Genomic DNA, 55730 nt, shown 5'->3' on the forward strand with positions numbered 1-55730 from the left:
GCAGTCCCTCGAGGACACCGACGACCCGGAGTTCAAGCTCAAGAAGAAGCTGACCGCCGTGGACCTCACGGTCTTCGGCATCGGCGTGGTGATCGGCGCCGGCATCTTCACCCTGACCGGCGAGGTGGCGGCCGACTACGCCGGTCCCGGCGTCGTCTTCTCGTTCATGATCGCCGCGATCTGCTGCGCCCTCGCCGCGCTGTGCTACGCCGAGTTCGCCTCGACCGTGCCGGTCGCGGGCTCGGCGTACACGTTCTCCTACGCCACGCTCGGCGAGCTGGTCGCGTGGATCATCGGCTGGGACCTCATCCTCGAGCTGATGCTCGGCGCGTCGGTCGTCGCCCAGGGCTGGAGCACCTACCTCGTCACCTTCCTCGACGAGATCGGCCTGGGCTGGCCGGACTCGATCGGGCCGGCCGACTCCGAGCACTTCAGCTGGGGACACGTGAACCTCGCCGCCGTGCTGCTGATCGCGGTGCTCACGACCCTGATCGCGGTCGGCATCAAGGAGTCGCTGCGGGTCAACCTGGTGCTGGTCGGCATCAAGCTCTTCATCGTGATGTTCGTGATCGTCGCGGGTCTCTTCTACGTCAGCGGCGCCAACTACCACCCGTTCATCCCGCCGGCCTCCGACCCGATCTCGGGGAGCGGCCTGACCCAGCCGCTCATCCAGTGGGCGTTCGGCATCGAGCCGCAGACCTTCGGCGTCCTCGGCGTCATCTCGGCCGCGTCGGTGGTCTTCTTCGCCTACATCGGCTTCGACGTCGTGGCGACGACCGCCGAGGAGGCGCGCGACCCGCAGCGCGACCTGCCGAAGGGCATCATCTTCTCGCTGCTCATCTGCACGGCCCTGTACGTCGCGGTCGCGCTGGTCATCACCGGGATGGTGCCCTACGACAAGATCGACCCCTCCGCCGCGCTCGCCACGGCCTTCCGCGACGTCGGCAAGAGCGGCTTCGCGACGCTGATCTCGGCGGGCGCGGTCGCCGGTCTCACCACGGTCGTGATGACGCTGATCATCGGCGCCGTGCGCGTGCTCTTCGCGATGAGCCGCGACGGCCTGCTCCCGCACGCCTTCGGCAAGACCAGCCCGACCACCGGCACCCCGGTCCGGATCACCGTCACCATCGGCGTCGCGGTCGCCGTCATCGCCGGCTTCACGCCCATCGACAAGCTGGAGGAGATGGTCAACATCGGCACCCTGACCGCCTTCACGCTGGTCTCGATCGCGATCCCGGTGCTGCGTCGCAGCCGCCCCGACCTCGAGCGCCCGTTCCGCGTGCCGCTGAGCCCGGTGCTGCCGATCGTCTCGGCCCTGGTCTGCGTCTACCTGATGCTCAACCTGTCGATCGAGACCTGGCTGCGGTTCCTGGTGTGGATGGTCCTCGGCTTCGTCATCTACTTCGCCTACGGGCACAGCCACAGCCGGGTCCGCGAGGTCGAGAAAGCACGCTGACCCGGCAGAAAGTCTCTGCCGGGTCAGCGTGGGGGTGCGTCAGCTCAGGTCGAAGCGGTCGTTGTCCATGACCTTGACCCACGCGGCCACGAAGTCGGCGACGAACTTCTCGCGGGCGTCCTCGCTCGCGTAGACCTCGGCCAGCGCCCGCAGCTGCGAGTTGGAGCCGAAGACCAGGTCGACGGCGGTGGCCGTCCACTTCAGGTCGCCGGAGGCGACGTCGCGGATCTCGTAGACGTTCTCCTCCGACTCCGAGGCCTTCCACACCGTGCCGGTGGCCAGCAGGTTGGCGAAGAAGTCGTTGGTCAGCACGCCGGGGCGGTCGGTGAGGACGCCGTACGACGAGCCGCCGACGTTGGCGCCGAGGGCCCTGAGGCCGCCGACGAGGACGGTCATCTCCGGAGCGGTCAGCTCCAGCAGGTAGGCCTTGTCGACCAGCAGCACCTCGGGCTGGAGCTTCTCGCCGGCCCGCAGGTAGTTGCGGAAGCCGTCGGCGCGCGGCTCGAGCACCGCGAAGGAGTCGACGTCGGTCTGCTCCTGGGTGGCGTCGGTGCGGCCGGCGTGGAAGGGCACGGTCACCGTGACGCCAGCGTCGGCGGCGGCCTTCTCGACCGCGGCCGAGCCGGCCAGCACGATCAGGTCGGCCAGGGACACCTGGGCGCCGCCGGCGCCGTTGAAGTCCGCCTGGATCGCCTCGAGCTTCTCGAGGACCGAGGCGAGCTGCTCGGGCTGGTTGACCTCCCAGCCGCGCTGCGGCTCGAGGCGGATGCGCGCGCCGTTGGCACCGCCGCGCTTGTCGGTGCCGCGGAAGCTCGCGGCCGACGCCCACGCGGTGGAGACCAGCTCGGCGACCGAGAGGCCGGAGTCGAGGATCTTCGCCTTGAGGGACGCGACGTCGGCGTCGGAGACCGCCTCACCGGTCGCGGCCGGCACCGGGTCCTGCCAGAGCTGGAGCTCGGGCACCCACGGGCCGAGGTAGCGGGCGACCGGGCCCATGTCGCGGTGCAGGAGCTTGTACCAGGCCTTCGCGAAGGCCAGCGCGAACTCGTTGGGGTTCTCGAGGAAGCGTCGCGAGATCTTCTCGTACTCCGGGTCGAAGCGCAGCGCGAGGTCGCTGGTGAGCATGGTCGGCTTGCGCTTGGGGGAGTCCGCGGTCGGGCCGGGGATGATGTCCTCGGCGTCCTTCGCGGTCCACTGGTGCGCGCCGGCCGGGCTCTTCGTGAGCTCCCACTCGTAGCCGAAGAGGATCTTGAAGAAGTCGTTGCTCCACCGGGTCGGGGTGGTGGTCCAGGTGACCTCGAGACCCGAGGTGATCGCGTCGGCGCCCTTGCCCGAGCCGAAGGAGCTGGTCCAGCCGAGGCCCTGCTCCTCGAGGCCCGCGGCCTCCGGCTCCGGGCCGACCAGGTCGGCGTCACCGGCGCCGTGGGTCTTGCCGAAGGTGTGGCCGCCGGCGATCAGCGCGACGGTCTCCTCGTCGTTCATCGCCATCCGGCCGAACGTGTCGCGGATGTCGCGGGCCGAGGCCAGCGGGTCCGGGTTGCCGCCCGGGCCCTCCGGGTTGACGTAGATCAGGCCCATCTGGACCGCGCCGAGCGGGTTGGAGAGGTCGCGCTCGCCGCTGTAGCGCTCGTCGCCCAGCCAGGTGTCCTCGGGACCCCAGTAGATCTCCTCCGGCTCCCACACGTCCTCGCGGCCGAAGCCGAAGCCGAACGTCGAGAAGCCCATGTCCTCGAGCGCGACGTTGCCGGCGTAGACGAGCAGGTCGGCCCACGAGATCTTCTGGCCGTGCTTCTGCTTGACCGGCCACAGCAGGCGCCGGGCCTTGTCGATGTTGGCGTTGTCCGGCCAGCTGTTGAGCGGGGCGAAGCGCTGCGCGCCGTCGCCCGCGCCGCCGCGGCCGTCGTAGATGCGGTAGGTGCCCGCGGCGTGCCAGCTCATCCGGATGAAGAGCCCGCCGTAGTGGCCGAAGTCGGCCGGCCACCAGTCCTGCGAGGTGTTGAGCACCTCGACGATGTCGCGGCGGAGCTCGGCGAGGTCGAGCTGCGCGAAGGCGTCGGAGTAGCGGAAGCCCTCGTCGAGCGGGTTGACCTTCGAGGAGTGGGCGTGGAGCACGCTCAGGTCGAGCTGGTTGGGCCACCAGTCCTTGTTGCTGTGCGGGCGACCGCCGGTCTTCGGCGTCGGCGCGTCGATCGCCGGGTTCTCGCTCTCGCTGCCGCCGTGGGCAACGGGGCATCCGCCCTCGGTGGTGCTGTCCTGGCTCATCGGGTTCCTTCCCAAGGTTTCACGGGGGATTTCACTGCTTCATGGGGATTCACTGCGGTCGTGCGGTGGAGCAGGAGGGGCACAGGCCCCAGTAGATGACCTCGGCCTCGTCGATCACGAAGCCGTGCTGGTCGGAGGCGTCCAGGCAGGGGGCCTCGCCGACGGCGCAGTCGACGTCGGCGATGGCACCGCAGGACCGGCACACCACGTGGTGGTGGTTGTCGCCGATCCGGGTCTCGTAGCGCGCGACGGAGCCGGTGGGCTGGATCCGGCGCACCAGACCGGCGGCGGTGAGCGTGTGCAGCGAGTCGTAGACCGCCTGGTGCGACACCGACGGGAGCTCGCGGCGCACGGCGCCGATGATCGAGTCCGTGTCGGCGTGCGGGAGCCCGGAGACGGCGTCGAGCACGGCCAGTCGAGGTCGTGTCACGCGCAGCCCGGCTCCGCGCAGCTGCTCGGAGAGGTCGGGAGTCGTGGTCACGCGTCGATCTAAGTCCGCTTTCCTGAATGAGTCAAGATTGGGGATGCCCCGGGCGTGTCCCGGTGCCACCATGAGCCATGGCCACTGCCCCGAGCTGGCTCGCCGGCGCTCGACACGTGAGCGACGGCGGCCTCGAGACCGACCTGATCTTCCACCACGGCGTCGACCTCCCCGAGTTCGCCGCCTTCCCGCTCGTCGAGGACGACGCGGGCCGAGCGCTGCTGCGCGACTACTACGACGGGTACGCCGCGGTCGCGCGCCGGGCGGGCGCCGGACTGACCATGGAGTCGCCGACCTGGCGGGCCAACCCCGACTGGGGCGCGCGCGTCGGGTACGACGCCGCCGGCCTCGACCGGGCCAACACGGCCGCGATCGGCTTCCTGCGCGGGCTCGCCGACGGCTACGACCTGCCCGACGTCCGGGTGATCGGCGCGATCGGTCCGCGTGGCGACGGCTATGTCGCGGGCGAGCGGGTCGACCCCGACGAGGCCGCCGACTACCACTCCGCGCAGGTCGCCGCATTCGCCGGCGCGGGCGCCGACCTGGTCGCGGCGTACACGCTCACCGGCGCCGAGGAGGGCATCGGCATCGTCCGTGCCGCGCGGGCCGCCGGCGTACCCGTGCTGGTCGGCTTCACCGTCGAGACCGACGGCCGGCTGCCCGACGGCACCTCGCTGCGGGAGGCCGTCGAGCGGGTCGACGCGGCGGCCGAGCCGGACGGGTACGTCGTCAACTGCGCCCACCCGACCCACATCGCGCCGGGCCTCGAGGCCGGCGACTGGCTCTCGCGGATCGTGCAGGTCAACCCCAACGCCTCGACGATGACCCACGAGGAGCTGGACGCCGCCGAGGAGCTGGACGAGGGGGACCTCGGCCTGCTCGCGTCGTCGCTGACCGCGCTGCGCCCGCAGCTCCCGTCGCTCGGGATCGTCGGCGGGTGCTGCGGCACCGACGCGCGGCACGTGGCGGCGCTCTGGGGGGTGTGAGCGGGAGCGTGTGAGCGCGGGCGCACTCCGTCCTGCGCATTCCACCGCGGCGCCCGTCGGAGCCGCCACAATGCGCACGTGACCCGTGACCGTGCTCATGACGTGGTGGTGCTCGGCGACGCCAACCCCGACCTCGTGCTCCGCGGCGACGTGGTGCCGCGCTTCGGGCAGGCCGAGCAGCTGGTCGACGCGGCCGACCTGACCCTCGGCGGGTCGGGCGCGATCATGGCGGCCGGCCTGGCGCGGCTCGGCGTGGACGTCGCGATCGTCGCGGCCGTCGGCCGCGACCCCTTCGGCGACCTCGTCCTCGGGATGCTCGAGGAGCACGGTGTCGCGACCGATCTCGTCGTCCGCCGCGGCGACCTCGGCACCGGGCTCAGCGTCGTGCTCTCCGCCGGCACCCGGGCGATCCTGACCCACGCCGGCGCCATCGGCAGCCTGACCGCCGCGGACGTCCCGGCCGAGGCCGTCGCGGCCGCGCGGCACGTGCACGTCGCCTCGCCGTACCTCGTCACCCGGCTGCGCGCGGACCTCCCGACGGTGCTCGCCGGCGCCCGGTCGAGCAGCGTCGACACCAACGACGACCCGGCCCGCGCCTGGGCCGACCTCGCGGCGCTCGCGGACGCGGCCGGGACGCTGCTCCCGAACGACGGTGAGGTCGTGCTCTGGGCGCAGGCCCTCGGCCACCGGACCGACGACTGGCTCGACGCGGCGGCGTACGTCGCGTCCCGGGGCGTCGAGGTCGTGGTCAAGGCCGGCGCCGAGGGCGGCGCGCACGTCACGGCTGACGGCGTGGTCCGGCAGGAGCCGGCCCCCGTGACGCCGGTCGACACGACCGGCGCCGGCGACACCTTCGACGCCGCCTGGGTCGCGGCCCGGCTGGCGGGGGAGCCGCCCGAGCGGGCGCTGCGCTGGGCGGTCGCGGCCGGCACGCTCTCCACGCAGGGCGTCGGCGGTACGGCGGCGCAGCCCGACCGCGACACCCTGCTCCGCGCGGTCGGGGTGCTGCCGTGATCCGCTGCGTCGGGCTGAGCCCGGCGGTGGACCTCACCTACGAGACGTCGGCCCCGCTGCGCGCCGGCGCCATCACCCGCCCGACCGCCGTGCACCGCCGGGCCGGCGGCAAGGCCGCCAACGTCGCGCGCGTGGTCGCCGCCCTCGGCGGGGAGAGCGTGCTGGCCGGGATCGTCGCCGGCCAGCCGGGGCGGTGGCTCGGCGAGCTCGCCCGCGCCGAGGGGCTCCGCACCGACCTGGTCGAGAGCGAGCACGGCGAGACCCGGCTGTGCACGACCGTGCTCGGCGACCCGGCGCCCACCGAGCTCTACGAGCCGTCCGGCCCGGTCGACACGGCCGCCTGGGCCGAGCTCGTCGCGCACGAGGCGGCCGCCGACGCCACGTGGACGGTGGTGTCCGGCTCGGCCCCACCGGGCATCGGCCACCACGACCTCGCCGTCCTGCTCGCGGCGGCCGCGCGGCAGCGGCCGGTGGCGCTCGACGCCCACGGGCCCGCCGTTGCCACGGCGCTCGCCTCGGGCGTCCCGGTCGACCTGCTCAAGGTGAACCGCCACGAGGCCGCCGGCCTGCTCCGTCGCCCCGACGACACGGCCCCCGAGGACCTGGCGACCGGGCTCGCGTCGTACGCCGGCAGCCCGGTCGTGGTGGTCACCTGCGGTCCGGACGGTGCGGTCGCGGTGGACCGCGACGGCGTACGACGGGTGGCGGCCGGCCCGCACGGGCGGCACCCGACCGGGAGCGGTGACGCCTTCCTCGGCGCGCTCGTGCTCGACCTGGCCGCCGGGCACGACCTCGACACCGCGCTGGTCGCGGCGGCCGCCGCCGGCAGCGCCAACGCGCAGGCGCCGACGGCCGGGGACGTGAGCGCGCTCAGCCTCTGAGCCAGCCGGCGGGTCAGCCCTTCAGGCCGCTGAAGGTCATCGTCTGCACGAACTGCTTCTGCGCGACCACGAAGCCGATCAGCAGCGGCAGGGTCGCCACCACGTTGCCGGCCATCAGCAGCTGCCACTGGGTGCGGCGTACGCCCTGGAAGTTGGCGAGCCCCAGCTGGAGGGTGAACGAGTCCTGGTTGTTGATCGCGATCAGCGGCCAGATCAGGTCGTTCCACGCGCCGAGCAGGGTGAAGATCGCCAGGGTCGCGAGCGCGGGCTTGGCCAGCGGCAGCACGATCCGCCAGAAGACCTGGAGCCGGTTGCAGCCGTCGAGGAGCGCGGCCTCCTCGAGCTCGACGGGCAGCGACAGGAAGAACTGCCGCATCAGGAAGATGCCGAAGGCGCTGGCCAGCCAGGGCACGAACGCCGCGGCGAGCGAGTTGGTCAGGTGCAGCCGACTGAACATCACGAACGTCGGGATCATCAGCAGCTGGATGGGCACCATGATCGTCGCGACGATCAGGAAGAACGCCGCGCCACGGCCCACGAAGCGCAGCCGGGCGAAGCCGTAGCCGGCCAGGCTGCACAGCACCAGGTGCGCGACGATCGCGATCACCGAGACGATCGTGGTGTTGAGCAGCCAGCGCAGGATGTCGGAGTCCTGGAAGAGGCCGGTGTAGCCGGCGAAGGAGATCCGGCTCGGCCAGAAGCGCGGCGGGTAGTGGTTGATGTCGCCGGCGGGCATGAAGGAGCTCAGCACCATCCACACGAGCGGCAGCGCGAAGAGCAGCGCGGTCGGCATCAGCAGCAGGTGCCAGCCGGAGAAGGGCAGCACCCGGCGGGCGCGGGCGACGGCCATCAGAAGGCCTCCGTCCCGGAGCGGCGGGCGTACCAGACGAGCAGCCCCGTGAAGACCATCGTCACCGCGAAGACGCAGTAGGCGAGCGCGGATCCGTAGCCGGCGTGGAAGAGCTCGAAGGCCTGGCGGTAGAGGTAGTAGACGATCGTGACGGTCGCGTCGCCCGGTTGGCCCTTCGTCGTCGTGTAGACGAGGTCGAAGAGCTGGAGCGCGGTGATCGTCTGCCAGATCGCGGTGAAGACGGTCACCGGCGCGAGCTCCGGCATCGTCACGTAGCGGAAGACCGAGATCGGGCCGGCACCGTCGACGACGGCGGCCTCGACGACGTCGTTCGGGATGCTCTGGAGCGCCGCGAGGTAGATGACGACGTTGAAGCCGACCTCGCCCCACAGGCAGATCAGCACGAGCACCGCCATCGCCTGGTTCGGGTCCTCCAGGAAGCCCTGCTGCGGCAGGCCGAGCACCCGCAGCAGATTGTCGGCGATGCCGTACGTCGGGTCGAAGACGAAGTTGGCGAGGATCCCGGTGGCGGCCGCGGAGGCGACGAACGGCACGAAGATGCAGGTCCGGTAGAACCACTGGAAGCGCAGCGGCCGGTTGAGCGCGACCGCCAGCAGGATGCCCGCGACGATCGACGTCGGGACGAAGAGCGCGGTGAAGAGCAGCGTGTGCTTGGCCGCCTCGAGCGCGTTCGGGTCGTCGAGGATCAGCCGGTAGTTGTCCCACCCGACGTTCTCCGCCGGCGAGATGAGGTCGGCCTTCTGGCGGCTGATCACGAAGGCCCAACCGGCCGGGAAGACCGAGAGCCCGACCACGATCACCGACGCCGGCAGCACGAAGCCCCAGCCGGTCAGCTGCTCGCGCCAGGTACGTCGCGACCGAGGCGGCTTGGCGCGACGGCGGCGCGCGGGCGTCGACTCGCCCGCCCCGAGCCCGTCGGGTGCGCGGACCTGCGTCGCGGTCACGTGGTCCTCCTCGCTCGGGGCTTACTGCAGGTCGATCTTGGCGGCGTCGGCGGCCTCGTCGAGCTTGTCCTGGGGATCGCCGTCGCCGCGGAGCACGTCGCTGATGGCGGAGCCGACGGCCCGGGACATCGCGGTGTAGCCCACCACGGTCGGCCGCGGCGTGGTGGCGTTCTCGAGGTTCTTGAAGAAGACGTCCGCGCCCGGGTAGTCCTTGCCGTACTGGGCGAACTCCGGGGTGTCGGCCGCCGAGCTGCGCAGCGGCAGGTTGCCGTAGGCGAGGTTCCAGCGCACGTCCTGTGCCGGCTGGGTGAGCCAGTTGATGAAGTCGAAGGTGGCCGCCGCGCGCTGGCTGTCGTCGTGGTCGTAGAGCGTCCAGAGGTCAGGCCCGGAGATCGTCTGGTGGCTGCCGTCGGTGCCGGGGAGCTCGGCGACGGCGTACGGCGTCTTGTGCGACTTGAGGTCGTAGAGGACCCACGGGCCGCTGATCAGCATCCCGATGTGGCCGGCGTAGAAGTTCGGCTCGAACTTCTGGTCGGTCTGGTCGAGGTAGACGCTCTGGTCGTCGACGGCGAGCTCGCGCCAGTACTCCAACGCGTCCACGCCGGCCTGGGAGTTGAAGGCCGGCATGCCGTCGTCGTCGAGGACGTCGCCGCCGTTCTGCCACACCTGCGGCCAGAAGCGCCACACGGTGTCCTCGCCGCCGTCGGTCGGGTACGCCGTACCGAACTGGTTCTTCGACGGGTCGGTCAGCGCCTTCGCCGCGGCGCGGAAGTCGTCCCAGGTCCAGTCGTCGGTGGGGTAGTCGAGGCCGGCCTCGTCGAAGAGCTCGGTGTTGTAGATGAGGCCGAGGTTGTCGACCACGGCGGGCAGTCCGATCACCTGGCCGTCGACGGTCGCGGTCGCGCGGGCCGCCTCGGGGAACTCGTCCCACCCGGCGTCCGGCTGGGCGACCTGGTCGGAGATGTCGAGGGTGCGGCCGGACTTGCCGAGCACCGACGCCCAGCTGCCGTAGGTGTAGGAGACGTCCGGGTAGTCGCCCGACGCGAAGCCGGCCTGGAGCTTCTGCAGCAGGTCGTCGGTGGTGTCGGCGCCGGGAGAGAGGTCGATGGTGACGTTCGGGTGGTCGGCGGTGTACTCGTCCGCGAGCTTTTGGAGCAGCTCGTCGGCCTCGCTGTCCTGGCCGGTCCACCACGTGATGGTGACGTCCTTGTCGGGGTCGAGCGTGGTGACGGCGGTCGTGCCGGAGTGGTCGGATCCCGAGGAGCAGGCCGCCAGCGTGGTGAGCGCGAGCACGGCGAGTGCGGCGGTGAGGCGGGACGGGCGTCTCATCGTGATTCCTCCAGGGGCGACAGGATGACAGAGCGCGTGAGGTTGCGTGGGCGATCCACGTCGAGGTGCTTGGCCTCGGCCGCGGCGACCGCCAGGCGTTGACAGGTGATCAGCCGGGCCAGCGGGTCGAGCGGCTCGTCGACGACGGTGGCTCCGGTCGTGGCCCGGACCTCGTCGAGCAGCCCGGCGTCCACCCCGCCGAGGGAGACCACGAGCGTGGTCGGGCCGGCGACCGCGATCGGGCCGTGCCGGTAGTCGAGCGCGGGGTAGCTCTCCGACCACGCCTGCGCGCACTCGCGCATCTTCAGCGCCGCCTCGTCGGCCAGCCCGACGGTCCAGCCGCGGCCGAGGAAGACGAAGTGGTCGTAGGCCGTCACGTCGACCGGCAGGGGAGCGGCGAGCGCCGTACGACCGTCCTCGATGACGCCGCCCAGGTCCTCGCCGAGGGCCGCTCGCCAGTGCACCAGCGTGGTGGTCGGGAAGCGGGTCTGCACGATCGAGGACTCGTCGGCGTACGACAGCGCGACGACCTGGTCGCAGCGGTCCGGCACCGGCGTGCCCGGCACCGCCGTCACGCACGCGAGCTTCGCACCCTTGGCCACGTCGGCGTCGAGCGCCTGGAGGATCTCGGTCGTCGTCCCCGACCGGCTGATCGCGAGCAGGTGCTCGTAGCGCCGGCCGACCGGCAGCTCGGACGCGTAGCACCAGTCCGTCGGCCCCTGACCGGCGGCGTCGCGCAGCCGCGCCATCGCGTGGGCGACGAAGGCCGACGTACCGCACCCGAGGAGGAGCATCGACGCCCCGGCGGCCGGGAGCGATGCGCGGGCGCCGTCCGCCGCGGCCCGGGTCCACGCGGCGGGCTGTCCGGCGATCTCGTTGCTGGTCAGGCTCACGGGCTCAGTAAGGCCCCGGCGCCGAACGGGTGTCGAGCGTTGTGCGCAAACGCGCAGAACCGTCCGCGCGCATCGCTCATCGTGACCCGTACGCCGCCACACTCGGCGGGTGCCCGGCCTCAAGATCGACGTCCACAACCACGTGGGCCGTTGGCTGTCCGACGACGGCGACTGGCTGACGACCGCCGAGGACGTGCTCGCGACGATGGACGCCGCGGGCATCGCGACCCTGGTCAACCTCGACGGCAGGTGGGGGAGCGAGCTGACCGACAACCTGGCGCGGTACGACGCCGCCCACCCCGGCCGCTTCCTCACCTTCTGCCAGGCCGACTGGTCCCTCCTCGACACCCCGGGTGCGCTGACCGCGCAGCTCTCGGAGTCAGCGGCCGCCGGTGCACGTGGCCTGAAGATCTGGAAGGACCTCGGCCTCTCCGTCCGCGACCAGTCCGGCCGGCTGGTCGCCCCGGACGACCCGCGCGTGGTCGAGCTCTGCCGCGCCGCCGGCGACCTCGGCCTCCCGGTCCTCATCCACACCGCCGACCCGGTCGCCTTCTTCGAGCCGCTCGACGAGACCAACGAGCGGATCGACGAGCTCACCGCCGTACCCGAGTGGTGGTTCGGCGGCCCCGACCACCCGACCTTCGCCGCCCTGCTCGCTGCCCTCCACCGCCTCGTCGGCGCCTGCCCCGCCACCACCTTCATCGGCGCCCACGTCGGCTGCCAGGCCGAGGACCTCGACGCCGTCGGCTCCGCGCTCCAACGCCTGCCCAACTGGCACGTCGACACCGGCGGCCGCCTCGCCGAGATCGGCCGCCGCCCCGCCGCCTTCCGTCGCCTCGTCGAGACCTTCCCCGACCGCATCCTCTTCGGCAGCGACTGCTACCCGCCCAAGCTCTCGGAGTACGACCGCTGGTGGCGCTTCCTCGAGACCGCCGACCAGGACTTCTCGTACGTCGACGACGGCGACGTCCCCCTCCAGGGCCGTTGGCGGATCAGCGGGTGCGACCTGCCCGCCACGCTGCTGCCTGCGCTCTACCGCCACAACGCGCAGCGCGTGCTTGGATGCGGCGCGGCGTACGGGCTCACCACATTCGGGTAATTGGGCTCCGCGGCCTACCCGACCTGACCCATCCGCGTTCACCATGGTGGTGAGCCCAGCAGGGTTCACACACTCGCCGGTTCCGCTGCGAGCCGGACTCAACCAGTGGCACAGAGCCAGGGGAGACCCGGGCTCGCTCTCGGGGTGGCGCGCAGAATCGTTTGGGGGAACGATGAGCCGCTCAGGTCAGGTCAAGGTCGCCATCGCCGACCGGCACGCACTCTTCGCCGAGTGCTTCGGGATGGTGCTGGAGCTACGCAACTACCGCTACCAGGCGGTGCCGGTTCCGACCGGCCCCGGGCAGAGCGATCGGATGCTGCGACGCCTGCTCGCCTCGCACCCCGACGTGGTCGTGATCAACGCCGACCTCGGTCCCCACTGCCACGCGCCGACGATCATCGAGGCCCTGGCGCGCGCCGGGGTGCCGGTCGTGGCGGTCACCGAGGGCCCGGACGAGGCGCTCTGGGGGCAGTGCCTGGCGCACGGTGCCCGAGGCGTCGTGCCGAAGACCGAGCCGCTGTCGGCGCTGGTCTCCGCCGTCCGGCGTACCGGCAACGGCGAGCCCCTGCTCCGCCACGACGAGCGGTCCCGACTGATCGACGTCTACCGCCACGAGGACGCCGCCAGCCAGCTGCGGCGCGAACGTCTCGGCACGCTCACGACCCGGGAGGGCGAGATCCTGCGGCACCTGATGGCGGGACACACGGTCCACGAGATCGCCACCCGCCGCTTCGTCTCCGAGGCGACCGTCCGCACCCAGGTGAAGGCGATCCTGGGCAAGCTCGACCTCAGCTCCCAGATCGCGGCCGTCGCGGCCGGGCGCTCCGGCAACTGGCAGTCCGAAGCACTGCCCATGGCCGGGTGACCGCGGGCCTGCTGTCGCTACTGACCGCCGTCGGGGCTGGAGTCCACACGGTCGAGCATCTCGGTCAGGTGCTGCCGGAGCCGCTCCCGGTGCTCGCTCGCCACCTGGTCGAGGCGGGCGATCTCCTCCTCCTGCCCGGCCCGACGCGTCTCTGACTCCTCGCGCACCCGGTAGGCCTGCAGCCGGGCGTCGTCCACCGTCCGGGTGGCCTCCTCGCGTGCAGCACTCACGAGGCGGTCCGCCTCCGCACGCGCGCCGCGCATGAGCTCGGCCGCCTCTGCCCGAGCGTTCGCGACGAGCTGGTCGGCCTCGCCCTTCGCCTCCGAGCGCCAGCGATCCGTCTCCTGGGCGGTCATCTCCAGCAGGCGCGCCGCCGCCGCCGACCCACCCGGATCCTCGGAGCCGCTGGTCGACAGCAGCCGACGTGCTCTCGACGCGTCGGTGCCATCGCTGTCTCCGAACCGGTTCGTGTGCCGGTCCGGATAGCTGTTCGCGTTGATGGTCATGAAGCCCTCCCGAGGTGGCCGCGCCCCGGGGGTGGGCGCGGACCCATCACTACACCCTGCCTCCTCGGTCACGTATTCGACAATCCGGGGTCGTGTTGCGCCGGTGTCGAAAATGGGGGCTGATCCCGCCAAACGACTGACAGTGTCGCGGCCGCGTGCCTACCCTCCCTGAACTCAGGTGCCACACCGCTCTCGGAGGAGCCAGTGCCTCGTCGAACTGTTTTCGTTGTTGCTGCGGCTCTCCTGGCCGCGCTCGCCTCGCTGGTCGGGTCCCCCGCGATGGCTATCGCGGATCGCGACTGCGGGGACTTCCCCAGTCAGCGAGCGGCACAGATCTTCTTCCTGAACCATGGCGGACCCCAGTCCGACCCTCACGGTTTGGACAGCGACGGCGACGGGATCGCATGCGAATCGAATCCCGCGCCGTACTACTACGGCACGTCGCTGCCGGGTGGCGACAAGCCGGACCCGAAGCCCCAGATCACGAACGTGCGATCAACCGTCAACCTCGTCGTGAATCCGGGCAAGCGGATCGCGGGCGAGCCATTTCGGATCAAGGTTTCAGTGCGACCCGCGATCAGCCGGACTGTCGTCGTCCAGCGGAAGGTGAACGGGCGCTGGAATTCGTTTGCATCAGGAGTCACCGGTCGAAACGGCAAGACGTCTGGACACTTCACCGCGCCGAAGAACAGGGTGACCTACCGAGCCGTCCTGAACCCGGTCACCAAGGCCAACAAGCGGTACTCCGCGGCAACCAGTCGCGCCCGAGCCGTGATCATCCAGCGTCAACGCGTCATGCTCGACTTCGACGACAGATCCGTCGCCCAGGGCGATCAGGTCCAAGCCTCCGTCAGAGCAACGCCGATCCGGCCGGGCCGCACGGTGGTGTTGCAGATGAGGTCCGCCGGGACATGGCACACGGTCAGGACGAGCAGGTTCGACCACCGCGGTCGCGCCACCTTCAACTTCACACCTAGGTTGGGCCAGGACGCATACCGGGCTGTTGCGCGGAGCTTCCGTGGAGCGGCATCTGCGCAGTCCGGTCTCAAGACCGTGACCGTCGAGGACCGGACGCCACCGCCGGCGCCGTACGACCTTGTAGCTGTCGCCGGGGACGGCGGAGTCGAGCTCAGCTGGTCCCGCGCTCTTCCCCAGGACTTCGCTCACCACGAGGTCTGGATGCGAACTGCCGACACCGACTGGTCTCTCGTGAGCGTCACTGGTGACGACAACATGGAGGTTTCGCTGCTGCAGAACGGGGTGACGTACTGGTTCACGGTCACCAGCGTCGACACCAGCGGCAATGTCTCTGAGATGGCGGAGGAAGCCTCTGCCACGCCGGTGGCGCCTGCTCCGAGCGCGTCTCTGGCCAGGTAGACGATCCACACATCCCGGTGGCCTTCGTCCGTTGACACACGGCGCACCGCAAACCCCGGACGTCGGTGCCAGATGTGTCAGCCGGCGAACGTGGCGAAGGTCCAGTGGTTGCCGTCGGGGTCGGCCACGGTGAAGTCGCGGGAGGGGTAGTCGGTCTGGTCGACGAGCTCGTGCACGAGCGTCGCGTCCAGTGCGACGGCTCGGGCGAGCACGGCGTCCGGGTCGGCGGTGACCACGTGCAGGGAGGCCGTGCCCGGCCGGCACGGTGTGGGTCGTTCGCCGGTGCTGGAGAGCAGGATCCGGCCGCCTTCGGGCCAGTCGAGCTGGCAGTGGTGGATGGCGTCCGGGCTCTCGCCGGGGATCAGGAGGTCCTGGGTGAACCCGAGCTCGAGCAGCCAGTCACGCAACGCCGGGGCGTCGTCGCTGACGACGCTCGCCCACACGCTGTGCTGGTGCACTCCGCTGAGCCCGACGGCCACACAGGTCAGCGTACGTCGGGACCGCGGTTGGTGAAGGCCCAGTCGAGGCCGTCCTCGCCTTGGCAGTCCAGCGCGGTGTCACGGCGGAGCCCGGCCTTCAACGCCACCCGCCGGCTGGCCGTGTTGTCGGGCCGCACGCGCGCCACGATCGTCTCGCCCGGTAGCTCGGCCGAGGTCGCCGACACGACGGCCGTGGCGGCCTCGGTGGCGAGGCCCCGTCCCCAGACGTCCGGGACGAAGCGGTAGACCAGGTTCACGACCGGGCGGTCGTGGATGAGCATCCGCTTCACGCCGGCGTACCCGATGATGCGCTCCGACTCGGCCTCGCGGACGCACCGGTAGCCGAAGCCGTGCTCGTCCCAGTGGCGGATCCACCGGTCGACCAGCTCGACCGCCGCGTCGAGATCCGCGAGCCGGTCGGACGGGTTGTGCTCGACGGTGCGCGGGTCGCCGAGGATCGCGAACACGCCCGCCGCGTCGGCTGCCACGGGCCGGCTCAGCCTCAGCCGCTCGGTCCTCATCGGTCGAGCACGAGGACGTGCTCCACGACGCCGTCGTCGGACGCGAGTGTCACGCGGGCCTCGCTCAGTGGTTCAGGACGAAGAAGAGGCCGCCTTCACGCACCCGGATCGGCTCCGCGTCGGGGTCGTCGAGCGGGACGCACCACTTCTCGGGAGCGTCGAGCCCGGGCAGGTTGGCCTGGCGGGGGTTCAGGGCGCAGGCGAAGGTCGACCAGACCGTCGGGTCGTCGACGCTGCGCCCGTGGAAGAGGCCGACGTCCATGTAGTCGGGCACCTCGGGTGCCCCCGGCTCGGCGGCCTGCTGCTGGTAGGCCTTCTGGGCGAGGTCGTAGCTGGTGTCCATCGACTCCCCGTCCAGGGAGGGCTCGAGGTCGGCCATGACCGGCGCCATGATCTGCGCGGTCGACGTCGCCGCCTTCTTGGTTGCCGAGTCGTACGACCGGGCCAGCAGCAGCTCGACCACGACGTACGCCGCCACGAGCGCGACGACCGCGGCGACGACGATCCAGGTGACCCGGTTCTGCCGGGCACGTCTCGTCTCGCTGGGCGTGGGTGTCCGAACGCCGAGATCGCTCATGGTCGACATCGTGCCACTCGCGACCGCCGGGACGGGGCTACATTCGGGGACATGCCCGATCCGCGGGAACGCGTGTGCGTGCCGCTCGAGGTGGAGATCATCCCGCTCTACCGCGAGCCGGCCTGGTCGGTGCGACTGCGCCGGGAGCAGCGCCGCGACCGACGGCGTCAGCGGCGGCGGGCTATGGCGCGAGCGGCACGCGCAGCGGTGCGGGCAGTCGGTCGCCGTGGGCGGCGACCATGGCGTCGCACAGCGACCAGATCTGGTCGACCGTGAGCGTCGAGGCGGTGTTCGGGTCGAGCATCGCCGCCTGACGCACCAGCAGCGGATCGCCGGCGTACGCCGCCTCCGCGACCAGGTCGACGACGTTGAGGAAGCTCCGGTTGAGCGCGGCGCACGCCGCGGGCAGTGCGCCGACGGCGACCGGCGCCGGACCGGCGGCGTCCAGCGCGAGCGGCACCTCGACGCCGAGTCCGGCGGGCAGGCCGTCGATCAGCCCGTGGTTGGCGACGGTCGCGTGGATGACCCGCGGCGTCCCGGTCACGAGGGAGTGGATCACCTGCGGGGCGTACTCGGTCGCGTCGGCGGTCTCCAGCGGCTCGTCCGAGCGCAGCAGGTCGCGCGTCGCGGCGTACTCCGCGAGGTTGCCGGCGCTGATCCCGACGTAGTCGCCGACGGGGATCCGGAGCCGCTCGACCTCGCTGTCGTGGTGGAGGTACCACGGCAGGTACTCGCTCGAGTGCTCGCTGGTCTCGGTGGGGTAGCGGCCGAGCCGGCGGTACATGTCGACCCGCACCCGGCGCCGCAGCTCGGGGTCGGCAGCGATCCGCTCGTCGAGCAGCGGGTAGAGGTCGCGGCCCTCGTGCTCCCAGTGCAGCAGCCAGGCCTGGTGGTTGACGCCGGCGGCGCGGTACGACGTGCCCTCGAGCGGTACGCCGAGCAGCTCGCACAGGTCGTGCACGGTCCAGAAGACCGAGTGGCAGAGCCCGAGGACGTTGATGTCCGGGTGCCGGCGGGCCAGGTAGGTGACGTTCATCGACATCGGGTTGGTGTAGTTGAGCAGCCACGCGTCCGGGCAGCCGGCCCGCATCGCGTCGGCGATCGCGTCGAGCGCGGGATAGGTGCGCAGCGCGCGGAAGATGCCGCCGACGCCGAGGGTGTCGCCGATCGTCTGGCGCAACCCGTACGCCGCCGGCACCTCGAAGTCGGTCACGGTCGCCGGGTGGCCGCCGACGTTGATCGCGTTGATGCAGAAGTCCGCGCCGTCGACCGCCTCGGCCAGCGACAGGTGGGTCGACACGGTCGGCTTGGCCCCGACCTGCTCGGCCATCCGGTGCGCGATGCCCTCGGCGGTCGCGAGCCGCTCCGCGTCGATGTCGTGCAGCCGCACCGTGCAGTCGGCCAGCTCCGGCATGGAGACGAGGTCGTGCAGCAGGTCCTTGGTGAAGACCACGCTGCCGGCGCCGATGAAGGCGATCACGGGGGAGGACGGCATGGCGTCAGTGAACACCGGCGGGTCGGCTGCGGCGTACGAACAAGCAGCACGCGTTGCGCGTTTGTGTGCGTCCGGGTGCGCGCCTCGCTCATAGTGACGCCATGCCGAGAGCCTCCTCGAACCCGCGGCCGTGGCGCCGGGCCGAACGGGTGGCGACGATCCTCGACCACCTCGACGCCGTCGGCTCGATCAGCGTGCCCGAGCTTGCGGACATGTTCGGCGTCTCGCTCGCGACCGTACGGCGCGACCTCCAGCTGCTCGAGGAGCAGAAGCTGCTCGAGCGCACCCACGGCGGCGCGGTCGCCGTCGACGTCGCGCACGAGCTCCCGGTCCGCTACCGCTCCGGCAACACCGCGCAGAAGCGCGACATCGCCCGGGTCGCCGTCAGCCGCGTCCCGATGGGCGCGGTGGTGGGTCTCAACGGCGGCAGCACCACGCTCGAGGTCGCTCGCCAGCTCGCCGTGCGCGAGTCGCTGTCGGTCGTCACGAACGCGCTCAACATCGCCGCCGAGCTGGCGCTGAAGCCGAAGTTCAAGGTCGTGGTGCCGGGCGGCGTCGCCCGGCCGCAGTCCTACGAGCTGGTCGGACTCTGGAGCGACCAGGCGCTGCGGGTGCTCAACGTCGGCGTCGCGATCGTCGGGGTCGACGGCGTCGACTGCGTCGGCGGCATCACCACCCACGACGAGGTCGAGGCGCAGACCAACGCAGCCCTGCTGTCGCGGGCCCGGCGGGTGATCGTGGTGGCCGACAGCAGCAAGTTCGGTCGCGTCCAGCTGGCCCGGATCGCCGGCATCGCAGAGGTTGACGAGATCATCACCGACGCCCAGGCCGACCCCACCGAGGTCGAGCGGCTGCGCGCCGCCGGTGCCACCGTCACCATCGCGCCGCCGGCGCGCGGTGCGTCACGTGGGCTGACCGCCGTACGCACCGACGACGAGGAGCGGGGCGAGCTCGCGTGACCCCCGGCTGGACGGCCCCGCTGCGGGTCTTCGCGATGGACCACCGCGACTCCTACCGCACGCTGCTCGGCATCGACTCCTCCGCCGCCGCGACCGAGCGCGCCCGCGCGATCAAGCGGGTCGTCTTCGACGGCTTCCGCGACGCCCTCGCCGAGCTCGACGACCCCCGCGGTGCGACGGTCCTGCTCGACGAGGAGTACGGCGGCCCGCTGGTCGACGACGCCCGCGCGTCCGGCGCGCTCGTATGCATCCCGCTGGAGCGCAGCGGCCAGGTCGAGCTGCAGTGGGAGTACGGCGAGGAGCTCGCCGACACCGCCGCCGTGGTCGACCGGATGCGCCCCGACCTGGCCAAGGTGCTGCTGCGCTACAACCCGGAGGGCGACCCCGACCTCAACAAGCGCCAGGAGGTCCGGCTCGCCGCGATGTCGGACTGGTGCCTCGAGCGCGGCCTGCCGCTGATGCTCGAGGTGCTGATGCCGCCGACGCCGGAGCAGCGGGCCGCGTCCGGCCCCGACCTCGCCCGCTGGGACGCCGAGATGCGCCCGGCGCTGATGGTCGAGGCCGTGCACCGGCTGCGCGCCGCGGGCGCCGACCCCGCCATCTGGAAGATCGAGGGCCTCGACTCCACCGCCGACGCCGCCGCGGTGGTCGCCGCGGCGCGCGCGGACGGGCGGCCCGACGTGTCCTGCATCGTGCTCGGCCGGGGCGCCGACCTCGAGCGCGTCGAGCAGTGGCTGGCCGTGGGGGCGGCCACGCCGGGGTACGTCGGGTTCGCCGTCGGCCGCTCGCTGTGGAACGGTCCCGCGCTCGCCTACGACCGCGGCGAGCTCGACGCGCCCGCGGTCCGCGCGCAGGTGGCTGCCAACTACCTCCGGCTCTGCCGCGCCTGGGGCTAGAGCACTCGGACGACGGTCCGACGGGCGGTGAACCGCCAGACCTTGCCGGCCATCACGGCGCTGAGCCGCAGGCAGCCGTGGGAGGCCGCGAGGTCGGTGCCGAGCAACCAGTCGGCGTGGATCTGGCGGCCGGTCGACTTGTAGCGGGGGATCCGGTGGAAGCCGATCCCGCACGGCGCGAAGCGCACGAAGTCGTCGAGCCAGAGCCGGCCGCTGTAGTCGGAGTTGCGCGCGATCCGCGCGGCCCGGCCGCAGTAGGAGCCGGTCGTGTAGGAGCCGGGGCGCAGCTCGCGGGTGTTGTCGATCATCCCGCCCTGCGCGAGGGTGCGGCCGCGGGGACCGACCAGCCAGAGCCAGTTCTGCGCCTGGGAGACGACGACCCGGCGACCACGGCCGGAGCCGGCCGGGACCGGTCGTCGGTCGCAGCGCGGGGCGTCGTCGGCCCGCAGTCGCCGGCGGGTGTCGCTGGTGAGGTGCCCGCTCTGCGGCGTACCGCTCGCGGCCTGGAAGCGCACCGCCGCGGCCCGGACCTGACGGTCGACGCGGCCGTCGGGCCGGCCGGAGTCGCAGCCCAGGTGGTTGAGGGTCCGCTGCGCCTCGACGACCCAGCTGCGGGCGGGTGCTGCGGCCGCCGCGGTCGACAGGCCGGTCCCGAGCGTCGTTGCACACGTGAGGGCGGCCAGCAGTGAGACGATGCGTCGCATCACCCCATCGTCCACTCGGGCCGGGCGGGTGCCAAGCGCGGGGCTCGAGAGCGGCGCGGAGGGAGGTGCGGCGTGGACGTACCGTCGGGTGATGCCGACCTCTGGCGGCTGATGCTCCAGCACTCGCCGATCGGGATGACCGTGGTCGCGCTCGACGGTCGGCTGCTCATGGTCAACCGTGCGCTCTCCGAGATGCTCGGCTACACCCAGGACGAGCTGAAGCGGCGGGGCTTCCAGGAGCTCACCCATCCCGACGACCTCGACGCCGACCTCGCGCTCTTCGAGCAGACCCTCGCCGGCGAGATCGACTCCTACCGGCTCCGCAAGCGCTACCTGCACGCCGACGGCAGCGTCGTCTGGGGCGACCTGTCGGTCGCGCTGGTGCGCGACGCCGACGGCGAGCCGCTGCACTTCATCTCCCAGATCCTCGACATCACCGAGCAGCGGCACACCGAGGAGCGGCTGGAGGCGATCTTCGAGACGGTCAGCGTCGGCCTGCTGCTGATCGGGCCGGACGGCACCTACGAGCGGATGAACCGGCGCCACCGCGACACCCTCGCCATCCCGTTCCCCGACGGACACGAGGGCGCGGCCGGCCAGCTCGGCCACGTCTACCACCTCGACGGCAAGACCCTGATGACCCGCGAGGAGATGCCGTCGTACCGCGCGGTCCAGGGCGAGGAGTTCGACGACTACAGCTACTGGGTCGGTGGCGACCCGGCCACCCGGTTGGCGTTCTCGACCTCGGCCCGGCAGGTCCGCGGTCCGGCGGGTGAGCCGCTGGGCGCGGCGCTCGCCTACCAGGAGATCACCGACCTGATGCGGGCGATGAAGGTGAAGGACGAGTTCGTCTCGTCGGTGTCGCACGAGCTGCGTACGCCGCTCACGTCGGTGCTCGGCTACCTCGAGATCCTCCGCGACCGCGGGGACCTCCCGGACGACGTCCGCAGCCAGCTCCGGGTCATCCAGCGCAACGCCCACCGCTTGCAGATGCTGCTCTCCGACCTGCTCCAGGTCGGCCAGGCCGCCGAGCTCGGCAACGCCCTCCAGCTCGAGGAGGTCGACGTCTCGAGCCTGCTGCGCGAGGCCGCCGACGCGGTCGCGCCGGGCGCGGAGGGCCTCGGGATCGAGCTGGTCGTGGACGTCCCGAGCCGCCTGGTGATCAGCGCCGACCCGCAGCGGATCCGGCAGGTGCTCGACAACCTGCTCTCCAACGCCGTGAAGTACACCCCCGACGGCGGGACCGTCACCGCGACCCTCCGCGAGGAGGACGACACGCTCGTGATCGAGGTGGTCGACACCGGCATCGGCATCGCGCCCGACGAGGTCGGCCAGGTCTTCGACCGCTTCTTCCGCGGCCGTCAGGCGCTCGACGAGCAGATCCCCGGCACCGGCCTGGGCCTCGACATCGTCAGCGCCATCGTCTCCGCCCACGGCGGCGAGATCACCGTCGCCAGCGAGGTCGGGGAGGGCAGCACCTTCCGGGTCACGCTGCCGTGCGACGCCGAGCCCTCCTGATCGCCAGCAGCCTGACGAGCGCCGCCGCCACGCCGGACGAGACCGCGACCGCGGCGAGCACTCGCGAGGCGAATCGCAGACGGCCCGGGGTGGGATCCCTGAGCAGCTGGGTCATGCGTCCTCCTCCAGCCGCGCCACGAACACCAGCTCCTTGCCCGGGCGGTCCGGCGCCTCGCGGACGTCGACCGCCTCGAAGCCGTGGGCTCCGAGGTCCGCCACCAGCTCGTCGTACGTGCGGAAGCGCAGCGTCGAGATGGACGGGACGACGACGCCGTCGACGGTCGTCTCCCACACGAACGTGACCAGGGGCGGCGCCACCTCGGTCACCCGGCGGGCGACGCCGACCTCGGTGCCGTCGGGGAGGGTGACGGTGGTGGGCGGGAGCTCCCAGCTCTCCCAGGCGCGCGCCTCGGGGCGTCGCGTCTCGAAGACCAGCCAGCCGCCGGGCCGCAGTCGGTCGCGGACGGCGGAGAGCGTGGTGTGCCAGTCGTCGTCGGTGACGAAGACCTGGGCGACGTTGCCGGTCATCACGACCAGGTCGACGTCGAGGGGCGGCAGGTCGGTTGCGACGCCGTGCACCCAGGTCACCCGGTCGGCGTGCGGCTTGGCCCGCGCGACCTCGAGGGAGGCGTCCGCCGGATCGACGCCGACGACGCTCAGCCCGCGCTCGGCGAGCAGGACCGCCAGGCAGCCGGTGCCGCAGCCGACGTCCACGACGCTCCGGGCGCCGAGCTCGTCGACGAGGGCGACGTACGCGTCCAGGTCGGAGCGGTCCGGGTCGAGCGGGTCGTAGAGCGGAGCCAGTCGGGGGTCGGCGAAGATCGGATCGGGCTCTCGCACCCGGCCGACACTAGTCCCGGACAGCAGACGAGGCGGGTCACCGCACCCGGTGACCCGCCTCGTCCCAGACGAACCTCAGTGGAACTTCCCGAGTCCCTCCCGCTCGAGAAGCATCGTGAGGCCGCCGTTCCAGAAGGAGAAGCCGGCACCGGTGATCATCGCGAGGTCGAGGTCCTCGGCCGCGACGACGACACCCTCGTCGAGCATCCGCCGGGTCTCGTCGGCCAGGCCGGTGAGCACGCGGGTGCGCACCTCCTGCGGGTCGAGGACGACCGGGTCGGACGGCTTCTCGAGCAGCTCCTCGACCTCGGGGTCGATGGCGCCGTCGGGGCCGTAGTAGGACGCCTTCTTCGCCGCGACCACGCGCTCGAGCGCGGGGGAGACGTAGAAGCGGTCGGGGAAGGCGCCGTGCAGGGTCTCGTTGTTGTGCAGCGCGATCGCCGGGCCGACCAGCGAGAGCAGCACGAACGGCGGCATCGGCGCGACGCCCGCGAAGGCGCCGTCCACGACCGGCACCGGGGTGCCCTCGTCGACGATCCTCCCGACCTCGCCCATGAAGCGGCCGAGCAGCCGGTTGACGATGAAGGACGGGCTGTCGTTGACGAGGATCGTGGTCTTCTTCAGCGCCTTGCCGGTGCCGAACGCCGTCGCCAGCGTGGCGTCGTCGGTCCGCTCACCCTTGACGATCTCCAGGAGCGGCATCACCGCGACCGGGTTGAAGAAGTGGAAGCCGACGACCCGCTCGGGGTGCTCGAGGTCGGCGGCCATCTCGGTGATCGACAGCGACGAGGTGTTGGTCGCCAGCACGCACTCGGGCGAGACGACCTTCTCGACGTCGGCGAAGACCGACTTCTTGATCTTCATCTCCTCGAAGACCGCCTCGATCACGAAGTCGGCGTCCGCGAAGTGGGTGGCCTTGTCGGTGGTGCCGGTGACCAGGGCCTTGTGGCGGTTGGCCTTGTCCTGGTTGATCCGGCCCTTGGCGAGCAGCTTGTCGATCTCGGCGTGCACGTAGGCGACGCCCTTGTCGGCCCGCTCCTGGTCGAGGTCGGTCAGCACGACCGGCACCTCGAGGCGGCGTACGAAGAGCAGCGCCAGCTGCGAGGCCATCAGGCCCGCGCCGACGATGCCGACCTTGGTGACCGGGCGCGCGAGCGACCGGTCCGGCGCGCCGGCGGGGCGCTTGGCGCGCTTCTGCACCAGGTCGAAGGCGTAGAGCGAGGCGATCAGCTCGGGCGTGCGCGACATCGCCTCGAGGGCGTCGTCCTCGCGGCTGAAGCCGGCGTCGCGGTCGCCGTCGCGCGCGGCGTCGATGAGCTCGACGGCCTTGAGCGCGGCCGGGCTCGCGCCGCCGGTCTTCGCCAGGGCGATGCCCTTCGCGCGCTCGACGGCGGCGTCCCACGCGGCGCCGCGGTCGACCTCGGGCCGCTCCACGACGAGCTCGCCGCGCAGCACGGCGTCGGCCCAGAGCAGCGACTGCTCGAGGAAGTCCGCGCCGGAGAAGACCGCGTCGGCGAGGCCGAGCTCGTACGCCGCAGCCCCGCCCAGCGTCTTGCCGTTGTTGAGCGGGTTCTCGAGGATCAGCGTCGTGGCCGCCTCGGGGCCGACCAGGTTGGGCACGAGGAACGCGCCGCCCCAGCCGGGGATCAGGCCGAGCATGACCTCGGGCAGCCCCAGCGCGGGCGCCGAGTCCATCACCGTGCGGTAGGTGCAGTGCAGCGCGACCTCGAGGCCGCCGCCGAGGGCGAGGCCGTTGATGAAGCCGAAGGACGGCTTGCCGCCCTCGCCGAGCTTGCGGAAGACGTGGTGGCCGAGCTCGGCCACGACGCGGACGCCGTCGGCGCCGCCACCGGCGATCGAGGTCAGGTCGGCCCCGGCGGCCAGGATGAAGGGCTTGCCGGTCACGCCGAGCGCGGTGATCTCGTCGTCGGCCAGCGCCGCGTCGATCGCCTCGTCGAGCGCGAGCAGCGAGCGCGGGCCGAAGGTGTTGGGCTTGGTGTGGTCCTCGCCGTTGTCGAGGGTGATCAGGCCGAGCACGGCGCCGCCGGGCAGCGTCACCTTCCGGAGGTGGGCCTGGGTCACGCGCTCGGCGTCGGAGGAGATCTCCTGGGCGCGGGCAAGCAGGTTCTCGATGGCCATCAGGCGTTCGCTCCGTTCCAGTCCGGGTTCTCCCAGATGACCGTGCCGCCCATGCCGATGCCGATGCACATGGTGGTCAGGCCGTAGCGGACCTCGGGGCGCTCCTCGAAGGCCCGCGCGAGCTGGGTCATCAGCCGCACGCCGGACGACGCGAGGGGGTGGCCCATCGCGATCGCGCCGCCGTAGGGGTTGACCCGCGCGTCGTCGTCAGCGATGCCGAAGTGCTCGAGGAAGGCGAGCACCTGGACGGCGAACGCCTCGTTGACCTCGAAGGCCTGGATGTCGTCGATGGTCAGGCCCGCCTGCTTGAGGGCCTTCTCGGTCGAGGGGATCGGGCCGGCGCCCATCACCTCGGGCTCGACGCCGACGAACGAGTAGGCGACCATCCGCATCTTGACCGGCAGGCCGAGCTCGCGCGCGGTCTCCTCGTCGGCGAGCAGCGCGGCGGTGGCGCCGTCGTTGATGCCCGCGGCGTTGCCCGCGGTCACCTTGCCGTGCGCGCGGAACGGCGTCTTCAGCGAGGCGAGCGTCTCCATGGTGGTGCCGGGCCGCATCGGCTCGTCGGTGGTCGCGAGACCCCAGCCGAGCTCGGCCGACTTGGTCGCGACGGGCACCAGGTCGGGCTGGATCTTGCCCGCTTCGTACGCCGCGGCCGTCTTCTCCTGCGAGCGCACGGCGTAGGCGTCGACGCGCTCCTTGGTGATCGTCGGGTAGCGGTCGTGCAGGTTCTCGGCGGTCTTGCCCATGACGAGCGCGTCCGGGTTGACGATCCGCTCGGAGAGGATGCGGGGGTTGGGGTCGACGCCCTCGCCCATGGGGTGGCGCCCCATGTGCTCGACGCCACCGGCGATGGCGACGTCGTACGCGCCGAAGGCGATGCCGGACGCGGTCGTGGTGACCGCCGTCATCGCGCCCGCGCACATGCGGTCGATCGCGTAGCCGGGCACGCTCTGCGGCAGCCCCGAGAGGAGCGCGGCGGTGCGGCCGATGGTGAGGCCCTGGTCGCCGATCTGGGTGGTCGCGGCGACCGCCACCTCGTCGACACGCTCGGGCGGCAGCGACGGGTTGCGTCGCATCAGCTCGCGGATGCACTTGATGACGAGGTCGTCGGCGCGGGTCTCGGCGTACTGGCCGTTGGCCTTGCCAACGCCGAAGGGGGTGCGCACGCCGTCGACGAAGACGACCTCTCGCAGCTGTCGGGTCACTCGATCTCCTCGGAGCGAGTCGGAGCGGGATGGACGCGGTCAGATTACCCCCGAGTAACAAGAGTCGACACCGAGGTCGGGTGTGACGTCTCCCTCGCCCCTCCGCGGACCGGTCCGCGGGTGCGCGCACGGTGCGATCACTAGGGTGTGCTCATGCCGGAACGCCTCGTCCACATCGTCGACGACGCCCCTGCGCTGGCGGCCGACAACGGCGGGACGCTCACGATGGTCCTGGTCCTCGACGGCTTCCTCGACGCGGGCAACGCCGCGGGCCGGGCGGCGCAGCACCTCGTCGACCTGTCCGACGGCCCCGTCCTCGCGACCTTCGACGTGGACCAGCTCCACGACTACCGCGCGCGACGCCCGCCGATGTCCTTCGTGCGCGACCACTACGAGTCCTACGACGCGCCGCGGCTCGTCGTCCGCCAGCTCGCCGATGCGGGCGGCACTCCCTACCTCCTGCTCCACGGGCCTGAGCCCGACAACCGGTGGGAGGCCTTCTGCCGTGCGGTGCGCGAGGTCGTCGAGCGGCTCGGCGTCACCCGCGTCGTGGGCATCGGCTCGGTGCCGATGGCCGTGCCGCACACCCGGCCGATCGCGATCACCCACCACGCCAACGACCCCGAGCTGCTGAGCGCGGAGAGCCCCTGGCGCGGCGAACTGCGGATCCCGAGCAGCGCGCAGTCGCTCCTGGAGGTCCGGCTCGGCGAGTGGGGCCACCCGGCGATGGGGTTCGTCGCCCACGTGCCGCACTACCTCGCGCAGATGGACTACCCGCAGGCCTCCGCGGCCCTGCTCGAGCAGGTCGAGATCGCCGGCCGGCTGACCATCGACCTGTCCGGCCTGCGGGCGGAGTCCGAGGACCGCGAGGCCGAGATCACCCGCTACCTCGACAACAACGAGGAGGTCGCCGAGGTGGTGGCCGCGCTCGAGCGCCAGTACGACGCCTTCGAGCGGGCCGAGGAGAGCGGGTCGAGCCTGCTCGCCGCCGACCAGCCGCTCCCGACCGGCGACGAGCTCGGGCGTGAGTTCGAGCGGTTCCTCGCCGGGCTCGACGGCCCGGACGCCCCGGACGGCGACACCGACAGCCAGGGAGAGCAGGACTGATGCCCCGCGACGCCGCCGAGCTGGTGGAGCTGCTCGACCTGGAGACGATCGACGACGACCTCTTCCGGGGCGCCCAGATGCCGACCAGCCGGCCGATGGTCTTCGGTGGGCAGGTGGCCGCGCAGGCGCTGGTCGCCGCCACGCGCACCGTCGAGCCGACGTACGCCGCCCACTCGCTGCACTCCTACTTCCTCCAGCCCGGCGATCCGACGACGCCGACCATCTACGACGTGGAGACGCTGCGCGACGGCCGCTCGTTCGTCACCCGCCGGGTGATCGCCCAGCAGCACGGCCGGCCGATCTACGCGCAGACCGTCAACTTCCACCTCGAGGAGCCGGGCCTCGAGCACCAGGAGCAGATGCCGGAGGTGCCCGGCCCCGACGACCCCTCGGTGACGCCGATCAGCACCAAGCTGCGCGACGAGCTGCACGCCGACCAGTGGAAGGTCGCCGACCTCCGCATCATCGGCACCTCCGCACGTGGCCTGGAGCCCGACCCGGCGCACCCGGGCCGGCAGCAGATCTGGCTGCGCGTGTCCTCGCCGCTGCCCGACGACCCGTTCATCCACCGCGCGGCCTTCACCTTCCTCTCCGACATGACGCTGGTCGGCGCGGCGCTCGCGCCGCACGGCGTCAGCTTCGGCCCGGACGCGTTCGTCGCCTCCCTCGACCACGCGGTGTGGTTCCACCGGCCCTTCAAGGCCGACGAGTGGTGGCTCTACGACCAGGTCTCGCCGGCGTCGACCGCCGGTCGCGGCCTCGTGCTCGCCCGGGTCTTCACCCAGGACGGCACGCTGGTGGCCTCGGTCGCCCAGGAGGCCGTCATGCGGCCGCGGAAGGGGGCGTGATGACCGAGGTCAACCACACCCAGGAGCTGGTCGACCTCCTCGACCTCGAGGAGCTCGACGTCGACCTCTACCGCGGTCGGCAGCCGGAGTCCCAGCGGGCCCGGGTCTACGGCGGCCAGGTCGCCGCGCAGGCGCTGATGGCCGGCGTCCGCACCGTCCCGCCGGAGTACGCCGTCCACTCGCTGCACTCCTACTTCCTGCTCGGCGGCGACTACTCCGTCCCGATCGTGTACGACGTGGAGCGGATGCGCGACGGCCGCTCGTTCATGACGCGCCGGGTCGTCGCCCGTCAGCACGGCCGGGCGATCTACTACCAGACCCTCAACTTCCAGAAGCCCGAGGACGGCTGGGAGCACCAGGACCTGATGCCGACCGTCGGCGCACCCGAGACCGGCTTCGACCTGGTCGAGGTGATGCGCAAGGGCGGCAACGCCGAGGCCGACGCGCTCGGCAAGGAGTGGGGTGCCCTCGACGTCCGCTGGCTCGGCAACACGCGCTTCGGGCTCGACCCCGACGACGGCCACGTGTCCCAGGCGCGGATGTGGGTCCGCCTGCGCGAGGGCCTGCCCGACGACCCGGCGGTCCACGTCGCGGCCTTCACCTACGCCAGTGACGTGAGCCTGCTCGGCTCCACCCTGTCGGTCCACGGGGTCAACCCGTCCAAGGTGCAGATGGCGTCGCTCGACCACACGCTGTGGTTCCACCGACCCTTCAAGGCCGACGAGTGGTGGCTCTACGACCAGTGGTCGCCCTCCGCCCAGGGGTCGCGCGGTCTCGCCTTCGGCCGGGTCTTCAGCGCCGACGGCACGCTGGTGGCCACGGCGGCCCAGGAGGGCCTGATCCGGCCGCGCGGCGACGGCTACGAAGGACCCGGCACGGCGTAGGAGCCTGTCGAGGTTTTTGCAGGAACCTGCAGCGCCCGGGTCCTCAGGAGGGTGTCGCGGGCTGCCGATCGGCCCGGCATGCTTCTCGGACCCCGCAAGCGGCACGCCGCCACCCGCCCCGGCCCGGCCGACCCGACCAGTGCCCGACCCGACACCCGTGCGGCCGATGCCCTGGCCGAGGCCCTCGCCTCGGCCACCTCCTCGGAGGAGGCCCTCCGCGCCGCCCTCCGGGTGGCCCGCGACCACCTCGGCTGGACGGGTTCGCCCGACGGGCTCGTCGAGGCGTGCGCGTGGTCCGCCGACACGAAGCGGCGGCTGGACGCGGAGCAGGACCTGCACACGATCACCCAGATCCTGCGCACGGTCTCGAGCGCCGCCACCGGCGCCGAGGCGCTCGAGCTCGCCCTGGACGGCATCCGTTCCGGTTTCGGCTGGGCGTACGGATCGTTCTGGTCGGTCGACGAGGACCGGGGAGTCCTCGCCTTCACCCGCGAGTCCGGCAGCGCCGGCCAGGAGTTCCGCGCGGTCACGCTGGCGGCGTCCTTCGAGCGCGGCGTGGGCCTGTCCGGCCGCACCTGGGCGACCGGCGACCTCGTCTTCGTGCCCGACCTCGCCGAGGTCACCGACTGCGTGCGGGCGCCCGCCGCGCAGCGGGCCGGCGTCCGCTCCGGCGTGTGCCTGCCGATCCGGCTCCACGACCGGATCGTCGGCACGATGGACTTCTTCGCGACCGAGACCCTGACCCTCAGCCCGGGCCGGGAGGAGGCGTTGCGCAACACGGCCTTCCTGGTCGGCCAGGCCCTCGAGCGGGCCGACGCCGCCGAGCGGCTCGCCGAGACGAGCCGCGAGCTGGGGACCTCGATCCGCACGGTCGAGGAGAAGGTCCGCACCGCCAACCAGGTCGCCGAGGAGGGCAAGCGGGTCACCGCGGAGGCCAACGAGCTGGTCGCCGGGCTGGGGGAGTCGAGCGCCGAGATCGGCGACGTGGTCAAGACCATCCGCGGGATCGCCGCGCAGACCAACCTGCTCGCCCTCAACGCCACCATCGAGGCGGCTCGGGCCGGCGACGCCGGCCGCGGCTTCGCGGTCGTCGCGGGCGAGGTCAAGGAGCTCGCCACCGAGACCGCGCGCGCCACGACCATCGTCGACGAGCGGGTCACCCGCATCCAGGAGCAGGTCACCGCCGTGACCGCGTCGCTCGACGCGATCGGCCACCAGCTCGACGAGACCAGCACCACCATCACCGGCGTTCTCGCCGACCAGGCCGAGGTGAGCCGGCGCGTGCTCGGCTGAGGCTGCCCACTCAGTCTCAGCCGGTCGGCGTCGGGGTCACAACCGCGGTCACCGGCCCACCTCACTGGGCAGGTGACCGGTGCTCACAGCCGGTCACCTGCCCTTCATCCACCGCTCACCCGACGCACCCCGCCCACGCCCCTCGGGCTCCTACCTTCGCCCGCATGGCGTGGTGGGGTGCGAACGAGGACGGACCGCGGGTGCTCTCGGTCTACGAGGGCTTCTTCTCGGGCGGCGCGCGGGTGCTGCACACCTCGGTGGTGCGCAGCCTCGAGACGACCACCGCGCAGCAGCACTCGGTCCTGTCGCTGACCGACCGCTCGGTCCGGGAGGCGACGACGCAGCGCGCCTTCGACGACGCCGGCTACCGACGCCTCGCCGAGGCGGGCATCCCGATCACCGCGCTGTGCCGCCAGGTCACCGACCCGTGGTCGGAGCTCGACCTCGCGACGGTCGAGCGGCTGAGCGGTGCCGCCGACGTCGTCTTGTCGCTCAAGGAGCAGCCGCTGGGCGCGCTCGCCGCGACCGGGGCGGGCGGCACGCCGGTGATCACCTGCCTGCACCGCTCCGACCCCGAGCACCAGGGCCGCGCGCTGGAGGACCTGGTCCGGCTCGTCGACCAGGGCGTCGTCGCGGCGGCCGCCTGCTGCGCCGAGTCGACCCAGGCGGCGTACCACGCCGCGACCGGCATTCCGCTCGCCCAGCTGCCGGTGATCCCCAACGGGGTCGACCTGCGCCGCTTCCGCCCGTCGGCCGACGAGCGGATCGGCCTGCGCCGCGAGCTCGGCGCCGCCGACGACGCCCCGGTGCTCGTCCTCGCCGCGCGCTTCGACCCGATGAAGGACGTCGGGCTCTTCGTGCGCGCCGCCGCCTCCTTCGTGCGGGCCCGCCCCGACGCCCACCTCGTCCTCTGCGGTGCCGGCATGTCCGCCACCAACCCGGCGCTCACCGGCCTCCTCGGCGCCGCGCTCGCGCGGTGGCCCGGCGCGGACCGGCAGGTGCACCTGCTCGGGATCCGCACCGACATGCCCCGTCTCTACAACGCCGCCGACCTGGTCGTGCTGACCAGCGCGTACGGCGAGGCCGCGCCCCTCTCGCTGCTCGAGGGGATGGCCTGCGGGGCGGTGCCGGTGACCATGTCCGTGGGGGACGCGGCGGCGATGGTCGGCGACCCGCGCCTGGTCGTCGGCCGCGACCCGGTCGAGGTCGCCCGCGGCTGGCTTGCGGCGTACGAGCAGCGCGAGGAGCACGCCGAGCGCATCCACCGCGACCGGCAGCGGCTCAGCGACCAGCGGTGCTTCGACGCGTACGCCGCCCTGGTCGCGGAGGTCGCCTCGGGCGCCGAGCTCGACCTGGCGGGCTGACGCCCTCAGCCGGCCGTCGCGAAGCCGGCGAGGTGCGGGGCACCGCTCGTCGGCGAGGACAGTGAGAAGGCGTAGCCGCCCTCGGTGCGCCGAGACCCGAACGCGACCGTGCCGGGCAGCAGGATCGGCTTCTTGAAGGCGACCGCGACGGTGGTCTCGTCGGGCAGGCGGTTCTCGAGCGCACCGACGCAGCGGGCCATCGACCACATGCCGTGGGCGATCTGCCGCGGGAAGCCGAACGCCTTGGCGGTCAGGCCGTAGAGGTGGATCGGGTTGCGGTCGCCGGAGACCCCGGCGTACCGGCGGCCGAGGTCGCCCGCGAGCTTCCAGGTGGTGCCGGTCGGCGGCGCCTCGGGGAAGGTCGAGCCGGGCTCGGCGTCCTCCGACCCGCGGCCCCGACGCAGGAACGTCGAGGTCTCCTCCCACACGAGCTCGCCGCGGGAGTGGACGCGGGTCACCATGTCGAAGACCTGACCCTTCGCGTGCGGGCGCAGGCGCTCGGGGTGCGCGGTGACCTGGAGCCGCTCGGTCAGCGCGATCGGGCGGTGCCGGGTGATGGAGTTCTCCAGGTGCACCGTGCCGATCGCGGGGAAGGGGAACGACCCGTCGGCCATGATCTGCAGGTGCAGGCCGAAGGCCAGCAGGTGCGGGTAGGGCAGCGGCAGGGTGTCCTTGCGCGGGAAGCCGCAGAGCGCGGCGTACGACGCGACGTGGCCGGCGTCGACCGGGACGTCGTGGCGCTCCAGGCGCAGGTCGGGCAGCTCGCTGCCGGGGTTGAGCTTCGGGAGCGCGGCCTTGAGCAGGACGGGGATCATCAGGCGCCCAGCATCATCTGGCCGCAGACGCGGACGACGTTGCCGGTGACGGCGGTCGAGCCGGGGGAGGCGTACCAGGCGATCGTCTCGGCGACGTCGACCGGCAGGCCGCCCTGGGCCATCGCGTTGAGGCGCTGCCCGACCTCGCGGGTCGCGAACGGCACCGCCGCCGTCATCTGGGTGATGATGAAGCCCGGCGCGACGGCGTTGATGGTGATGCCGCGGTCGAGCTCGTCGGCGAGGGAGTCGACGAGGCCGATGACGCCGGCCTTGGAGGCGGCGTAGTTGGTCTGCCCGACGTTGCCGGCGATGCCGGCGATGCTCGCGACGCCGACGATCGAGCCGTTGTCGTTGATGGCCTTCTGGTCGAGCAGCTCGCGGGTGATCCGCTCGGGGGCGGTCAGGTTGACCGCGATGACCTGCTCGAAGCGGTCGCCCTTGTCGGCGGAGGCCGCCATGTTGGCGAGCCTGCGGTCGCGGGTGATGCCGGCGTTGTGGACGACGACGTCGACGCCGCCGTGCTTCTCCTTCAGGTGCCGCGCGATCCGCTGCGGGGCGTCCTTGGCGGTGATGTCGAGGACGAGGTGGTCGCCGTCGAGCTCCTTCATCAGGGCCTGGAGCTCGCTGGCGGCCTGCGGGACGTCGACGCCGACCACGGTCGCGCCGTCGCGGTGCAGCACCCGGGCGATCTGCTCGCCGATGCCGCGGCTGGCGCCGGTGACCAGGGCGACCCGGCCGTCGAGCGGCTTCAGCCAGTCGGCGACCTCGCCGCCGGCGGTGCTGCCGTGGGCGCCGATCCGGACCACCTGGCCGGAGACGTAGGCGGACTTGGGGGAGAGGAGGAAGGCGAGCGTGCTGTGCACCGCGCCCTCGGCGCCCTCGGCGACGTAGACGAGCTGGACGGTGCCGCCGCGGCCGATCTCCTTGCCGAGGCTGCGGGTGAAGCCCTCGAGGGCGCGCTGCGCGACCCGCTCCTCGCCGGTCACGAGCTCGGGCGGGGTGCCGAGCACGACCACGCGCGGGCAGCGGTCGAGGCGACGCAGCAGCGGGGTGAAGAAGTCGCGCAGCGCGACCAGCTGGTCGCTGGAGGTGAGGCCGGTGGCGTCGAGGACGAGGCCCTTGAAAGTGTCGTCGCCGCTGGTGTCGGTGACGGCGGCGATGCCGAGCGTGTCGAGGATGCCGACCAGCTCGTCGGCGAGGCGACCGCGGCCGCCGACCGCGACGGTGCCGTCGACGAGAGGTGCGCCGGCGTCGTACCGCTCCAGCTCGGCGGGCTGGGGGAGGCCGAGGAGCCTGCTGACCTGCTTGCCGATCGCGGAGTCGGTGAAGCCGCGGTAGAGATCGCTCATGGTGGGTATGTAACTCCTTGTGTAACTCAGAGTCCAGATTTCGTGATCCGCCCCTCACTCGCTTCTCTCGTTCCCGCTCCCGACGGAGGATGAACCCATGGCTGACTCCATCCGCAAGGTGGCCGTCCTCGGCGGCAACCGCATCCCGTTCGCCCGGTCCAACACGGCGTACGCCGACGTCTCCAACCAGGAGATGCTCACCGCCGCGATCGACGGTCTCGTCGAGCGCTTCGGCCTCCAGGGCGAGCGCCTCGGCGAGGTGGTCGCCGGCGCCGTGCTCAAGCACGCCCGTGACTTCAACCTGACGCGCGAGGCGGTGCTCGGCTCCAGGCTGGCACCCGAGACGCCCGCCGTCGACATCCAGCAGGCCTGCGGCACCGGCCTCCAGGCGACCATCGAGGTCGCCAACAAGATCGCGCTCGGCCAGATCGACTCCGGTCTCGCCGGCGGCACTGACACCACCTCCGACGCCCCGGTCGCGATCAGCGACAAGCTGCGCCGCAAGCTGATGAAGGTCAACGCCGCGCGCGACACCGCCGGCAAGGTGAAGGCGCTCGGCGCGATCCGGCCCGGCGACATCGGCCTCGAGATCCCGCAGAACGGCGAGCCGCGCACCCGCCTCTCCATGGGCGAGCACGCCGCGCTCACGGCGCTGGAGTGGGAGATCGGTCGCGAGGAGCAGGACGAGCTCGCCGCGCTGTCCCACCAGCACCTGGCGGCGGCGTACGAGCGGGGCTTCCTCGACGACCAGGTCACGCCCTTCCGCGGCCTCGAGCGCGACAACAACCTGCGCCCCGACTCGTCGGTGGAGAAGCTCGCCAAGCTCAAGCCGGTCTTCGGTCGCGGCGAGGCCGCGACGATGACCGCCGGCAACTCGACCCCGCTCACCGACGGCGCGTCCGTGGTCCTGCTCGGGTCGGAGGAGTGGGCCGAGGGGCACGGCCTCGCGCCGCTCGCCTACGTGCTGGACTCCGAGACCGCCGCGGTCGACTACGTGCACGGCGGCGAGGGCCTGCTGATGGCGCCGGCGTACGCCGTGCCGCGGATGCTCGAGCGCCAGGGCCTCACCCTGCAGGACTTCGACTTCTACGAGATCCACGAGGCGTTCGCCTCGCAGGTGCTCTCGACCCTCAAGGCGTGGGAGGACCCGATCTTCTGCAAGGAGCGGCTCGGCCTCGACGCGCCCCTGGGCTCGATCGACCGGTCGAAGCTCAACGTCAACGGCTCCTCGCTGGCCGCTGGCCACCCCTTCGCCGCCACCGGTGGCCGGATCGTCAACGTGGCCGCGAAGCTGCTCGCCGAGAAGGCTGCGTCGTCGGGCAAGGGCGGCCGCGCCCTGATCTCCGTCTGCGCCGCCGGTGGCCAGGGAGTGGTGGCGATCCTGGAGCGCTGACCCTTCTTCGCCGTACGCCGGACGTCATGCGGACGGTGCCATAGATGACACTCTCCGCATGACGTCCCAGGCGAGCGCGGGTGCTGAGGACCTCGACCCGGCCGTCGACGGCTGGCGCCGGGCACGGGAGGCAGCGGGTGAGCCGCCGTCCGACGCCCGGGTGGCGCGGGTGCACGAGAAGGTGCGGGAGCCCGAGGCGCTGGTGGTCGTCGCCCGGGACCAGGACGCCGTGGTCGCGATGGCGCTGTTAGAGCCGTACAGCGGCGACCCGACAAGGGCGCACGTGTCGATGGTGTTCGTCGACCCCGAGCGCCAGCGGCAGGGCGTCGGGCTGGCGCTCCTCCAGGCCGCGCACGTCCTGGCTGGCGCCCGCGGGTGGGCCGGGAGCTCGGTGTGGACCCGTGAGTCGAACGTGGGTGCCCAGGCGCTCTACGCGAGCGCCGGCTACCGCGCCACCGACGACGTCGGCGCGACGCCGTACGGCGACGCCATGCGGCGCTGGGCGCGCTGACTCAGCGGGTGGCCAGTGCCAGGGCCGAGGCGACCAGGTAGGTGCGGACCTGCTCGGGGCTGATGGTGCCGACGGTCGGGATGCCGGGGGCGGCCTCCTTGACCAGGATGCCGACGCGTGCGAGCTGCAGGGCGCCGAGCCCGCTGGCGTAGAGGGTGTTGGCGAGCAGCACCGGGTCCTCGACCCGGAAGTCGCCGGCGCTCACGCCGTCCTCGAGCACCTGGGTCAGCTGGGCCAGGCAGGAGGAGATGCCGCGGCCGAGGCGGAAGAGCGCGCTCTCGGAGATCTCGTCGAGCAGGTCGGGACCGGTACGCCGCATCAGCGTCTGGGCGCAGTCGAGGAAGGCCGGGTGCGCCACGCCGTAGTCGACGAACGCCCCCACCAGCGCCTCCAGCTGTGCGGGCGGCGCGTCCGCGGACTCGATCGCCGCGGCGAGCGCGTCGCGCAGCTCCTCGAGGTAGCCGACCAGCGTGAGCGCGAAGAGCTCCTCCTTGCCGGTGAAGTGCCGGTAGACGATGGCCCGGTTGATCCCGACCGCCTTCGCGATGTCCTCGATCTGCGCGTCCCGCACGCCGCGCTGGTCGAAGAGCGACCGCGTGGCCGCGATGATCTGCTTCTCGCGCGCCCGCCGGCGCGCCGCGGCGGCCGTACGCCGGCCGTCGGTCTCAGGGGCGGTGCTCATGGCAGGGAAGTGTACGGCCGTGCAACTGCCAGTTGCACGGTTGTGACAGGACTCGCGCCGCTACGCTGAGCCATGCGCTCGACGCCGTCGCCGACCACCGGGTCCCGGACCGCCGGGTACGTGCTCTGCGTCGCGCTGGTCGCGCCGGTGCTGCCGCTGATCGGCTTCTTCGCCCTCGGCATCGTCGCCTCGCCGGTCAGCGTGGCCGGCCTCGGCGTCCTCGTCATGGCGCTCTGCATCGGCGCGGTGTGGCTGCTCCGCGAGCGCGAGTGGCAGCGGGACGCCGACAGCTAGCGCGGCGCTGGCTACGGCAGGTGGCCGCGGACCGTCTCGATCGTGTCGATCTCGCCGGCCGGCTTGTCGTCGCGGTAGCGGACGACGCGGGCGAAGCGGAGCGCGACGCCGCCGCGGTAGCGGGTCGAGCGCTGGACGCCGTCGAAGGCGATCTCGACGACCTGCTCGGGGCGGACCTCGACGACGTAGTGCTCCCGAGCCGTCGACGGGGACAGCGCGAGCTCGGTGAAGCGCTCGGTCTGCCAGGCGAGCATCTCGTCGGTCATCCCCTTGAAGGTCTTGCCGAGCATCACCAGCCCGCCCGTGGCGGGGTCGCGGGCGCCGAGGTGGATGTTGGAGAGCCAGCCCGAGCGGCGGCCGGAGCCCCACTCGACGGCGAGCACGACCAGGTCGAGGGTGTGCACCGGCTTGACCTTGACCCAGGCGGCGCCGCGGCGGCCGGCGTCGTAGGGCGCGGTCAGCGACTTGACCACGACGCCCTCGTGGCCGGAGCGCAGCGTCTCCTCGACGAACGCCTCGGCCTCGCCGGGATCGGCCGTGACCAGGCGGGGCACCCGGTGCTCGGCCGGCACCAGCCGGTCCAGCGCCGCCGCGCGATCGGCGGCGGACGCGTCGAGCAGGTCCTCGCCGTCGAGGTGGAGCACGTCGAAGAAGTACGGCGTCACGACGACGCCCTCGGTCATGGCCGTGCGCGAGGCGGTCTCCTGGAAGGGCCGCGGCCGGCCGTCGTCGGCGAGCGCCAGCGCCTCCCCGTCGAGCACGAAGCGCGACGACGGCAACGAACGCGCCACCTCGACCACCTCGGGCAGCCGCGCGGTGATGTCCTCCAGGGACCGGGTCGCGACCAGCACCTCGTGGTCCCACCGGTGCACCTGGATCCGGATGCCGTCGAGCTTCACGTCGACGGCCACCGGCGACCCGGTGCCGGCCTTGGCCAGGGCGTCGGCCACGGTCGGTGCGCTCGAGGCGAGCATCGGTGACACGGGTCGGCCGACCTCGAGTCCGATCTCGCCGAGCGCCTCGACACCGGCGAAGGCCGCGCCCGCGACGGCCACGGTCGACCCGGCGAGCATCGCGGCACGTCGCACGGCCGCGAGCGGCACCTTGGCCGCCACGGCCAGCGCCTCCTGGACCAGCGAGTCGAGCGCGCCCTGCCGTACGGCGCCGGTGACGACCCCGCGCAGCCAGGCCTGCTCCTCGTCGGTCGCGCGGCCGAAGAGCTCCTCGACCGCCGCCGCCCGGGCCGCCTGCGACCCCGCCCCCGACAGAGCGGACAGGGCCTCGAACGCCTCGTGGACCTCGCTCACCGTCAGCGTCGAGGTCGCCGCCGGCGGGGGCAGGGACGACAGCCCGCGCCAGCCCAGGCCGGTGCGCCGCTGGCGCAGCGCGCCGCCGACGTACGCCGTCACGGTCTCGCGCTCGTCGGCGGGCGCGGAGGTGAGCAGCGCGGCGATCGCGGCCACCTTCGCCTTGCGCGAGCGGGTGGCGGCGACCGTGGCCGAGGTGGCGACGACGTCCGCGAGGAGCATGCGCCCATTCAAGCCGAGGGTGCCGACAGTAGGTTCGAGCCCGTGGGACGCAAGCAGTGGCTGCTCGTCGAGGCCGAGCGCGCCTGGGACGGGCTGCGTCGTCGCCGTCGCGAGGGGCGGCCGCCGGAGCACTTCCGGTTCGCCACGTTCGGCGGCCACGGTACGACGGAGGGCGTGGTCGTCCGCGGCCGCGTGCTCGACAACCCGCCCCCGTCCGACGCCGTCGAGGGCGAGGGGGTCGGGGCGGCGCTGGCCCGCACGATCGGGCAGTTCGTGACCGACGAGCTCCCCGGCGTACCGCTCCGGGTCACCGTGGGCGGGACGAGCGTCGAGGCGGCCTCCGACGGCGAGGGCTACTTCCGGGTCGAGCTCTCGCCCGGGGCCACGACGAGCCCGTGGACCGAGGGCACCGTCGAGCTGGCCGACGAGCACCGCGGTCTCACCGACCCGCACCGGACCACCTTCCGGGTGCGCGTCCCCGGGCCGGAGGCCCGCTTCGGGGTGATCTCCGACGTCGACGACACGATCCTCGAGACGGGGGTGCAGCGGGTCGGTCTGATGCTCGCGCAGACCTTCACCGGCTCGGCCCTGACCCGCACGCCCTTCCCGGGCGCGGCCGAGCTCTACCGCGACCTCGCCGGGGCCGACAACCCGGTCTTCTACGTCTCTTCCAGCCCCTGGAACCTCCACTCCTTCCTCCAGGGCTTCCTCGAGCACCGCGCCTTCCCGGCCGGGCCGCTGCTGCTGCGCGACCTGATCGGCAACCACGACGGCCGCGCGCGCAAGCACGACCGGATCGAGGAGATCCTCCGGCTGCACCCGGACCTGTCGTTCGTGCTCATCGGCGACTCCGGCGAGAAGGACCCGCAGATCTACGCGGACATCGTCCGCGCCCACCCCGGCCGGGTGCTCGCCGTCTACATCCGCGAGGTCCGGCTCGACCCCGGCGACGGCCGCGTCGAGGCGGTCACCGACGGATGGGCGCACGACGTGCCCTTCGTGCTCGCTGCCGACAGCGACGCCGTACGCCGCCACGCCGCCGGGATCGGGCTCCTGTGACCGACCGCCTCCTCCTCGCCGTCGACGCGCCGTCGCTGCTGCACCGCAACCACCACGCCCGCGTCGACTCCGGCCTGCGCGACGCCAGCGGCCGGCCGGTGTGGGCGCTGCACGGGATGCTGCGGCAGATCCTGGAGGCGATCGACCAGTTCGCGCCCGACGCGGTGCTCTTCGGGATCGACGACCGCCGCCGGTCGGTGCGCGAGCAGGCCTACCCGGCGTACAAAGCAGGCCGCGCGGAGAAGGACGCCGACCTCGTCGACCAGCTCGACCGCGCCGCCGACCTGCTCGACGCGCTGGGGCTGCTGACCGTCACGCCCGACGGGCTCGAGGCCGACGACGTCAACGCGTCCGCCGCGACCTGGGCCGAGCGGCACGGCTGGCGGTGCGTGCTGATCACCTCCGACCGCGACGCCTTCGCCCACATCAGCGACACCACCCAGGTGCTGCGCCTGATCACCGGCGGCATCAACGGCTCCCCGCTGCTCAACCCCGCGCGGCTGCGGGCGATGTACGGCGTGGCCCCCCACCACTACCTCGACTTCGCCGCGCTGCGCGGCGACGCCAGCGACAACCTGCCCGGCGTGCCCGGGATCGGCGAGAAGACCGCACCCGTGCTGCTCGAGCTGATGGGCTCGATGCAGGCCGTCTGGGCCGACATCGAGCACACCGGTGGGGCCACCCTCGTCGCGACGATCGACTCCTGGTGCGAGGAGACCGGCGCCCGCCGGATGGGCGCGTCGCTGCTGAAGAAGCTGACCGCCGAGGGCGCCCGTGAGCGCTTCGACTTCAACCTCGCGATGATGTCCGGGCGCACCGACCTCGACCTCGGCCTCACCCCGGACGAGCCCGGCACGCCCGGGCTGCTGCCGCTCGACCCGGAGCGGGTGATGCGCGTCGTCGGCTACCTCGGCGTACCGGCCACCACCGACCTCGCGCTGCGGGTGCTCACCGAGGCGCCCGCCTCCCAGGCCCCCGTCCCGATCCGGATGTCGGGGGAGGGCATCACGCTGCCGGTCGACCTGGAGATCCCCGACGACCTGCGCGACCGGTTGCGCGCGTGGGTCGCCGCCGACGCCGGTGTCGACCACGACCACGCGGGCTACGGCCTGAGCCGCGAGCTCGCCGCCGTGCTGACCGGTCCCTACGTCGTGGACTACCGGCCGAGCACGAGCGGCGTGCACCTCGGCGAGCTGCGCCGCCGGGCCCTCACCGAGCCGCTGCCGCGGTGGCGGGTGCGCTAGCCGCCCTGGACCGATCGGTCAGACTGGACCGGTGCACCGCCTCGTGGGCCGCGACGACGACCTCTCAGCGTGCTGGCACCTGCTCTCCACCGGCCGACGCCTCGCGTGCGTCACGGGTGAGCCCGGCGCGGGGAAGACCGGGCTCCTGGACGCGCTCGACGCGCAGGCTCGGGACGCAGGGTGGGAGGTGATCCGGCTCCGCGGGCGCGCGAGCGAGAGGGCGCTGCCGTACGCCGGAGTGGTGGAGCTGCTCGCGGCTCGGCAGGTCCATCTGGGACCGGACCTCCGTCGTAGGGCCGCCGAGGTCTCCGCGGACCTCGTCGGGCCCCGCCCGGGTCAGGCGCCGACGAGCGCCCTGGCGCTCCGGCTCGGGATCCTCGACTGGCTCGCCGATGCAGCGACCGAGCGGCCGTTGATGGTGGTGGTCGACGATCAGCACTGGTGGGACGACAGCTCCTGGGACGTGCTCTCCTTCGTCGCCAACCGTCTGGCCGGGACCTCCGTGGCGGTCCTGGTCGCGACGCGCGCGCTGACCAGCGCTCGCGGCGTCGAGGAAGCCGACGTCGTGGCGCTCGCACCTCTCGGGCTCGAGCAGTCACTGGCCCTGCTCGACACCCTCGAGCTGCCGCTCGGCCCCGTGGCCCGCATCTCGGTCACGGACCGCGCTCGAGGCAACCCGCTCGCGCTGCGCGAGTTCGCTCGGACAGCGGGCTCGGTCACGAACCCGATGGACCCGGACACGAGGCTCGGTTCGCTCGCGGCATCGGAGCCGCCCGCAGTGCCGCCCAAGGTCGAGGCGGCGTTCGCGGCCGAGCTTCCGGGGCTGCCGGCGACCACGCGACGGGTGCTCCTGCTCGCCGCGGCCGGCGGAGCGGACCTGCCGGTGCTGAGCCGGGTCGTCGCCGATCCTCCGGAGAGCCACCGGACCCGAGGCGGTCTGGCGCGCGACCTCGGACCGGCCGAGGAGTCCGGGCTGATCTCGGTCGTCGACGGACGGGTCCGGTTTCGTCACCCGCTGGTGCGCTCGACCGTCTACGCGCAGGCGTCGACGGCGGAGCGGCTGGCGGCCCACCGCGACCTCGCCGACGCCTACGTCGACGATCCTGCGCGCGGGACGTGGCACCGGGCCGCGGCCACGACCGGCCCCGACGACGACCTCGCGCTCGAGCTGGTGCGTGCAGCGGGGGCGGCCACGGGCCGAGGGGCGCACTCCGAGGGAGCGCGCGCGATGCTGCGGGCCGCCGAGCTCAGCTCGCGTCGCGCCGACCGTGAGTCCCGGATGCTCGAGGCGCTGGTGATGCTCGGGCAGACCGGCCAGCTGGGGCGCCTCCAGGCACTGTCCGAGCGGGTGCTCGCGGAGACCGACGACCCGAAGGTGCGGGCGCTCGCGGCGCACCGCGTGGCCTACGCGATGGCCCAGTCCATGCGGCAGACGGCCGCGCTCGACGCGTTGGAGGGCTCGCTCGACGAGCTGCTCCGTGTCGAGCCGGAATCAGGATGGGCCTCCCTCACCACGCTGGCCTCGCTCACCTACCAGACCGGTCGTGGCGCCGACCGGGTCCGCGTGTGGTACGACCGGTACCGGCGTGACGCACCGCCGGCCCCGCCGCCGTACGACCAGGTCACCCGCGCCGCCCAGGCCTGGATCGAGACGGCTCTGGCGCCTCTCTCCCGTGCGCCCCAGAACCTCGCGCTGGTGCGTGAGACGCCGCCGCTCGACCTCGAGCTGCCCGGAGAGCTGCTCGCCCCGCAGGAGATGATGCTCGGGGCGACGGCCTGGCTCCTCGACGAGCCCGAGGTGGCGATGCGGCGGCTGGAGAAGTCCGTCGAGCTGCAACGCCAGGGCAACGCGCCCGGCCAGCTGATCCAGACGCTCATGGCTCTGGGGCAGGTCCAGTTCGACCGGGCCGCTTTCGCGGACGCCGCCCTCACGGCGCGCACGATGATCGACCTGGCCGAGGCCGACAACCTGGGCTACTACCTGCTGACCGGACGCGAGCTGCTCGCTCGGGTGACGGTGGTGCTCGGCGATCCCGAGGTGGCACGGTCCGAGGCGCTGGCGCTGCTCCGTGCGGTGGACGTGGGGGAGTGCGCGGCCCTCGAGGCCAACCTGCACGTGACGCTCGCCCGCGCCTCCTTCACCCGCGGTGACCTCGCGGCGGCCTACCGCTACGGCCGGGCCCTCTTCGACCGCGACGGCGCACCCCTGCACGAGCACGTCTCCTACCGGGCGCTCGGCGACCTGGTCGCGGTCGCCGTGCGCGCGGGTGAGCGCGACGACGTGCTCGGCGTGGTCGAGCGGGCTCGAGGACAGCTGGAGGCGACGACGAGCCCACGGTTCGCGGTGATCCTCCAACGCGCCCTCGGGTTGCTCGCCGAGGGCGACGAGGCCGAGGCCTACCTCGAGCTCGCGACGAGCGAGCCCTCCGCGGCCCGGTGGCCGTTCGAGCTGGCTCACGCCCGGCTCGGCTACGGCGTCTGGCTACGGCGCCGCCGGCGTACGGCGGCCGCGCGGGCCCAGCTCGCCCTCGCGCAGGAGGCGTTCGCGCGAGTGGGGGCGATCACGCTCGCCGAGGCGGCTGCGGCGGAGCTGCGAGCAGCGGGGGTGTCGACGGAGGAGGCGTCTCCGTCGTCGTGGTCCGAGCTGACGGCGCAGGAGAGGCAGATCGCCCGGCTGGCCGCCGCCGGCCTCACCAACCGCGAGATCGGCAAGCGCCTCTTCCTCTCGCCACGCACCGTGTCGACGCACCTCTACCACGCCTTCCCGAAGCTGGGCGTGACCTCACGGACCCAGCTGCGCGACGTCGTCGAGCGCCTGTCCGGCTAGCTCGTCGCGATCTACGTCGCGTGACTGATGCGTGGGTGGCCGCCGACGCGCAGGCTCCCTGCATGACCGACATCAAGCCCGTTCTCGAGCCGGCCGCGCAGGACTTCGTCGAGGCGACGGCCGAGCCTCCCTACCTCTTCGACCTCTCCCTCGAGGAAGGACGCAAGACGGTCGACTCCGTCCAGGACGGCGAGATCCCCGCGCCCGCCGTCGACACCGAGGAGCTCACCATCGCCGGCGGACCTACCGGCGAGGTCTCCATCACCGTCTACCGCCCGGCCGGCTCGGTCGGCCCGCTCCCCGTCATCCTCTTCACCCACGGCGCCGGTTGGGTCTTCGGCGACGCGCACACCCACGACCGCCTGGTGCGCGAGCTGACCACCCGCGCAGAGGCGGCGACGGTCTTCACGAACTACAGCCTCTCGCCCGAGGCGCGCTACCCGGTGGCGATCGAGCAGGTCTACGCCGCGCTCGAGTGGATCGGCGAGCACGGCTCCGAGCACGACCTGGACCCCGGCCGGATCGCGGTCGCCGGTGACTCGGTCGGCGGCAACATGAGCGCCGCGGTCACGATCATGGCGAAGCAGCGGGGAGGCCCGCGCCTGGCTGCGCAGCTGCTCTACTACCCGGTGACCGACGCGTCGTTCGACACCGGCTCCTACCACCAGTTCGCCACGAACTACTGGCTGCGCCGCGACGCCATGCAGTGGTTCTGGGACCAGTACACGACCGATCCCGAGGACCGCGCCCAGATCACCGCGTCGCCCCTGCGGGCGAGCGAGGAGGAGCTCGCCGGACTCCCGCAGGCCCTGGTCATCGTGGCCGAGGCCGACGTCCTCCGCGACGAGGGCGAGGCGTACGCCGCGAAGCTGCGCTCCGCAGGCGTGCCGGTGACGGCGGTCCGCTACCAGGGGATCATCCACGACTTCGTGATGGTCAACGCGATGCGCGACACCCACGCCGCCAAGGCGGCCACGGCCCAGGGAGCCGACTTCCTGCGTGCCGCCCTGTACGACGAGTGACCCCGCCGCCCCGACCAGAAGGAGATCTCCATGCCCACCCCCACCGTCGTGCTCGTGCACGGTGCCTTCGCCGACGCCTCGAGCTTCGCGGCCCTCGTACCGGAGCTGTTCGCCGCCGGACTCGACGTCCGCGTGCCCGCCGTCCCCAACCGCAGCCTCGTCGGCGACGCGGCCTACATCGCGTCCGTCGTCTCCCACATCGACGGTCCCGTGCTGCTCGTCGGCCACTCGTACGGCGGCGCCGTCATCACCGTCGCCGGGACGGCCGACAACGTCGTCGGTCTCGTGTACCTGGCCGGCTACGCCCTGGAGGAGGGCGAGAGCCTCGGCGAGCTGCAGGGCGGCTTCCCCGACTCGCCCCTCGCCGAGGCGCTCGTCTACACGCCGTTCCCGCAGGCGGGTGGCGAGGACGGGACGGACGTGTCGGTCGACGTCGCGCGCTTCCCCGAGATCTTCGCGGCCGACGTGGATCCCGACCTCGCCCGCATCCTCGCGGTGTCCCAGCGACCCCTCGCCGGTGCGGCGTTCGGCGAGGCCGCCCCGGCCGCGGCCTGGAAGACCAAGCCCGCCTGGGGGATCGTGTCGTCCTCCGACCACACCATCAACCCCGACGTCGAGCGCTTCGGCTACCAGCGGGCCGGCATGACGACGGTCGAGATCGACTCGTCCCACCTCGTGATGCTGGCGCACCCCAAGGAGGTCGCGGAGGTCATCCGCACCGCGATCGAGACGATCGGCGCCTAGGCCCGATCGTGAACGGTCACGACGGCCGCTGGCCGGCGCTCCTCGTCGACGAGTGGGCCGACACCCGGGACACCCTGCACCGGTGGGTACAGATCGTCGGGAGGCTCCGGCTCGCGCTGGCCCCGCACCAGAACCACTGGTGGCACGTGCCCCTCTACGTCACCGGCGTCGGGCTCACCACGTCGCTGATGCCGGCGGGCGGACGCGGGCTGGAGGTGCAGTTCGACTTCGTCGACCACCGGTTGGTGCTCGACAGCACCGACGGTCGGCGCCGGACCGTCGAGCTCGCCCCACGGTCGGTCGCGGACTTCCACGAGGAGGTCCGCCGCCGGCTCGGCGAGCTCGACGTGCACGCCCCGATCGGCCGGTCGCCCGTCGAGGTCGAGGACGCCACGCCGTTCGCCGAGGACCAGCACCACGCGTCGTACGACGCCGAGGCCGCCCACCTCTTCTGGCTCTCCCTCGTCAAGGCGCACCAGGTGCTGTCGGACTTCCGGGGCGGGTTCCGGGGCAAGGCGAGCCCCGTGCACTTCTTCTGGGGCGCCTTCGACCTGGCGACCACCCGCTTCTCCGGACGTCCGGCACCCCGTCACCCGGGAGGCGTCCCGAACTGCCCGGACCGCGTGATGTGGGAGGCCTACGACGCCGAGCTGACCAGTGCGGGCTTCTGGCCGGGTGGGAGCCCGGAGGGCAGCTTCTACTCCTACGCCTACCCCGAGCCGACCGGCTTCCGTGAGGCTCCCGGCGCGGCGTACGACGACGAGCTCGGCGAGTTCCTCCTGCCCTACCACCTGGTGCGGCAGGCGCCCGACCCGGCGGGCGCGGTCGGCGACTTCCTGAGGAGCACGCACGACCACGCCGCCCGCCTCGGCGGATGGCCGGCTGCCGAGTCCCCCTAGCTGCCGACCCCCGCGACCGCCGCCTCGATCAGCGCGACCACCTCGTCGGGCTGCGAGACCATCGGCACGTGGCTGGAGGCCACCTCGACCGTGGTCGCGCCCATCCGGGCCGCGAACTGCCGCTCGGCGTCCGGCGGGATCGCCTCGTCGTTGGTGGCGACGAGGTACCAGCTCGGCAGGTCCTTCCACGCCGGGTGGCCCATCACGTCGCCGAAGACCGACAGCGAGGTCGCCTGCTGGACCGCGAACATCACCTTCGCCTGCGCCGGGTCGACGTCCGAGGCGAAGTGGCCCACGAAGTCGTCCTCGGGCAGCCACGCGAAGCCGAGCGTGTCGACGTCGAGGTGGGCCAGCGCCGGGCTCGGCGGGCCGCCCTCGACGAGCGCGCCGATCGACTCGCCCTCGTCGAGGCCGAACGCGGCGATGTAGACGAGGCCGACCACGTTCGGGGCGTCCTGGCCGAGCGCGGTGATGATCTGGCCGCCGTACGAGTGCCCGACGACGATCGTCGGACCGCTCTGGCGGTTGAGCACTTGGCGCAGCCGCGCGACGTCGGCGTCGAGGGAGGTCTCGGGGAACTGGGGCGCGGTCACGCCGTAGCCGAGTCCGTGCAGTCGGCTGATCACAGAGCTCCAGCAGGAGCCGTCCGCCCAGGCGCCGTGCACCAGGACGATGTGGGGGAGGTCCGTCATGCGTCGACGCTAGGGCTGGTGGGCACGTTCCCACCATGGTCCGTCCGGACTGTTCGGGGATTGGTCACCAACCCCAGCGTCGGACGTCGCTCAGTCGTCGAGGAACGGGTAGTCGGTGTAGCCCTCGGCGCCGCCGCCGTAGAAGGTGTCGGGGTTGGGCTCGTTGAGCGCCGCGCCGGTCTGCCAGCGGGCGGGCAGGTCGGGGTTGGCCAGGAAGAGCCGGCCGACCGCGACCGCGTCGGCGAGGTCCTTGTCGAGGATCTCCTGGGCCGACTCGCGCGTGGTGATCTCGCCGAAGCCGTCGTTGGCGATGACCACGCCGCCGAAGCCGCGGCGCAGGTCCTGGACGAGGTCGGTCTTCGGGTCGGCCAGGATGCTCAGGTAGGCCAGGCCCAGCGGGGCGAGGCCCTCGACCAGCAGACCGTACGTCGCGGCCACGTCGGCCGGGTCCTCCTCGGTGGCGCCCTGGATGTTGTGAGCGGGGGAGATCCGGATGCCGACCCGCTCGGGGCCGATCGCCTCCGCCACGGCCCGGGTGACCTCGAGCGCGAAGCGGACCCGGTTCTCGGGCGAGCCGCCGTACCCGTCGGTGCGGTGGTTCGACCCCGGGGCCAGGAACTGGTGGATCAGGTAGCCGTTGGCGCCGTGCACCTCGACGCCGTCGAGGCCGGCCTCGACCGCGTTCCGCGCCGCCTGGACGTAGCCCTCGACGACGGCCGGGATCTCGTCGAGCGCGATCTCGCGCGGGGTCGGGAAGGGCTGCGGCCCGTCGGCGGTGAACATCTCGTCCGGCGCGGCGATCGGGCTGGGCGCGATGATCTCCTGGCCGCCGGTGTTGTCGGGGTGCGAGATCCGGCCCGCGTGCATGAGCTGGGCGACGATCCGGCCGCCGTTGGCGTGGACGGCGTCGGCGACGCGACGCCAGCCCGCGAGCTGCTCCGCGGAGTGGAAGCCGGGGGTGTTGAGGTAGCCCTGGCCCTCCGCGGTGGGCTGGCTGCCCTCGGTGATGATCAGGCCCGCGGAGGCGCGCTGGGCGTAGTACTCGACCGCGAGGTCGCCGGGCACGGTGTCCTCGGCGCGGTTGCGGGTCAGCGGCGCCATCACCAGGCGGTTGGGCAGCGTCCAGGCGCCGACGGTCAGGGACTCGAAGAGATCAGCCATGTCCGGCACAGCGCGGTCGGGCCGACCGCTGTTCCGTCCCGGGCGGTGAGGAGTCTCACCGTTTGAGCGGTCACCAGCCCGGAGGAAGGTTCGTGAAGTCGGGCTCGCGACCCTCGGCGAAGGCGGTCAGCGCCTCCAGGTTGGCCGGGCCGCCCATGAGCTCGGCGAAGGCCGCGTTCTCGCGATCGCGGGCGGCGCGGATCTCGGCGCGCAGCGGCTCGGTCATGGTCCGCTTCACCGCGACCAGCGACGAGATCGGCCGCGCGGCCAGCAGCTCGGCGTGCCGACGCGCCTCGGGGAGCAGGTCGTGGGGCTCGCAGACCCGCCACACGAGGCCCATCTCCTTCGCCTCGGCCGCCGAGACCCACTCCGCGGAGAGCAGCATCCAGGCGGCGTCCTGGTGACCGAGCAGCCGCGGGAAGAGGTACGACGAGGCCGCCTCGGGCGCGACGCCGAGGCTGGTGAAGGGGCACTTCAGCCGGGCCGTGGTCGACATGAACGCGAGGTCGGCGTACCCGAGGATCGTGGCGCCGATGCCGAGCCCGACCCCGTTGACGGCGCAGACGAGCGGCTTGGGGAAGGCGACCAGCGCGTCGAGCAGGCCGAGGAAGCCGTGCTTGCCGGGCACGAAGTCGGGGTCGGTCGCGCGCGCGTGCATCTCGAGGAGATCGGTGCCGGCGCTGAACGCGCGACCGTTGCCGGTGAGCAGCACGACCGCGACGCCGGGGTCCTCGGCCGCGGCCAGGAGCGCGTCGGCGGTCGCGTCGTACAGAGCCTCGTTGAAGGCGTTGAGCGCGTCCGGCCGGTCCAGGGTGACCGTGCGGACCCGGCTGGTGTCGTCGATCTGGAGCATGGCCGAAGACTAGAACACGTTCTAGCGTCGGTGGCGAGAGCTAGGGTCGCGGACGTGGCGGGCGACGGGCAGGCGCGGGAGTGGCGACCCGACTGGCCGTGCCCGGTCGGCACCGTGCTGCGCATCCACAAGCGGGGTGGCGGCGACCCGACGTACCGCGTCGACGGCGACCGCCACTGGCGCGGCATCCGTACGCCGGACGGCCCGGTCACCCTGCTCGTCGAGCCGCGCTCGACCGAGGGCGTCGTGCGTGCCGAGGCCTGGGGGCCGGGCGCGGCGTGGGCGCTCGACTCGCTGCCGGCGCTGCTCGGCGCCGAGGACGACGTGACCGGCTTCGAGCCCGGCCACCCGCTGGTCGAGGAGGCCTGGCGCCGCTACGGCCACTGGCGGATCGGCCGCACCGGACGGGTCATGGAGGCGCTGACGCCGGCGATCATCGAGCAGAAGGTGACCGGCCAGGAGGCTTTCGCGGGCTTCCGGATGCTCGTGCACCGCTTCGGTGAGCGCGCGCCCGGGCCGGGGGAGCCGCTGAAGCTGTGGATCCAGCCGTCGGCCGAGACGATCCGACAGGTGCCCTCGTGGGAGTGGCTGCGCATGCACGTCGACCCGGCCCGCTCGCGTGCGCTGGTCAACGCGGCCCGGGTCGCCGACGCGCTCGAGCGCACCGTCGGGCTGCCCGGCGACGAGGTCGAGCGCCGGCTGACGTCGCTCCCCGGGGTCGGGGTCTGGACGGCCGCCGAGGTGCGCCAGCGCGCCCACGGCGACGCCGACGCGGTCTCCTTCGGCGACTACCACATCGCCGCCGACCTGGGCTGGGCCGTGAGCGGGGAGCCCTTCACCGACGAGCAGATGGCCGACTTCCTCGAGCCCTGGCGACCCCACCGCGGCCGGGTGCCGATCCTGATCGGCCTGGTCGCCGGCCGACGGCCGCGGCACGGCGCCCGGATGGCCCCGCGCACGCACCTGCCAGCGAAGGTCACCCGCCGCTGACGCCTCGTCCGTACGTCAGAGCAGCGGTCGCAGCGGCGCCAGGATCATCTCGGTGAACTTCCGGTGCAGGTCCCGCGCCTCCCACTCGCCCTTGGTGAGCTCGAGGCAGTTGGACTCGTCGATCCCGAAGACCTTCTCCAGCGCGGTCGCGAAGTCGGGGTCGATCACCTCGACGTTGATCTCGTAGTTGCCCTGGAGGCTGAGCCGGTCGATGTTGGCGGTGCCGATCGTCGACCAGGTGCCGTCGATGGTGGCGGTCTTCGCGTGCACCATCGCGTCCTTGAAGCGGAAGATCCGGACGCCGGCGTCGAGGAGCTGGGAGAAGTAGCCGCGGGAGATCCAGTCGGCCACGATGTGGTTGGACTTCAGCGGGACGAGCAGGCGCACGTCGACCCCGCGCGCCGCGGCGGCCTTCATCGTGTCGACGAAGTCCTGGTCGGGGCAGAAGTAGGCCTGCGTCATCCAGACGTTCTCGGTGGCCCGGCCGATCGCCTCGATGTACATCGACCGGATGGGGAACATCCACAGCCGCGGCACGTTGCGGTGGAAGCGCAGCCGGGTCTCCCAGGTCGAGGCAGCCTCGAGCAGCAGCGGGCGCTCCGACGTACCGATCCGGCGACGGCGGTTGAGGTTCCAGAAGTCCGCGAAGGCGCGCTTGAGGTCCCACACGCCCGGGCCGGTGATGCGGACGTGGGTGTCGCGCCACTCGGTGGCGTACGCCGTCCCGATGTTGTAGCCGCCGACGAAGCCGACCGCGTCGTCGACGACGAGGATCTTGCGGTGGTCGCGGCCGTAGCGGGCGAGGTCGAAGAACTTCCAGCCGGCGGGGTAGATCGGGTAGCGCAGCACCTTCATCCCGGGCGGGAAGCGCTTGAACCGGGGCGAGACGACGAGGTTCGCGAAGCCGTCGTAGATGCAGTAGACCTCCACACCGCGCGCCGAGGCCGCCGAGAGGGCGTCCTTGAAGCGCTGGCCGACCTCGTCGCCCTTCCAGATGTAGGTCTCGAAGAGGATCTGCCGCTGGGCGCCCTCGATGGCGTCGAGCATCGCGTCGTACAGGTCCTGGCCGTAGGTGTACGGCGTCAGCTCGCCCTCGCCCACGTCCACCGGGTTCGGCGCGGTGACCGGGAAGGGCTTGGGCTTCTTCCCGCGCCGGCGGTAGGAGTCGACCACCGACATCCCGATCGCCAGCGCGACCTGGACGCCGATCACCGTCAGGAGGGTCCGGCGGAGCACCCGCAGCAGTCGCTCGACACCGGTCCGGTTCCGCACGACGTCAATGTACCGAGGCACTGTCGGCGGACCCGTCTAGGCTCGTTGCATGCGACCAGTCACCGATCTCGAGCGCCGGGTGGCGCCGTTCAAGGTCGTCTCCGACTACCAGCCCTCCGGCGACCAGCCCGCCGCCATCGAGGAGATCTCCAAGCGGATCAACGGGGGCGTCGAGGACGTGGTGCTGCTGGGTGCCACCGGCACCGGCAAGACGGCCACCGTCGCCTGGGTCGCCGAGCAGCTCCAGCGGCCGATGCTCGTCATGCAGCCCAACAAGACGTTGGCCGCCCAGTTCGCCAACGAGCTGCGCCAGCTCTTCCCGGACAACGCGATCGAGTACTTCGTCTCCTACTACGACTATTACCAGCCCGAGGCCTACGTGCCTCAGACGGACACCTACATCGAGAAGGACTCCTCGATCAACGAGGAGGTCGAGCGGCTGCGCCACTCGGCGACCAACTCGCTGCTCACCCGGCGCGACGTGATCGTGGTCAGCACCGTCTCCTGCATCTACGGCCTCGGCACCCCGCAGGAGTACGTCGACCGGATGATCCGGCTCAAGGTGGGGGAGGAGCACGACCGCGACTCGATCCTGCGGCGGCTCGTCGAGATCCAGTACACCCGCAACGACATGTCCTTCACGCGCGGCACCTTCCGGGTCCGTGGCGACACCCTCGAGGTCTTCCCGGTCTACGAGGAGATGGCGATCCGGATCGAGTTCTTCGGTGACGAGATCGAGCGGATGATGACCCTCCACCCGGTCACCGGCGAGGTCGTCACCGAGGACGAGGAGCTCTACATCTTCCCGGCGACCCACTACGTCGCCGGCGCCGAGCGCATGGAGCGCGCGATCAACGGCATCGAGGCGGAGCTCGAGGACCAGCTGGCCAGGTTCGAGCGCGAGGGCAAGCTGCTGGAGGCGCAGCGGCTGCGGATGCGCACGACGTACGACGTCGAGATGATGCGCCAGGTCGGCTCCTGCTCGGGCATCGAGAACTACTCGATGCACATCGACGGCCGCACCCGCGGCAGCGCGCCCAACTGCCTGCTCGACTACTTCCCCGAGGACTTCGTGCTCGTCGTCGACGAGTCCCACGTCGCGGTGCCGCAGATCGGCGGCATGTACGAAGGCGACATGTCCCGCAAGCGCAACCTGGTCGACCACGGCTTCCGGCTGCCGAGCGCGATGGACAACCGGCCGCTGCGCTGGGAGGAGTTCCTCGACCGGATCGGGCAGACGATCTACCTCTCGGCCACGCCGGGCGACTACGAGCTCGACAAGGTCCAGGGCGACACCGTCGAGCAGATCATCCGGCCGACCGGCCTGGTCGACCCCGAGGTCGTGGTCAAGCCGACCAAGGGCCAGATCGACGACCTCATCCACGAGATCAACACCCGCACGGAGAAGAACGAGCGCGTCCTGGTCACCACGCTGACCAAGAAGATGTCCGAGGACCTCACCGACTACCTCCTCGACGCCGGCATCCGCACCCGCTACCTCCACTCGGAGGTCGACACCCTCAAGCGGATCGAGCTGCTCCGCGACCTCCGGCTGGGGCAGTACGACGTCCTCGTCGGCATCAACCTGCTCCGCGAGGGCCTCGACCTGCCCGAGGTGTCGCTGGTGTCGATCCTCGACGCCGACAAGGAGGGCTTCCTGCGCTCCGACAAGTCCCTGATCCAGACGATCGGCCGCGCGGCGCGCAACGTGTCCGGCGAGGTGCACATGTACGCCGACAAGATCACTCCGTCGATGGAGTCGGCGATCGACGAGACCAACCGACGTCGCGCCAAGCAGGTCGCCTACAACACCGCCCACGGCATCGACCCGCAGCCGCTGCGGAAGAAGATCGCGGACATCACCGACATGCTGGCCCGTGAGGACGAGTCCACCCAGGAGCTCCTCGAGACCTGGCAGCAGGGTGACCCGAAGAACCGGAAGGCCCCGGTCCCCGCGCTCTCGCGGCTGGCCGGCGGCGAGTCCGGCCAGCACACCCAGGACCTCGCCGGGCTGCCGAGCGCCGAGCTCGCCCAGCTCATCCAGGAGCTGACCGACCAGATGAAGGGCGCCGCCGCCGAGCTGCACTTCGAGGTCGCGGCCCGGCTGCGCGACGAGATCGGCGACCTGAAGAAGGAGCTGCGGCAGATGATGGAGGCAGGGGCCAAGTGAGCACGCTCCGCGAGGTCCAGGTGACCTTCGACTGCGCCGACCCGCGGGCGCTGTCGCTCTTCTGGTGCGAGGTGCTCGGCTACGAGCTCCCGCCCCCGCCGCCCGGCTTCGACTCGTGGGACGCCTTCTCGGCGAGCCTGCCGGAGCAGTTCCGCAACATGGCGAGCGCCTGCCAGGACCCGACCGGCGCCGGCCCGCGGCTCTTCTTCCAGCAGGTGCCCGAGGGCAAGGTCGTCAAGAACCGCGTCCACCTCGACGTCCGGGCCGCCCCCGGCCTCGAGGGCGAGGACCGCGTCGAGGCCCTCGAGACCGAGGCCGAGCGCCTCGTCGCCCTCGGCGCCAGCAAGATCGAGCTCGTCGTCCAGACGGTCCCCATGCCGGCCACCTTCATCGTGATGCGCGACCCCGAGGGCAACGAGTTCTGCCTCGACTGACCGTCGAGTCCGGACTTCCGTCGGCCGAGTCGGGGGTTCCGGACGGTCGAGCCGGCTCCGAGTGACCCCGCTCACGGCTCTAGACTTCGGGGAGTGAATCCGCCGACCATCACCGCGCGTGCCTGGTCGGTCTGGATCGTGGGGCTGCTCGTCTACCTGGTGGCGGTCTTCCACCGCTCGTCGCTCGCGGTCGCGGGTCTCGCGGCCACCGACCGCTTCGACATCTCGGCCTCGCAGCTGGCGACGTTCACGATGCTCCAGCTGGTCGTGTACGCCGGGATGCAGATCCCCGTCGGTCTGCTGGTCGACCGGTTCGGCTCACGCAGCGTGCTGCTCTGCGGCACCGCCCTGCTCACCCTCGCGCAGACCGGCTTCGCGCTCGCGGAGAGCTACCCGGCGGCGCTGATCGCCCGGGTGTTCGTCGGGATGGGCGACGCGATGACCTTCATCTGCGTGCTGCGACTGGTGGCCACCTGGTTCCCGGCCCGCCGGATCCCGATCGTCACCCAGCTCACCGGCACCCTCGGCCAGCTCGGCGCGGTGCTCGCCGCGGTCCCGATGACCTGGGCGCTCGGCCACCTGGGCTGGACGAAGGCCTACCTCGTCGCGGCGTCGCTCGGCCTGGTCCTCGCCGTCGCCGTGCTGCTCGTGCTCCACGACTCGCCCGGGCACCGCAACCTCCGCGGACCGGCGCTGTCGCTGTCCGCCGTACGCCGGAGCCTGGCGGCGTCCTGGGCCCACCCCGGCACCCGGCTGGGCTTCTGGATGCACTTCTCGACGCAGTTCAGCTCGACCGCGCTGAGCCTGCTCTGGGGCTACCCGTTCTTCGTGAAGGGCGAGCTGCAGTCCTCCTCGACCGCCGGCCTGCTGCTCACCCTCATGGTGCTGTCGGTGATGGCCGCTGGCCCGACGCTCGGCTGGCTCGTCGGCTCCCACCCGTGGCACCGCTCCACGATGGTGCTCACCATCGTCGGGGCCATCGTCACCGTCTGGACCGTGGTCCTCGCCTGGCCGGGCCACGCGCCGACGTGGCTGCTCGTGGTACTCGTCATCGTCGTCGGCGTCGGCGGCCCCGCGTCGATGATCGGCTTCGACGTCGGCCGCACCTCCAACCCGCACGAGCGGCTCGCCAGCGCCAGCGGCATCATCAACCAGGGCGGCTTCATCGCCAGCCTGGTCCTGGTGATCGTGATCGGCATCGTCCTGGACTGGCGGACGCCGGGCGGCGGCTCCGACTACACGCCGTCGGCCTTCCGGTGGGCGATGAGCACCCAGTACCTCATCTGGGCGCTCGGCATCGTGCAGGTCTACCGCTACCGCGTGCGCACCCGCCGGGTCGTCGACCGCGACGAGCTGGAGGGTGTGCTGGTCCGCCCTCCCGGGTAAGGAGGGCCGTGACCGTCATCGACCTCGGACGCCCGATCCAGGGTGACGTCGTGGAGCTCATCCTCGACGACCACCGCCGCTTCGAGAGCCTGCTGCGCGACCTGCGCGACAGCAGCTCGGACCGCGACGCCGTACGCCGCGCCTTCGCCGCCCTCCATGTCGCGCACGCGGAGGCCGAGGAGAAGTTCGTCTACCCCAAGCTCCGCACGAAGCGCGCGGTCGGCGCCCACGAGGCCGAGCACGGCGAGGAGGAGCACGCCGAGGGACACGAGGCGCTGCTCGCGGTCCTCGAGCTCAAGGGCACCGACACCCAGGCCTTCGACGACGCGGTCGAGGAGCTCGCGAAGGTGGTCAACCACCACCTCACCGAGGAGGAGCTGACCATCCTCAACCCGGCCCGCGAGGAGGTCGGGCCGCAGGTCCGGGCCGACCTGGGCGAGCAGTTCTGCGCCGAGCGCAACCGGCAGCTCGACGGCGACTGCGGCACCCTCACCAACGTCCGCCGGATCGTCGCCGCCGCCCGCAAGGACGGCCTGCTCGACGACGACGAGGGCGACGAGGGTGACGACTAGCGTCGGAGCAGCGGGGTGAAGCGCGTCTGGTCGTCGTAG

The 55730-nt window shown here is 72.3% G+C and carries 53 protein-coding genes (2 of these 53 cut by a window edge); 29 read left to right on the plus strand and 24 right to left on the minus strand.

Going from position 1 to position 55730, the window contains the following annotated elements; all coding sequences use genetic code 11:
* A protein-coding gene (locus K8U61_RS11145; RefSeq protein ID WP_224123092.1) for an amino acid permease crosses the window boundary here: on the plus strand, nucleotides 1-1456 show its 3' portion. Its footprint begins 29 nt before the window's first position; only the last 1456 of its 1485 coding nucleotides appear in the window; the start codon falls outside the window, past its left edge; it ends in the stop codon at nucleotides 1454-1456.
* A 39-nt stretch (nucleotides 1457-1495) separates the two neighbouring features.
* On the opposite strand, the gene katG is transcribed toward K8U61_RS11145, so the two are convergent.
* Nucleotides 1496-3718 (minus strand): catalase/peroxidase HPI, encoded by a 2223-nt coding sequence (katG, locus tag K8U61_RS11150; protein ID WP_224123093.1) that lies wholly within the window; start codon nucleotides 3716-3718, stop codon nucleotides 1496-1498.
* A 49-nt stretch (nucleotides 3719-3767) separates the two neighbouring features.
* A complete protein-coding gene (locus K8U61_RS11155) occupies nucleotides 3768-4199 on the minus strand; it encodes a Fur family transcriptional regulator (RefSeq protein ID WP_224123094.1) in 432 nt (143 codons plus the stop codon).
* Nucleotides 4200-4276: 77 nt separating this feature from the next.
* On the opposite strand from K8U61_RS11155, the gene K8U61_RS11160 reads away from it, so the two are divergent.
* The 3 genes from K8U61_RS11160 (at nucleotide 4277) to K8U61_RS11170 (ending at nucleotide 7080) form a co-directional block, all read left to right on the plus strand.
* Entirely contained in the window at nucleotides 4277-5185 is a 909-nt protein-coding gene (locus K8U61_RS11160) for a homocysteine S-methyltransferase family protein (RefSeq protein ID WP_224123095.1), read from the plus strand.
* Between the two features lie 78 nt (nucleotides 5186-5263).
* Nucleotides 5264-6199, plus strand: a complete 936-nt coding sequence (locus K8U61_RS11165; protein ID WP_224123096.1) for a carbohydrate kinase family protein — start codon at nucleotides 5264-5266, stop codon at nucleotides 6197-6199.
* Nucleotides 6196-7080 carry a 1-phosphofructokinase family hexose kinase gene (locus K8U61_RS11170; RefSeq protein ID WP_224123097.1) on the plus strand — a complete coding sequence of 295 codons (885 nt, stop codon included), beginning with the start codon at nucleotides 6196-6198 and terminating at the stop codon, nucleotides 7078-7080. Before K8U61_RS11165 ends, K8U61_RS11170 begins: the two co-directional genes overlap by 4 nt.
* Nucleotides 7081-7093: 13 nt before the next feature.
* Here K8U61_RS11170 and K8U61_RS11175 read toward each other — a convergent pair whose 3' ends face one another.
* The 4 genes from K8U61_RS11175 to K8U61_RS11190 are packed head-to-tail and all read right to left on the minus strand — an operon-like array spanning nucleotide 7094 to nucleotide 11117.
* Nucleotides 7094-7930: a carbohydrate ABC transporter permease gene (locus tag K8U61_RS11175; protein WP_224123098.1), complete on the minus strand. Its 837-nt coding sequence runs from the start codon at nucleotides 7928-7930 to the stop codon at nucleotides 7094-7096.
* The gene (locus K8U61_RS11180; RefSeq protein ID WP_224123099.1) at nucleotides 7930-8895 is read right to left on the minus strand and encodes a carbohydrate ABC transporter permease; all 966 of its coding nucleotides are present in this window, start codon (nucleotides 8893-8895) and stop codon (nucleotides 7930-7932) included. Before K8U61_RS11180 ends, K8U61_RS11175 begins: the two co-directional genes overlap by 1 nt.
* Before the next feature lie 21 nt (nucleotides 8896-8916).
* Nucleotides 8917-10224, minus strand: coding sequence for an ABC transporter substrate-binding protein (locus K8U61_RS11185; RefSeq protein WP_224123100.1), 1308 nt, complete (start codon nucleotides 10222-10224; stop codon nucleotides 8917-8919).
* On the minus strand, nucleotides 10221-11117 hold the full coding sequence (locus K8U61_RS11190; protein WP_224123101.1) for an SIS domain-containing protein: 897 nt from the start codon (nucleotides 11115-11117) through the stop codon (nucleotides 10221-10223). Before K8U61_RS11190 ends, K8U61_RS11185 begins: the two co-directional genes overlap by 4 nt.
* A gap of 109 nt (nucleotides 11118-11226) precedes the next feature.
* Here K8U61_RS11190 and K8U61_RS11195 point away from each other — a divergent pair, with 109 nt between their 5' ends.
* Together K8U61_RS11195 and K8U61_RS11200 are read left to right on the plus strand one after the other, a co-directional pair.
* Nucleotides 11227-12216: an amidohydrolase family protein gene (locus tag K8U61_RS11195; RefSeq protein WP_224123102.1), complete on the plus strand. Its 990-nt coding sequence runs from the start codon at nucleotides 11227-11229 to the stop codon at nucleotides 12214-12216.
* A gap of 172 nt (nucleotides 12217-12388) precedes the next feature.
* Nucleotides 12389-13081: a helix-turn-helix transcriptional regulator gene (locus K8U61_RS11200; protein ID WP_224123103.1), complete on the plus strand. Its 693-nt coding sequence runs from the start codon at nucleotides 12389-12391 to the stop codon at nucleotides 13079-13081.
* Between the two features lie 17 nt (nucleotides 13082-13098).
* Here the strand turns inward: K8U61_RS11200 and K8U61_RS11205 are convergent, their stop codons facing one another.
* Nucleotides 13099-13587, minus strand: a complete 489-nt coding sequence (locus K8U61_RS11205; protein WP_224123104.1) for an SPFH domain-containing protein — start codon at nucleotides 13585-13587, stop codon at nucleotides 13099-13101.
* Between the two features lie 279 nt (nucleotides 13588-13866).
* Here K8U61_RS11205 and K8U61_RS11210 point away from each other — a divergent pair, with 279 nt between their 5' ends.
* On the plus strand, nucleotides 13867-14964 hold the full coding sequence (locus K8U61_RS11210; protein ID WP_224123105.1) for an excalibur calcium-binding domain-containing protein: 1098 nt from the start codon (nucleotides 13867-13869) through the stop codon (nucleotides 14962-14964).
* A 77-nt stretch (nucleotides 14965-15041) separates the two neighbouring features.
* Here the strand turns inward: K8U61_RS11210 and K8U61_RS11215 are convergent, their stop codons facing one another.
* The 4 genes from K8U61_RS11215 to K8U61_RS11230 all read right to left on the minus strand — a co-directional run bounded on the left by K8U61_RS11215 (nucleotide 15042) and on the right by K8U61_RS11230 (nucleotide 18036).
* Nucleotides 15042-15443, minus strand: a complete 402-nt coding sequence (locus K8U61_RS11215; protein ID WP_224123106.1) for a VOC family protein — start codon at nucleotides 15441-15443, stop codon at nucleotides 15042-15044.
* 5 nt (nucleotides 15444-15448) lie between these two features.
* Complete coding sequence (locus K8U61_RS11220; RefSeq protein ID WP_224123107.1) at nucleotides 15449-15964, minus strand: GNAT family N-acetyltransferase; 516 nt, start codon at nucleotides 15962-15964, stop codon at nucleotides 15449-15451.
* Nucleotides 15965-16028: 64 nt separating this feature from the next.
* Nucleotides 16029-16541 carry a hypothetical protein gene (locus tag K8U61_RS11225; protein WP_224123108.1) on the minus strand — a complete coding sequence of 171 codons (513 nt, stop codon included), beginning with the start codon at nucleotides 16539-16541 and terminating at the stop codon, nucleotides 16029-16031.
* 181 nt (nucleotides 16542-16722) lie between these two features.
* Complete coding sequence (locus tag K8U61_RS11230) at nucleotides 16723-18036, minus strand: alpha-glucosidase/alpha-galactosidase (RefSeq protein WP_224123109.1); 1314 nt, start codon at nucleotides 18034-18036, stop codon at nucleotides 16723-16725.
* Between the two features lie 101 nt (nucleotides 18037-18137).
* On the opposite strand from K8U61_RS11230, the gene K8U61_RS11235 reads away from it, so the two are divergent.
* Both K8U61_RS11235 and K8U61_RS11240 read left to right on the plus strand, forming a co-directional pair.
* Nucleotides 18138-18995, plus strand: a complete 858-nt coding sequence (locus K8U61_RS11235) for a DeoR/GlpR family DNA-binding transcription regulator (protein ID WP_224123110.1) — start codon at nucleotides 18138-18140, stop codon at nucleotides 18993-18995.
* Entirely contained in the window at nucleotides 18992-19891 is a 900-nt protein-coding gene (locus tag K8U61_RS11240) for a 2-deoxy-5-keto-D-gluconate 6-phosphate aldolase domain-containing protein (protein WP_224123111.1), read from the plus strand. The genes K8U61_RS11235 and K8U61_RS11240 overlap by 4 nt, the downstream gene beginning before the upstream one ends.
* Here K8U61_RS11240 and K8U61_RS11245 read toward each other — a convergent pair.
* Nucleotides 19888-20595: a L,D-transpeptidase family protein gene (locus K8U61_RS11245; protein ID WP_224123112.1), complete on the minus strand. Its 708-nt coding sequence runs from the start codon at nucleotides 20593-20595 to the stop codon at nucleotides 19888-19890. The two genes, K8U61_RS11240 and K8U61_RS11245, sit on opposite strands and share 4 nt — an antisense overlap.
* A 72-nt stretch (nucleotides 20596-20667) precedes the next feature.
* On the opposite strand from K8U61_RS11245, the gene K8U61_RS11250 reads away from it, so the two are divergent.
* On the plus strand, nucleotides 20668-22113 hold the full coding sequence (locus K8U61_RS11250; protein ID WP_224123113.1) for a sensor histidine kinase: 1446 nt from the start codon (nucleotides 20668-20670) through the stop codon (nucleotides 22111-22113).
* Between the two features lie 111 nt (nucleotides 22114-22224).
* Here the strand turns inward: K8U61_RS11250 and K8U61_RS11255 are convergent, their stop codons facing one another.
* The 3 genes from K8U61_RS11255 to K8U61_RS11265 form a co-directional block, all read right to left on the minus strand.
* Complete coding sequence (locus tag K8U61_RS11255; protein WP_224123114.1) at nucleotides 22225-22953, minus strand: class I SAM-dependent methyltransferase; 729 nt, start codon at nucleotides 22951-22953, stop codon at nucleotides 22225-22227.
* A gap of 75 nt (nucleotides 22954-23028) precedes the next feature.
* Nucleotides 23029-25092: a 3-hydroxyacyl-CoA dehydrogenase NAD-binding domain-containing protein gene (locus K8U61_RS11260; protein ID WP_224123115.1), complete on the minus strand. Its 2064-nt coding sequence runs from the start codon at nucleotides 25090-25092 to the stop codon at nucleotides 23029-23031.
* Nucleotides 25092-26297, minus strand: a complete 1206-nt coding sequence (locus K8U61_RS11265) for a thiolase family protein (protein ID WP_224123116.1) — start codon at nucleotides 26295-26297, stop codon at nucleotides 25092-25094. Before K8U61_RS11265 ends, K8U61_RS11260 begins: the two co-directional genes overlap by 1 nt.
* Before the next feature lie 153 nt (nucleotides 26298-26450).
* Between K8U61_RS11265 and K8U61_RS11270 the strand changes: the two genes are divergently transcribed.
* The 5 genes from K8U61_RS11270 (at nucleotide 26451) to K8U61_RS11295 (ending at nucleotide 31793) form a co-directional block, all read left to right on the plus strand.
* Entirely contained in the window at nucleotides 26451-27404 is a 954-nt protein-coding gene (locus K8U61_RS11270; protein ID WP_224123117.1) for a proteasome assembly chaperone family protein, read from the plus strand.
* The gene (locus K8U61_RS11275) at nucleotides 27404-28252 is read left to right on the plus strand and encodes an acyl-CoA thioesterase (RefSeq protein WP_224123118.1); all 849 of its coding nucleotides are present in this window, start codon (nucleotides 27404-27406) and stop codon (nucleotides 28250-28252) included. Before K8U61_RS11270 ends, K8U61_RS11275 begins: the two co-directional genes overlap by 1 nt.
* A complete protein-coding gene (locus K8U61_RS11280) occupies nucleotides 28252-29136 on the plus strand; it encodes an acyl-CoA thioesterase (protein WP_224123119.1) in 885 nt (294 codons plus the stop codon). Before K8U61_RS11275 ends, K8U61_RS11280 begins: the two co-directional genes overlap by 1 nt.
* A gap of 78 nt (nucleotides 29137-29214) precedes the next feature.
* Complete coding sequence (locus K8U61_RS25260; protein ID WP_272491956.1) at nucleotides 29215-30429, plus strand: methyl-accepting chemotaxis protein; 1215 nt, start codon at nucleotides 29215-29217, stop codon at nucleotides 30427-30429.
* 164 nt (nucleotides 30430-30593) lie between these two features.
* Nucleotides 30594-31793 carry a glycosyltransferase gene (locus tag K8U61_RS11295; RefSeq protein ID WP_224123120.1) on the plus strand — a complete coding sequence of 400 codons (1200 nt, stop codon included), beginning with the start codon at nucleotides 30594-30596 and terminating at the stop codon, nucleotides 31791-31793.
* 5 nt (nucleotides 31794-31798) lie between these two features.
* On the opposite strand, the gene K8U61_RS11300 is transcribed toward K8U61_RS11295, so the two are convergent.
* Together K8U61_RS11300 and K8U61_RS11305 are read right to left on the minus strand one after the other, a co-directional pair.
* Entirely contained in the window at nucleotides 31799-32608 is an 810-nt protein-coding gene (locus tag K8U61_RS11300) for a MaoC family dehydratase (RefSeq protein ID WP_224123121.1), read from the minus strand.
* Complete coding sequence (locus tag K8U61_RS11305) at nucleotides 32608-33957, minus strand: 3-oxoacyl-ACP reductase (RefSeq protein WP_224123122.1); 1350 nt, start codon at nucleotides 33955-33957, stop codon at nucleotides 32608-32610. The genes K8U61_RS11300 and K8U61_RS11305 overlap by 1 nt, the downstream gene beginning before the upstream one ends.
* Nucleotides 33958-34054: 97 nt before the next feature.
* On the opposite strand from K8U61_RS11305, the gene K8U61_RS11310 reads away from it, so the two are divergent.
* Both K8U61_RS11310 and K8U61_RS11315 read left to right on the plus strand, forming a co-directional pair.
* A complete protein-coding gene (locus K8U61_RS11310; RefSeq protein WP_224123123.1) occupies nucleotides 34055-35350 on the plus strand; it encodes an acetyl-CoA C-acetyltransferase in 1296 nt (431 codons plus the stop codon).
* Between the two features lie 58 nt (nucleotides 35351-35408).
* Nucleotides 35409-35861 (plus strand): GNAT family N-acetyltransferase, encoded by a 453-nt coding sequence (locus K8U61_RS11315; protein WP_224123124.1) that lies wholly within the window; start codon nucleotides 35409-35411, stop codon nucleotides 35859-35861.
* Nucleotide 35862: 1 nt separating this feature from the next.
* On the opposite strand, the gene K8U61_RS11320 is transcribed toward K8U61_RS11315, so the two are convergent.
* The gene (locus K8U61_RS11320; RefSeq protein ID WP_224123125.1) at nucleotides 35863-36543 is read right to left on the minus strand and encodes a TetR/AcrR family transcriptional regulator; all 681 of its coding nucleotides are present in this window, start codon (nucleotides 36541-36543) and stop codon (nucleotides 35863-35865) included.
* A 72-nt stretch (nucleotides 36544-36615) separates the two neighbouring features.
* Between K8U61_RS11320 and K8U61_RS11325 the strand changes: the two genes are divergently transcribed.
* Nucleotides 36616-36837, plus strand: a complete 222-nt coding sequence (locus K8U61_RS11325; protein ID WP_224123126.1) for a hypothetical protein — start codon at nucleotides 36616-36618, stop codon at nucleotides 36835-36837.
* A gap of 11 nt (nucleotides 36838-36848) precedes the next feature.
* On the opposite strand, the gene K8U61_RS11330 is transcribed toward K8U61_RS11325, so the two are convergent.
* A complete protein-coding gene (locus K8U61_RS11330; protein WP_224123127.1) occupies nucleotides 36849-38366 on the minus strand; it encodes an ATP-dependent DNA ligase in 1518 nt (505 codons plus the stop codon).
* A 42-nt stretch (nucleotides 38367-38408) separates the two neighbouring features.
* On the opposite strand from K8U61_RS11330, the gene K8U61_RS25455 reads away from it, so the two are divergent.
* The 6 genes from K8U61_RS25455 to K8U61_RS11360 all read left to right on the plus strand — a co-directional run bounded on the left by K8U61_RS25455 (nucleotide 38409) and on the right by K8U61_RS11360 (nucleotide 46161).
* On the plus strand, nucleotides 38409-39425 hold the full coding sequence (locus tag K8U61_RS25455) for an App1 family protein phosphatidate phosphatase (RefSeq protein WP_224123128.1): 1017 nt from the start codon (nucleotides 38409-38411) through the stop codon (nucleotides 39423-39425).
* Nucleotides 39422-40669 (plus strand): 5'-3' exonuclease, encoded by a 1248-nt coding sequence (locus K8U61_RS11340; protein WP_224123129.1) that lies wholly within the window; start codon nucleotides 39422-39424, stop codon nucleotides 40667-40669. Before K8U61_RS25455 ends, K8U61_RS11340 begins: the two co-directional genes overlap by 4 nt.
* A 31-nt stretch (nucleotides 40670-40700) precedes the next feature.
* Complete coding sequence (locus K8U61_RS25460) at nucleotides 40701-43496, plus strand: AAA family ATPase (RefSeq protein WP_224123130.1); 2796 nt, start codon at nucleotides 40701-40703, stop codon at nucleotides 43494-43496.
* Between the two features lie 62 nt (nucleotides 43497-43558).
* A complete protein-coding gene (locus tag K8U61_RS11350) occupies nucleotides 43559-44518 on the plus strand; it encodes an alpha/beta hydrolase (protein WP_224123131.1) in 960 nt (319 codons plus the stop codon).
* A gap of 30 nt (nucleotides 44519-44548) precedes the next feature.
* Nucleotides 44549-45262 (plus strand): alpha/beta fold hydrolase, encoded by a 714-nt coding sequence (locus K8U61_RS11355; protein ID WP_224123132.1) that lies wholly within the window; start codon nucleotides 44549-44551, stop codon nucleotides 45260-45262.
* Between the two features lie 8 nt (nucleotides 45263-45270).
* Nucleotides 45271-46161, plus strand: coding sequence for a DUF5996 family protein (locus K8U61_RS11360; protein ID WP_224123133.1), 891 nt, complete (start codon nucleotides 45271-45273; stop codon nucleotides 46159-46161).
* On the opposite strand, the gene K8U61_RS11365 is transcribed toward K8U61_RS11360, so the two are convergent.
* The 3 genes from K8U61_RS11365 to K8U61_RS11375 form a co-directional block, all read right to left on the minus strand.
* Nucleotides 46158-46853: an alpha/beta fold hydrolase gene (locus K8U61_RS11365; protein ID WP_224123134.1), complete on the minus strand. Its 696-nt coding sequence runs from the start codon at nucleotides 46851-46853 to the stop codon at nucleotides 46158-46160. The two genes, K8U61_RS11360 and K8U61_RS11365, sit on opposite strands and share 4 nt — an antisense overlap.
* A 90-nt stretch (nucleotides 46854-46943) precedes the next feature.
* On the minus strand, nucleotides 46944-48014 hold the full coding sequence (locus K8U61_RS11370) for an alkene reductase (RefSeq protein ID WP_224123135.1): 1071 nt from the start codon (nucleotides 48012-48014) through the stop codon (nucleotides 46944-46946).
* Nucleotides 48015-48084: 70 nt separating this feature from the next.
* Nucleotides 48085-48867, minus strand: coding sequence for an enoyl-CoA hydratase/isomerase family protein (locus tag K8U61_RS11375; protein WP_224123136.1), 783 nt, complete (start codon nucleotides 48865-48867; stop codon nucleotides 48085-48087).
* 54 nt (nucleotides 48868-48921) lie between these two features.
* On the opposite strand from K8U61_RS11375, the gene K8U61_RS11380 reads away from it, so the two are divergent.
* Nucleotides 48922-49857, plus strand: coding sequence for a DNA-3-methyladenine glycosylase family protein (locus K8U61_RS11380; RefSeq protein WP_224123137.1), 936 nt, complete (start codon nucleotides 48922-48924; stop codon nucleotides 49855-49857).
* A gap of 15 nt (nucleotides 49858-49872) precedes the next feature.
* Here K8U61_RS11380 and K8U61_RS11385 read toward each other — a convergent pair whose 3' ends face one another.
* On the minus strand, nucleotides 49873-51129 hold the full coding sequence (locus K8U61_RS11385; RefSeq protein ID WP_224123138.1) for a phospholipase D-like domain-containing protein: 1257 nt from the start codon (nucleotides 51127-51129) through the stop codon (nucleotides 49873-49875).
* A gap of 49 nt (nucleotides 51130-51178) precedes the next feature.
* Between K8U61_RS11385 and uvrB the strand changes: the two genes are divergently transcribed.
* From uvrB to K8U61_RS11405, 4 genes are all read left to right on the plus strand, one after another.
* Nucleotides 51179-53299: an excinuclease ABC subunit UvrB gene (gene uvrB, locus K8U61_RS11390; RefSeq protein ID WP_224123139.1), complete on the plus strand. Its 2121-nt coding sequence runs from the start codon at nucleotides 51179-51181 to the stop codon at nucleotides 53297-53299.
* Nucleotides 53296-53733 (plus strand): VOC family protein, encoded by a 438-nt coding sequence (locus tag K8U61_RS11395; RefSeq protein ID WP_224123140.1) that lies wholly within the window; start codon nucleotides 53296-53298, stop codon nucleotides 53731-53733. Before uvrB ends, K8U61_RS11395 begins: the two co-directional genes overlap by 4 nt.
* A gap of 93 nt (nucleotides 53734-53826) precedes the next feature.
* Nucleotides 53827-55119, plus strand: coding sequence for an MFS transporter (locus tag K8U61_RS11400; RefSeq protein WP_224123141.1), 1293 nt, complete (start codon nucleotides 53827-53829; stop codon nucleotides 55117-55119).
* An 8-nt stretch (nucleotides 55120-55127) separates the two neighbouring features.
* Nucleotides 55128-55691, plus strand: a complete 564-nt coding sequence (locus tag K8U61_RS11405; RefSeq protein ID WP_224123142.1) for a hemerythrin domain-containing protein — start codon at nucleotides 55128-55130, stop codon at nucleotides 55689-55691.
* Here K8U61_RS11405 and K8U61_RS11410 read toward each other — a convergent pair.
* Nucleotides 55688-55730, minus strand: partial view of a hypothetical protein gene (locus K8U61_RS11410; RefSeq protein ID WP_224123143.1) — the 3' end only. It continues 500 nt past the right edge of the window; the window shows 43 of its 543 coding nt (coding positions 501-543); its start codon lies beyond the right edge, outside the window — the gene reads right to left on this strand; the stop codon is at nucleotides 55688-55690. The two genes, K8U61_RS11405 and K8U61_RS11410, sit on opposite strands and share 4 nt — an antisense overlap.

Source organism: Nocardioides mangrovi (assembly GCF_020073815.1).
Taxonomy (GTDB): Bacteria; Actinomycetota; Actinomycetes; order Propionibacteriales; family Nocardioidaceae; genus Nocardioides; species Nocardioides mangrovi.

What these genes read in the sequence shown, in the direction of transcription:
- K8U61_RS11235 (WP_224123110.1), top strand. Translation starts at nt 18,138, where the DNA reads ATGCCGAGAGCCTCCTCGAACCCGCGGCCGTGGCGCCGGGCCGAACGG.
- K8U61_RS11230 (WP_224123109.1), bottom strand. Translation starts at nt 18,036, where the DNA reads ATGCCGTCCTCCCCCGTGATCGCCTTCATCGGCGCCGGCAGCGTGGTC.
- K8U61_RS11205 (WP_224123104.1), bottom strand. Translation starts at nt 13,587, where the DNA reads ATGACCATCAACGCGAACAGCTATCCGGACCGGCACACGAACCGGTTC.
- K8U61_RS11330 (WP_224123127.1), bottom strand. Translation starts at nt 38,366, where the DNA reads ATGCTCCTCGCGGACGTCGTCGCCACCTCGGCCACGGTCGCCGCCACC.
- katG (WP_224123093.1), bottom strand. Translation starts at nt 3,718, where the DNA reads ATGAGCCAGGACAGCACCACCGAGGGCGGATGCCCCGTTGCCCACGGC.
- K8U61_RS11365 (WP_224123134.1), bottom strand. Translation starts at nt 46,853, where the DNA reads ATGACGGACCTCCCCCACATCGTCCTGGTGCACGGCGCCTGGGCGGAC.
- K8U61_RS11270 (WP_224123117.1), top strand. Translation starts at nt 26,451, where the DNA reads ATGCCGGAACGCCTCGTCCACATCGTCGACGACGCCCCTGCGCTGGCG.
- K8U61_RS11355 (WP_224123132.1), top strand. Translation starts at nt 44,549, where the DNA reads ATGCCCACCCCCACCGTCGTGCTCGTGCACGGTGCCTTCGCCGACGCC.
- K8U61_RS25260 (WP_272491956.1), top strand. Translation starts at nt 29,215, where the DNA reads ATGCTTCTCGGACCCCGCAAGCGGCACGCCGCCACCCGCCCCGGCCCG.
- K8U61_RS11325 (WP_224123126.1), top strand. Translation starts at nt 36,616, where the DNA reads ATGCGCTCGACGCCGTCGCCGACCACCGGGTCCCGGACCGCCGGGTAC.
- K8U61_RS11275 (WP_224123118.1), top strand. Translation starts at nt 27,404, where the DNA reads ATGCCCCGCGACGCCGCCGAGCTGGTGGAGCTGCTCGACCTGGAGACG.
- K8U61_RS11295 (WP_224123120.1), top strand. Translation starts at nt 30,594, where the DNA reads ATGGCGTGGTGGGGTGCGAACGAGGACGGACCGCGGGTGCTCTCGGTC.
- K8U61_RS11220 (WP_224123107.1), bottom strand. Translation starts at nt 15,964, where the DNA reads ATGAGGACCGAGCGGCTGAGGCTGAGCCGGCCCGTGGCAGCCGACGCG.
- K8U61_RS11245 (WP_224123112.1), bottom strand. Translation starts at nt 20,595, where the DNA reads ATGCGACGCATCGTCTCACTGCTGGCCGCCCTCACGTGTGCAACGACG.
- K8U61_RS11160 (WP_224123095.1), top strand. Translation starts at nt 4,277, where the DNA reads ATGGCCACTGCCCCGAGCTGGCTCGCCGGCGCTCGACACGTGAGCGAC.
- K8U61_RS11375 (WP_224123136.1), bottom strand. Translation starts at nt 48,867, where the DNA reads ATGCTCCAGATCGACGACACCAGCCGGGTCCGCACGGTCACCCTGGAC.
- K8U61_RS11305 (WP_224123122.1), bottom strand. Translation starts at nt 33,957, where the DNA reads ATGAGCGATCTCTACCGCGGCTTCACCGACTCCGCGATCGGCAAGCAG.
- K8U61_RS11185 (WP_224123100.1), bottom strand. Translation starts at nt 10,224, where the DNA reads ATGAGACGCCCGTCCCGCCTCACCGCCGCACTCGCCGTGCTCGCGCTC.
- K8U61_RS11280 (WP_224123119.1), top strand. Translation starts at nt 28,252, where the DNA reads ATGACCGAGGTCAACCACACCCAGGAGCTGGTCGACCTCCTCGACCTC.
- K8U61_RS11350 (WP_224123131.1), top strand. Translation starts at nt 43,559, where the DNA reads ATGACCGACATCAAGCCCGTTCTCGAGCCGGCCGCGCAGGACTTCGTC.
- K8U61_RS11200 (WP_224123103.1), top strand. Translation starts at nt 12,389, where the DNA reads ATGAGCCGCTCAGGTCAGGTCAAGGTCGCCATCGCCGACCGGCACGCA.
- K8U61_RS11315 (WP_224123124.1), top strand. Translation starts at nt 35,409, where the DNA reads ATGACGTCCCAGGCGAGCGCGGGTGCTGAGGACCTCGACCCGGCCGTC.
- K8U61_RS11210 (WP_224123105.1), top strand. Translation starts at nt 13,867, where the DNA reads ATGGCTATCGCGGATCGCGACTGCGGGGACTTCCCCAGTCAGCGAGCG.
- K8U61_RS11370 (WP_224123135.1), bottom strand. Translation starts at nt 48,014, where the DNA reads ATGGCTGATCTCTTCGAGTCCCTGACCGTCGGCGCCTGGACGCTGCCC.
- K8U61_RS11320 (WP_224123125.1), bottom strand. Translation starts at nt 36,543, where the DNA reads ATGAGCACCGCCCCTGAGACCGACGGCCGGCGTACGGCCGCCGCGGCG.
- K8U61_RS11310 (WP_224123123.1), top strand. Translation starts at nt 34,055, where the DNA reads ATGGCTGACTCCATCCGCAAGGTGGCCGTCCTCGGCGGCAACCGCATC.
- K8U61_RS11260 (WP_224123115.1), bottom strand. Translation starts at nt 25,092, where the DNA reads ATGGCCATCGAGAACCTGCTTGCCCGCGCCCAGGAGATCTCCTCCGAC.
- K8U61_RS11175 (WP_224123098.1), bottom strand. Translation starts at nt 7,930, where the DNA reads ATGGCCGTCGCCCGCGCCCGCCGGGTGCTGCCCTTCTCCGGCTGGCAC.
- uvrB (WP_224123139.1), top strand. Translation starts at nt 51,179, where the DNA reads ATGCGACCAGTCACCGATCTCGAGCGCCGGGTGGCGCCGTTCAAGGTC.
- K8U61_RS11300 (WP_224123121.1), bottom strand. Translation starts at nt 32,608, where the DNA reads ATGATCCCCGTCCTGCTCAAGGCCGCGCTCCCGAAGCTCAACCCCGGC.
- K8U61_RS11225 (WP_224123108.1), bottom strand. Translation starts at nt 16,541, where the DNA reads ATGAGCGATCTCGGCGTTCGGACACCCACGCCCAGCGAGACGAGACGT.